The following is a 57,671-nucleotide window of genomic DNA, read 5'->3' as shown; positions in this document are numbered from 1 at the left end:
ATGCCATAGCCATGACGCGCCTCAAATAATGCCAACAAAATATAATAAACACCCTCAGTTAATGGAGGATATTCCTGTGTCATACTAAAACCTCCCTCAATATATCGTCTAACAATATATCGACTGACGATATAATTAAAATATATCAACGTCCGATATAGTTGTCAACAACGATAATAGAATAGTATGGCATAATAATTTAAATACCAACCTCTTTTACAATTTAGCGCTTTATTTTTATTGCCAATCTAAATCGTGCATGGTAGCATGTAAGTAACTACTTGCATAGGAGGACTTAGTTTATTGGCAACAAAAGAAACAGCACAACGCATAATAGATGCAGCCTTACAATTAATTAGCGAAAAAGGTTATACCGCAGCCACAACAAAGGCAATCGCCGACTTAGCACAGGTCAATGAAGTCACTATTTTTCGCCATTTTGGCAATAAGGAGGGGCTCTTAAAAACGATTGTAGACAAATTTTCTTACAACCCAATTTTGCAAAAAACAATGCGTGAAGAGGTTACATGGGATTTAGAAACGGATTTAACCCGCTTTTCAATGCAATATTTCGAGTATATGATGTCTATCAAGGACTTTGTGATGATTGGCTTTAAGGAATCGATGCAATTTCCTGAAATAAATGCTGAAATAGCAAATGTTCCTTTACTCTTTAAAAATGAACTAATACATTACTTTAAGGAAATGCATCATAAAGGAAAAATTCGTGAGGTCAACTTTGAAGCGGCTGCACTATCTCTTATAGCCCTTAATTTTGGTCACTTTATTTCACGCGCTCGATTAGGTACAATCGTTTCTACCCTTCCAACAGAAGAATTAATAAAGACAAGTGTTGCAATTTTTTCTAGGGGCTTAACTTCCTAGAAAAAATTTTTCCTACTATGCAAGCAAGTACTTACTTATTAGGAGGCAATAAGAAGATATGACAAAAGGATTACAAGCATTATTTAAGATTCGTGAAACCTATATTGGCATTGTCGCTACAATTGCATTTCAATTAATATTCTTTTCTATTTGGATGACTGCATATGATGGCATAAATGATCGAACAGATAACTTAACAATCGGCTATATTAGCGAAGATGCTGCCTTTGGGCAAGAAGTGATAGATGGGCTTAAAAAGTCATTGCCCTTTGCGTCAAAAGATTTTACCTCCATCGATAGGGCGGAAAAGGATTTGGAAAACCGTTATATTCATATGATTATTCATATACCAGCAGAATTCACTGCTCAGCTCAAAGCAGGTAAAGAAGCAAACATTATTTATTTTATTAATCAAGCGAACGCAAGCCTTGCCAAAACAATGATGGAGGGTGTAGCAAAACAGACTACAAATGAAGTTAATCATCAGTTATATCCTGTACAGCAAGGCGAAATTGTAAAGGCGTTTTCCCAACAATTTTCACAACTTCCAATGGAACAAAATAGCGCCTTGCTTGTTCAGGACACTGTCACGACAACCATTATGGGTGTAAAAGATCGTATCGTTGAATCGACTATTATTAAAACAAATGATGCGAAAGGGTTTGCTGCGAATTTCGTCCCGTTAATGGTGATTATTTCTTCATTTGTTGGTGCGATGGTGATGATTATGCAACACCAACAAGCAGCCCAAATGGTTCAAGATAGCGTTTCGAAATGGTCTTTATTCTTTGCACGGCAACTGCTCAATTTTGCTGTTGCATTTATTTTGCCCTTACTAACAATTGGTTTAATGCAGCTATTTGCGATTTCAAGTGATGAAAGTTTATTCACTATTTATTTTTTCCAAGCGTTTATGTTTTGGGCTTTCCTATGTTTAGCACAAGTTTTTGTTATTCTATTTGGTAATCTTGGCATGATTTTTAATATTTGTGCACTGTCATTACAACTTGTTACATCTGGTGTCCTCGTACCGAATGCGATGCTTTCAGATTTTTACCATCGCGTCGCTTCTCTTTTGCCAGCGACATACGGTGCTGACGGTTATTATACAATTATTTTTGGCGGTAACACTGAAAGCTTGATAAGTAATAGCAGTGCATTAGGTATGATTATCGTTGTTACACTAGCAATCGCAATCATAGCAGTTGCACTTAAAAAACCTAAAGCCCTACAGCTCAATAATTGAACAAAAGAGAAAAATGTTAGATTGATGGCTTTCAATCTAACATTTTTTTGCTAGTTTATGATTATTTCAAGTATAGTGGCCATTCCTCAAGTTTTAGTGGCGTTTCCCAAAGTTTAATGGCTATTTCCACTATTTTCTTCAAAACGTAAAATGCACGCAATGGCAATTGACCATTGCGTGCTTTTTTTCAATTTTCTTATACTTTTTCAGTGGCAATGCGAACACCAATGCCTACTAACATTACACCTGTTATTTTATTAAACATTGCTTGTACAGTCTGCTTCATAAACCATTTGCGAATTACATTCATCACAAGAATGACAATGCCTAGCCAAACAATGGATAAGGCAATTAAAATGCCTGCTAACACTATTAATTGCGCGTTAATATTAAAATTTGGTTGAATAAATTGAGGCATTAATGTTACATATAATAACAATGTTTTTGGGTTTAATAAGTCCGTTGTAATGCCTTGTGTCATGCAACTAAGCGGCACATTTTTTTCTCCATTTTCTTTGATAGTAACCTCTTCTTGCAACATCATATTTTGTGCCCTTGCACGCCATGATTGAATGCCTAAATAAATTAAATAAGCTGCACCCGCATACTTGATGACTAAAAATACGACCATTGATTTTGATATAATCGTTGCAAGGCCAAGTACTGCTAAAGTTGTCCAAACTAGTAGTGCTAGGACAATCCCTACCATTGTAAAAAAGCCTGCTTTTTTGCCATGTACGATTGTATTTTTTAAAACTAGTAGTGAATCTACTCCAGGCACCATAACAATCATTAGCGCCACTGCTGTAAACATCCAAAGTTCGTGCATTTGCTCACCTTCTCCTTATCACAATCATAAGTAACATTATAAATTAAATTGAATAAATTTTCTGCATATATTATTTTCGTATATAAAAATAAGAAAAAGTGTTAGATTGACATTCAATCTAACACTTTTTTATTAAGTAAATCACTAAAATGACAAAACTAGTGAATGATTTTCGTTTGTTTAGAAGGCAAAATCAAGCCAATCACAACACCGATCATAGCCGGTAATATCCAACCTAAACCGATATCATATAGTGGTAAAACATCGGAAAATAGTTGCTCTACTGTGTCTAACAAGCTTAATTGTGCTCCAGGAATACTAATAACAAGCGCTTTGTAGCCATCGATTAGACTAACGAAAAACGTCAAAAACATAGCCGATGCGTATACAGCCTGCTTATTGTTAAATAACGAAGAGCTTAAAGCAAGTAAAATCAGAACAATTGCAAGTGGATATAAGAACATAAGCACTGGAATAGCAAATTGTATAATATTATTTAAACCAAAGTTCGCAATAGAGAAGGACACGACACACAATAATAGAACAAACATTTTATAGCTAACCTTTGGAAACACTTCATGGAAAAATTCACTACAAGAAGTAATTAAGCCAATACTCGTTTTTAAACAAGCTAGCACAATAATGACCGCTAATAAAATTGCACCAAAAGAGCCAAAATAATGATCCGCAACCGCAGCGAAAATTAAACCACCGTTGTCAAATGTTCCAATAGATTCAATACTAGATGCGCCCATATACGTAATAAGTCCGTATATTAACGTCATTAGTGCCATCGCAAAGATGCCTGATTTCCATGTTGCCTTAGCAATTTCTTTACGATCTGTAATCCCTGCATTTTTAATGGCATTGATGACAACAATACCAAACGCTAGCGATGCTAGTGCATCCATTGTATTATAACCTTCTTTAAAGCCAGTCATAAAGGAAGATTGAATATAGTCACCGATTGGCTGTTGGAAGTGCCCCATCGGCTTTACAATACTAATAATAATTAAAATAAATAATACCACTAAAAAGGCTGGTGTTAACACCTTACCGATATAATCCATAATCTTCGCTGGATTTAACGAGAAATAATAGACAATGGCAAAAAATATAAAGCTAAACAACGCAAGTAACATGGTTGTATGTTCCGCATTAATATACGGTTCAAAACCAACGACAAATGGCACTGTTGCCGTTCTTGGAATCGCAAAGAAAGGACCAATTGTTAAGTATAGCGCTAATGAAAAAATAACGCCGAATAAAGGATGAATACGACTCGCTAAATCACGCAGTCCATTACTGCCCGATAAACCAATCGCTAAAATACCTAAAAACGGTAACCCGATTGCCGTTACTAAAAAACCGACAAGGGCAAACCAAAAGTTAGTCCCTGCTAGTTGTCCAAGTTGAATTGGAAAAATTAGATTTCCTGCTCCAAAATACAGTCCAAATAGCATCGTTCCAATGACTGCATATGTAGAAAAAGGTATTTTCTTTTGCATAATTGATGTACTCCTTAGATGTGTTTGACTATAGCAAATAATCAATTACGTTTTAGCGTAATTGCGTCCTGATTTTTTTCGAGCTTGCTCGAAATGCTCCATATAGAATGGAAGATATTCAATGAAGCTTCTCTTACTACAGCTAGAGTTCGACCCCCTACGCAATTCAGTGATTTTATCACATTCGTTCATCACTAATAAAAATAAAGCGTTTTGCTGAAATAAGTTAAATCGAATGAATTTTCACTACAATTTCATTATGGTAACAGGCATTTATTATAAAAACAATAGTTTTTTCTAAGATAAATGCTAATAGTACAGTTCCTAGCTTATTAAGTAAAAATTAACAAATAAAAAGAGCTGTCAGACGACAGCTCTTAGTTTGCAACAGACCACTCTATATGGTTTAAAAAATTATACACGTCTTCATACACTTTATCACGTTCTTTATCTAACGTAATAATATGACCAGAATTTTCATACCAAATAATTTCTTTATCATCTGTTTTAACTGTATCTAAAATAAACGGAGCGCTTTGTTGATATAGCTCATCGTCTAGTAGTCCTTGCAATACTAAAGTTGGTGCTTTAATTGCAGGTAAATCTTCACGTGTTTCTTCTGTTAAGCGTGTTACGCCATCTAAAGAATCTTTTGGTGAAATACGTAATTCGTGTAGTTCAGAAATAATTTGATCTTTGGACTTGTTTTCAAAGTGCTTGTAAAGTCTTGCATAATTGTATAAACGTGTAAATAATCCTTTTGAGCTATCACGTGTTATCGGCGCACACATGGCAACAACTCCTTTAACAGGAAATTGCTCTGCTACTTTTAATGAAAAAACTCCGCCAAGTGAAATACCAACTACTGCGATTTCTTCATATCCTTTATCTTTTAGGAAGTTGTAGCCTTCTACTACATCGTTCCACCAGTCTTCAGGTTTTGTTTCTAGTAGGGCTTCCGGTTCTACCCCGTGCCCACTATAGATAGGTGCATGAACGGTATAACCACGTTTGGATAAAAATTCCCCTAGCTTTTTCACATCTTTTGTGCTACCTGTAAATCCATGCAGTAATAGTACGGCTTTTTTGCCTCCCTCAATTGTTAGAGGTTGCGGCTTTGATAACTTCATTTTATAATATCCCCTTCACGGAAATTTGTATTTGTGTATTTTATGTGTCTATCTTAACACCCTTTATTCATAATGTACAATTTATAGTTTTTATCGTTTCGATACGTTTTATGCATGAATGGTGTAAGGTTGATGCCTTCTGTAATCACCCTTTAGAGGTACTTCTAAATGTAAAAAATTCATTTGTTTAATTTCCGATGAGCTGCCATTTAAAATTTTCCCAAGTTGCCTATACTTCCTATCCTTTTACCGTTATAATGCAGGTAACTAATATCCATACTATTATTAGAGGTGAGTGAAATTGGAATGGCAACAATTGGAATATTTTGCAACAGTAGCGAAGCTTGAACATATGACACGTGCAGCAGATGTTTTAGCGATTTCACAGCCTGCACTTAGTCGTTCGATTGCAAAGCTTGAGGAGGAATTAGGTGTTCCTTTATTTGACCGCCAAGGTCGTTCAATCATGCTAAATCGCTACGGAGAATTGTTTTTATACCGTGTGCAACGTATGCGTAAAGAATATGAAAAAGCTGTTTTAGAATTACAGGAACTCAATAACCCTGAGCTTGGAGATGTGTCACTAGGCTTCTTACATACACTTGGCACAAGTATTGTTCCTGATTTGATCCGCGCCTTTCGTCAGCAACATCCGCATATCCGCTTTCATTTCACACAAAACTATTCGCACTCACAGCTTAAACAATTGCTGGCAGGTGAGCTAGATCTTTGTTTGCTTGCAGCGATTGATACAGAACCACCTGTTTGTTGGAAAGAGCTATGGAGAGATGAGCTTTATATCATGGTACCCATCGATCATCATCTAGCCAATCGTAAAAGTATAACGATGAAGGAACTAGAACATGAAAACTTTGTCCTTATGAAAAAAGGCTATGCATTACGCCGTACTGCTGATCGACTGTTAAGTGCTGCGGGCATTAAGCCTAAAATTACGTATGAAGGTGATGAGGTCTCTACCGTTGCAGGCTTTGTTGGAGCCGGTCTAGGGGTATCCCTCCTACCTGATGATGAAGATCTTAATCCAAATAAGGTTGTAAAAATACATGTTGAAGATATGGTATGTGAACGCATAATTGGAATGGCTTGGATTGAAAATCGTTACCTCCCACCGTCCGCACGTCAATTCCAGCAATTTGTTCTTGATTATTATGAGAAGATGGGCCCTTCGAGAGAACGCGACTAAAGAGGCGGGCACTCAAAATGAAGGAACAAAAAGATGCGTGACCTCTGCTCAAAAAGTAAGATGCGAACAACATAACAAAAAGAGGATGGGACATAACTAAAAAAATTTAAAGAACAGAGGAAAGATGTTCATAATTTTTTGTTATATGGAGAACTTAGCTATTCTTACTTTTGCAAAAAAAAATTAGAAGTGTTCACTAGTTGTTGATAGCGAAGGCGGTGACTCCAGCGGGAACAGCACATAATGTTAGACGCAACAGATCGCGCGTTAGCGAGGGTTGCGGCTTACGGTGTGCCCGCGGAAAGCACCGCCGTAGCGGACAACAACGGCATAGCAAAAAAGTGTTAGATTGATGGCAGTCAATCTAACACTTTTTCTCTTATGTCCCAGCCTCTTTTTCTCTTTTACGATTACCTTATTGCCCGATATAGTTTATTTTATATGCATTTATATCCGTTGTGTCACCGCTTATTTCAAACAATCCTTGTTGAGCCAAGTAGAGTAATCGATTTTCAATAAATGTTTCATTTATATAGTCGTCCGTTATATTTACCATTTGCCCGATAACATTCACTGGTGAAAGCCATTGCTCCTTGTTGCTAGCTTGTAAATATTTTGCACTGTTAATAATATTTACATCAAACTCACTCTCTTCTACATGAACAATACCATTTTGCCAAACTCGCAATATACTTTGATTTCGCTTGAGCTCGTCCCATTCTTTAGCTAGACGCTGACACTCCTCAATTGTAAAACGCTTCGCTTCTGGACGTAACTTCATTAACATATCCGATGATAACTCACCGGTATAACGAATGGCCATGTCTTGTTGTATGCGCTGTAAACCAGCCGTCGCATCTATACCAAATACCATGCTGCATTTATTGACAAACTCACTCATCACATAACGTAAAGCAATTTCTTCATGCGCATTTTGACTATACCAAATCCAAACATCCAGATCACATGGGATGCCAGCTATCGCTTTTGTCCACTTGTTGTGGATGTCTTCATATAATTCTTGTTCTTCTACATCCTTAAAAATATGTGTATCCAACCAATTTTTTCGCTCTTCCATACTTGTAAGTGGGCCAATAGAGAAATTATCATTAATACAAATCACTGACTCTTCCCGCTGTAAATGGTTTTGTCGAATCGCGTGTTTAATGGACCCTTGTGTAGACAAGCTAAAGGTAATATGTAAAATAGCCATACAATCTCCTCCTTTTATTGTTTACTAAGTGCGATTTTTATACCGATAAATGTAAATAGTACACCTTGTACGATATTCAGGCGTTTTGCAATAGTAGGTTTACCTATAATTATTTCCCTTACTTTCCCAGCAAAAACACTAACTAATGAAAATAGAATCAGTGCCTGCACTAAAAATACCATACCCAAAATAAGCATTTGTAACGCCACATGTCCAAGTAACGGATTTACAAACTGTGGCAATAGTGCTAAGAAAAATAAAGAAACTTTTGGATTTAAGATATTCATTAAAATTCCTTTTCGATATAGCAAAGCGAACGTATGAATATTTTGGTGCTCCAATGTAAATGCATCATTCTTCGCTCGAAATGATTGCCATGCTAAGTATAATAAATAGGCAGCCCCAGCAAATTTGACAATCGAAAACATAACGGTCGATTGATAGACAATGGCTGAGATACCTAAAACTGCAGCTCCGATATGTACCAGTAAGCCCGTACATAAACCTAGTGAAGTCGCAATTCCAGCCTTTTTATCTTGTGTAATGCTTTGTGCAAGGACAAATAAATTGTCCGGCCCCGGCATTATAGTTAAAATAATAGCTGCACCTAAAAATGCTAGTAACGACGAAAGTTCCAATTTTACCCTTCCCCCCGCTATTTGTTAGAAAAAACCCTAATTACAATGGTTGTATTTACATTATACTACACGCCACTTGTAACTTTATGACTATATATAAAAAATTTTATAAAAAATTATTATCCTTATTAATGCTCGTTCGCGCAACATTTCCCTTTGTTTATGCATTATAATAGAATTCAACACTATGAATTCAATCCCTATTGTATTAAGAAAGAGGTGATTCGTCGATGGCAGTAAGTGATATTGTACAAGAATTTGAGGACGAGCAAGGAAATGTCTTTTATAAAATGAAAACACACGATATCGAGGTTCAAGCAATGCATTCTGCTGGCTTAGCACCCGTTATTACCTACTGGATTGGCGAAAAAGATATTACGGAAGATATTCGAAATCTACGTTTTAGCCCAAGGCCCCCATCTAGTTATATTCAAGATTATGATGAATTTCAATCAATGCTCTATGCAAAAGAGCAACGTGCTATTAACGAACTCTATGAAAAAATGAGTATTAAACCTAAAAACATGACAACAGGGAAACAAATTTTGTGGAGTTTCTTTGTGATGATATTGGCGATGCTCCCTTTACTCGTTGCCATTTGGTGGTTAAAATAATGGTCACTTCCCAGTATTCAACTAATTATTGGCGGTTGCAAACCTCTGCAATTTATCCTTATTTATACACAATTTTTCTATTCAGCTTGACAGACACAAAGAAGTAGTGCATTCTTTATTCAATTAGTAGTATGAATGAGAACTTGTGGTTATACTCTATGCCATAATCTCTCCAAAATACATGATAATAAAACGAACGAAGATTAGTATGTAGAAACTAATTGGTAAGAGAGCGATGTCCATCGGCTGTAAGACATTGTACAAAAAAGACTACAGAACCTACTTCGTGAAACGTCCTAGCCAAACTAGGCGCAGTCTCAAGCGTTATGAGGAAAGTGGAATATCTCAAGATATTCAATGTAGGTGGTACCACGGAAAGCAACCTTTTCGTCCTAGTTTTTAGGACGAAAAGGTTTTTTTATCTTTATTCAGCAATTTGTGGCTTAGGCGGTAGGAATGCTCCCAAATGGTGAACTGGAGGAATTAGGATGGAAAGAAAAAGAATTGTTGTAAAAATCGGCAGTAGCTCTTTAACAAATGCAAAAGGCGAAATTGATAAAGTACGCTTAATGGATCACGTGCAAGCTATTGCGGAATTAAAAAAATGTGGACATGAAGTATTACTAGTTTCGTCTGGTGCTGTAGCAGCAGGCTTTAAACAACTCGGCTACCCTTCTCGCCCTGTGACAGTAAAAGGGAAACAAGCAGCAGCAGCAGTCGGCCAAAGTTTGCTTATCCAAACCTATCATGCACTATTTAGTATTTATGATATAATGCCTGCTCAGATTTTACTTACACGAACTGATTTTTCGAAAAAAGAACGCTATAAAAATGCCTATGCAACATTTGAGGAATTGCTTGAGCGCTCGATGCTCCCAATTATTAATGAAAACGATACGGTATCGGTCAGTGAATTAACATTTGGCGATAATGATATGCTATCCGCACTTGTCAGTGGGCTTGTCCACGCAGACCAGCTTATTATTCTAACAGACATTAATGGTTTATACGATGCCAATCCCAATAAAAATCCGCAAGCAAAACGCATTGATCGGTTAACTGAAGTCACAGATGAAATGCTAGGCTTCGCTGACGGTGCTGGCTCTAAAGTTGGCACAGGTGGTATGGAGTCCAAACTATTAGCAGCACGTGCAGCTTTAAATGCAGGCGTTAAAGTATTTATCGGGACGGGCTACGGGGCTCAAAAGCTAATCGATATTTTAGATGGGCAAGGCGATGGGACATATGTAGAGCATGAAGCACTCGCTGTCTTAACAAATAACAAACAGTGGATTGCACTAACGGAAATTTCTGGTAAAATTTTTATAGATAACGGTGCGGAACATGCATTATTAGAAAATGGAAAAAGCTTACTGCCTGCAGGTGTCTATCGTGTTGAAGGAGACTTCGAACAAGGTGATGTTGTCGAGGTATACAGCCATAATAAACTGATTGGGCGCGGCGAAGTATTATATTCATCACTTGAGCTAGCACACGCCATGGGAAAACGAACTGATGAATTAACCAATTACCCGATAGAGGTTATTCATCGGGATAAATGGTTAAAAATACAAACGAAATAGGAGGAATTCAAATGACAAGTGAAGTATACCAAAAAGGAAAACGAGCAAAAGCGGCAAGCTATGTTTTAAATATTAAAACAACATGCGAAAAAAATGATGCCTTAACAAAAATTGCGGAACAATTACTAATCGATCAAGATATACTAATTTCAGAAAATTTGAAGGATTTAGCAAATGGGAAAGAAAAAGGCATGGCTACTTCGACACTTGATCGTATTATGCTAAACAAGGAACGTATTACAGCAATGGCTGATGCCATTCATTTACTGGTGAAATTAAATGATCCAGTTGGAACTACGCTTGAGCATATTGAAAAGGATAACGGCTTACTCATTGAGAAGCGTATGGTGCCAATTGGGGTTATCGGCATGATCTATGAGGCTAGACCAAATGTTACGGTGGATGCAGCCACATTATCATTGAAAACGGGTAATGCTGTGCTATTACGTGGTAGTTCCTCAGCCAAATTTTCAAATATTGCCCTTGTTTCAAGTATCCACCGAGCACTTGAAAAAACGTCGATCCCAGTCGATGCAGTGCAATTAATCGAAGATACAAGTCGTGACACAGCAAAGGAATTATTCCATTTAAAAGAATACCTTGATGTACTGATTCCACGCGGTGGTAAAGCTCTCATTGATTTAGTTGTTCGAGAAGCTTCCGTGCCTGTGCTTGAAACAGGCGCAGGCAATTGCCATATTTATGTGGACCAAACTGCCGATTACATAAAAGCAGAAAACATTTGCCGAAATGCAAAAACACAACGTCCTTCTGTTTGTAATGCAGCAGAAAGCTTACTGATTCATCCGGAGTGGTTTAGTGAACACGGTATACAGTTGCTAAATGCACTACATGAAGCAGGCGTGACAATTGTAGGTGATGCGACAGTTTGCCAAGCGGTAGATTTTGCGCAGCCCGCTACAGAGGAAGACTTTGCAACGGAGTACTTAGATTTGAAGATTAGCGTCAAAATTGTTGAAAACGTTTATGAGGCTATCGAACACATTAATCAATACGGTACGAACCACTCAGAGGCCATTGTTACTGAAGATCAGCTTGTGGCAGATACATTTTTAAATAATGTAGACGCAGCGGCGGTTTATCTTAACGCTTCTACTCGCTTTACAGATGGCTTTGAATTCGGCTATGGCGCTGAAATCGGGATTAGTACACAAAAATTACATGCCCGTGGACCAATGGGCTTACCCGCATTAACATCTACAAAGTATTTCATCCATGGAAATGGGCAAATCCGTGAGTAATCGTTTTCTAATGATACAAGAGCCGACAGTAGACAACGCTGTCGGTTTCTCCATTATTGTAATAGCTAAAAAATAGTAGCCATTTCATACTACTAGAAAGCAGGTTTGTTATGAATGTCTCAGCAATCATAAAACTTACAGTGTCTATGGCCATTTTTGGCTCCATCGGCTTTTTCACAATCCATACTGGCTTACCCGCTACAGAGCTAGTCTTTATCCGCTGTGTTTGTGCAACGCTCTTTCTTGGCGCTTTATGGCTAATAACGGGCGGGCATAAAACGGAGGTGTGGAACAAAAAGGAACTATTGCGCACCCTTCTTTGTGGGGTCTTTATCGTCTTAAACTGGGTATTTTTATTTAAAGCTTTTGAGGAGATGTCGATTTCGATTGCCATTTCAATTTATAATTTAGCACCTATTTTTGTGCTTATTTTAGGGGCGTTATTGCTTAAAGAAAAAATGACTGTACAAGCCCTTGTCGCAACGATAACTTGTTTTATCGGCAGTATTTTTATTATTGGTTTACAAAACTTTATTTCATTATCTGAATTTATGCAGTCAGGCTTTGTGTGGGCATTGCTCTCAGCTTTATTTTATGCATTTACGATGTTAACAAGCCGAACGATAAAAAATTTAAGCGCCTATGCCTTAACATTTATACAAACGGCGGTAGGTATTGTGATGCTAGTACCGTTTGTAGATTTTTCATTATTTGAAGGATTGACAACAACGAATTGGCTTTATATTTTAGGAACAGGCTTTATTCATACTGGATTCGTTTATTATTTATTTTTTGATAGTATTCGTAGCCTATCTACTATACTAGTGTCTGTTTTAGTATTTGTAGATCCCGTTGTCGCTATCTTATTAGATATGCTACTGCTTGATTTCATGCCTAGCCCTATTCAAACGCTTGGTATCTTACTCATTTTTGGTGGGATTTTTTATACTATTTATATTCCAAAGCAAAAAGCTCATTTGCAGGAATGAAGCATTGATTGGACAAGGAGGTATTGTATGCGAAAACTGTATGCAATTGGTGAGCTCTTAATTGATTTTACGCCCGCTGGACAAAGTGGTTCGCTTTTATCGGTCGAACAGTTTACGAAAAATGCGGGTGGTGCACCGGCGAATGTAGCAGCAGTCTGTGCAAAATTAGGCCAACCCGCTGCCCTACTAACACAGGTTGGACAAGATGCATTTGGGGACTTTTTGATTGCTACCGTGAAACAAGCTGGTGTAGATACACAATATATTGCACAAACAACTGAAGGTGAAACAAGCCTTGCCTTTGTGTCCTTGACTGCGGATGGTGAACGTGACTTTTTATTTTATCGAAAAAATGCGGCTGATTTATTGTACAGCCCAGCACAACTGCCGACAAATTTACTAACAGCTCATGCTATCCTCCACTTTTGCTCGGTGAACTTGGTGGATAGTCCAATGAAGCAAACACATCAGGCGATTATTGAGCAAGCGCATGCTACGGGGAGTCTTGTTTCTTTTGACCCGAACGTACGACTCCCCCTTTGGCATGACGCTGAAGCATGCCGGCAAACGATTTTAAACTTTATTCCGCGTTCGCATATCGTGAAGCTTTCCGATGATGAACTATCGTTTTTAACGCATATAGACGATGAGCAGCAAGCCGTGCAGTCATTATTTCAAGACAAGGCTCAAGTCATTTTCGTCACGCATGGTGCACAAGGAGCTAGTCTTTACACGAAGCAACAGCATGTAAAAGTTGCTGCTGAAGTAGTACAAGCGCTTGATACAACAGGTGCAGGTGATGCCTTTATCGGTGCCATTTTAAGTACGTTGTTGCAGAAAAACATTACAATAGAGTCGCTCGAAGCCTTTTGCGAAACATTTGCTACGCCCCTTCTTACCTTTGCCAATCGTTATGCCGCTACATCCACAACAAAACATGGTGCCATCACATCTTACCCAACATTACAGGAAGTCCCTATTCCTTTTTAAATTAAAGACTCCATTTTGACATACGCAAAATGGAGTTTGTTTTATAGGTAATACATTATCCATAGCCCCCTCCATATTTTTGTAATAATCATATAGAAGACTTGTAACTATTTTCATTATTTTGAACAATTTTCTTGAATTTTTACGTCTAAGAGTTAAAAGACATGTAAGGTGGTAGTTTAATGGAACAGCTAGTGGAGGAATATGGTGAATACCTTTTCCATCTGAGCTATTTATATGTAAAGGATCAGCAACTCGCAGAAGAGATTACGCAAGATGTTTTTTTGACCTTTGTCACAAAGGGTGACGCTTTTCGCAAGGACGCAACACTGAAAACCTATTTAACCAGAATTTTAATTAATCGGTGTCACGATGAATTGCGTAAAATAAAGCGCAGAAACGTGCTGCAATTTTTAACTCCTTTTTGGTCGAACGAAAAATCTGCTGAACAGGAAGTCATGCAACAACAACAATTTCTATCTTTAAAGGAAGAAGTAATGAGTTTACCAATTCACTATCGAGAAGCTATTATTTTGTTTTATTATGAAGAATTTAAGGCATCAGAAATTGCAGACTTGCTGAATATTTCTCAAAATACTGTGCGCACAAGATTACGTAGAGGAAAAGAATTACTAAAATCAAAATTATCAGCACAGCCGGAGGTGTTTATCCATGAATAATTTAAAGGAGCAACTAAAGCGAGAACTTCGTGCAGACGTTCCATTTACGGAGGACATGAAACAACGTATGCTTACACCTAAGCGACCTGTAAAAATACGCACTCCAAACCAGCATTGGCAAGTACCCTTAATAGCGCTGACATTTGTTTTGATTGTAGGCTTCGTTTTGAAGTTACAATTTACACCGCATGAGGCTACTGCGTCTAAAACCGTTTCGACATTACCTACAGACCCTGATGACCTTGTTTCACTACTGCAAAAAAATGAAACTGTACTACCGATTATCGAATCGAAAAACTTAAAAGTCATTAACCCAACTATCTCTTATGTTATGGGGAAACAGTGGGCATTATCAAATCTACCCATGGTGATTGATCCACAAGGAGAAATTGAAGTAGGTGATTACATTGCATACTATGATCGTTACGATATCGTAGTTTCTCCGGTATTTGGTATTGAAGGCGATCACGTACAAACATCGAATGGACAAGTATCGTTAAATGGCAAGTTCCTTGCTTTGCCGGGGGCAGTGGCTCCTGTACAATTTCCTCAACCTGAACAGCAGGAAATTTATAAATATTATTTTAACAGTCGCTTCCATATGGGCGATGCTAAAATGCAAACGATTGATGTAAACCTTGCACCATTGCACGAAAATGAGTATGCCGTTTATATGAATAAAAAAGGTGGGACAGTTGGAGTAGTAAAGAATGATACATTCATCGGTAAAATTGTAGGAGTAAAAAAACTTGAGCCAACCTTTACGTTAACCACCGAGGAACAATCACTTTATAATGCGTTTAAAGAAAATTATGATTTAAATATCCTTAAAGGTGTTAAACCACTAACTGTTGCGAAAATGTATGCATTTTCAGAAGCACAAGGCGATTATTTAACACATTATTCATTATTAGCGAAACATACACGTTCCGAAATTGAAAAGTATTTAGACAAACAAAATATAAAAGAATATTATTTCACAAGGGAAATTCAAATGCTTATAAGCGCTTATAATTATAATGGTATTGAGGAAGCAGAATTTGAACAACTTAGTCAATCGCAAGGAACCATTCAATTCTTTATCCCGTTTACAAATGTACCTTTCAAAATGAAAATGATTAAAAATGAACAAGGTGTATGGCATCCAACCACTGATTTTTAACAATTAGAAAAGTCTTCTCAAAAAAATCATTTGAGAAGACCTCTTTTCATTCTAGTACATCGCGGGTATTGGATCTCGATTCGCGGGTATTCCTATGTTTTTCGCGGATAAAGCCACTCGATTCGCGGGTAAATGCTCCACTTCCGCGGGTAAAAGCACTCATTCCGCGGGTATTTAACCTACTACACGTTAAGCATTGTTAAATTGCTTTTTCATTAAAACATGTGGAATGCCTGCGTCCAAATATTCCTCTCCTGTGCGACGATAGCCAAACTTTTCATAAAAGCCCTCTGCATATACTTGTGCACTAAGTTTTGATTGCGTTAAACCTTTCTCCTGTGCCAACCCTTCAAGCTTGTCAATGATCACTTTTCCGAGCCCGCATTTACGAAATGGCTGTAAAATACAAATTCGTTCCAGTTTGCCATAGCCGTCTACTACACGTAATCGAGCTGTACCAACGGGTTGTTCATTGATATACACAAGAATATGTTCACAAGACGCAGCAAGTGTATCAAATTCATCGTATTCTTCGGATGCTGGAATTTGTTGCTCTTCTATAAATACAGCTTTGCGAATAGCTAAAGCCGTTTGCAAATCGCTGTCTGTTGTAATAATGGTTGCGTTCATTAATAATAGTCCTCCTCAGTTATGAGCATATAATTACTATAGTATAGAACGTTTTATATTACATTGCCAATCACTAAAACTATTTGGAGCGGGGGTCCATATAATCCCTCACAGCATTACTCAACATATACAACCCTAGCACTAATAGAGTAATAGCTCCACCTGGTGCAAATGTATACCACGAAGCTTTTACTAAATACGCTTGCGAATCTTTTAACATACGCCCCCAACTAGGATTTGGTGGTTGAACGCCAAGCCCTAGATAACTTAGTGCTGCTTCAGCAAGCATGGCCGTCGCAAAAGTAACCGTTGCTGCCACAATAATTTGGGATGATATATTAGGTAAAATATGACGAAACATAATGTTATAAGGTTTGACACCAATTAATTTAGCGGCTAGTACGTATTCGGCATCCCGATGTTGGACAAAGCCACTGCGTGCAATTCGAGCAATAGCAGGTATGGCAATCACACCAAGGGCAATTGCGGTATTGACAACGCCAGGCCCGAAAACAGCTACTAGCATTAACGCTAAAATTATGCCTGGAAACGCCATTAGCGCATCCATTAAGCGCATAAATAGTTCATCGACCCAGCCACCTAGAAAACCTGCTAGTCCACCGATTAAAATACCAAATGATGTACCGATAATAACCGTTAATAAACCTACCGCAAAGGCTGTTTGTGTCCCCTTCATCATCCGACTAAAAATATCACGTCCAAATTCATCTGTACCAAATAGATACTTACTACTTGGGCTGTGTAATTTTTCGGGAATATTCATCATATTCACATCATACGGCGTATAAAAGAAGCTAGTAATCATAACAAGTAAAAACCCGACGATGACGAGTAGACCAATGAGTAAATTTATATTTTTCATATATCGTTTCACAATGTCCATTGCATCCACCTCTCATCGTAATCGGATTCTTGGATCTAACACAGAATATAAAATATCGACGATAAAATTAATAACAACAACGGCTACCATAATATACATCACGATGCCTTGCACTAGTGGGAAATCGCGATTACTAATCGCTGTAATCAATAGCTGTCCAACACCTGGCAAGGAAAATACCTGCTCTACAATAATCGTTCCTGCCACAACTTCTGCCATTATCAAACCAAAAACGGTCAAAATCGGAATCATAGCATTTTTTAACACATGCTTATACATCACATTTTGTTCCGACATCCCCTTACTGCGAATTGTCCGTACATAATCAAGTTGCATTTGTTCTAAAATGGCCGTACGCACGTAACGGAAGTTGACAGCAATTTGAGGTATAGCGATAGTTAACGCCGGCAGAATAAGCGTACTTAACGCCCCGGCAACACTTTGTGACCACGGAATATAGCCACTAATTTTAAAAAAACTAAACTGCATACCCACATATAAAATCAGCATCATCCCGAGCCAAAATGAAGGCACCGCCATCCCAATTTGTGTCAATGTCGATAAGGATACATCACTCAGCTTATTTTGGCGTCTCGCAGCAAACATGCCAAGTGGCAAGGAAACCATTAATACAATGGTTAATGTCAGGACAGCTAGTGACATCGTGACAGGCAGTCTATCCAACAATAAATCTTTTACAGGCATGGAGAAACGAATTGAATGACCTAATTCTCCTGTCAATAGTCCCTTTATCCAATCAGTGTATTGTTCATAAAGGGGACGGTTCAAACCAAGCTCAGACCGCAAGTTTTCAATTTGTGTTGCATCCGCTTCTGTTCCTAACATTGTTCGAACAGGATCCCCAGGTAAAATTTGAAAAACGCCAAACGTAATCATCGACACTAGAAGAATCGTTGTCATTAACAGGATGAATCGACGTATCATATACATCATTTGCAATCATCTCTTTCTAGTTTGAGAATTTTACCTCGGACATATCATGGAACCAGAATGGATAACTCTTTAGCCCTGTTACTTGCTTGTCAGAACCCCAGACGATTTGGTAATCCGCTACATAAACCGACACTGCCTGCTCCGCTAAAATTTCTTGTGCACGTTGGTAATAAGCAATTTGCTTTGCCGTGTCTGTTTCCTTTAAAACGTCAGCCATGATGTTGTCGTATTCCTCATTCTTAAATAAGAAGAAGTTTTCACTGTCATTGGTAGAAATATAGTCATTTAGAATTTCATAGGCAGAGGCACGACCTGTTAAATCAATCGTCGTCATAGTATAGTCGCGACCAAAGTACACACGATCAAGCCAAATCCCCCATTCCACCACTTCAATCTCTACATCTACACCAATTTCTTTGAGGTTAGCGGCAACAATTTGCGCTATATTGGAATAAATATCGTTATGAGAAGATACAGTAATTTTGGTTTTAAAGCCGTCTGGGTACCCTGCTTCAGCTAATAATGCCTTGGCCTTTGCCACATCAAGCTTGTACTTATCTTCTAACCCTTTCTTTTGATAGTCTCCCATTGCTGGACTCATGTTCGAGCCAAGTGGTACAGCATAACCAGCAAAGACAGAATCAATAATATCCGCTTTACTGATGGCATAGTTCATAGCCTGACGCACTTTGATATTATCAAACGGTGCTTTCGTTTCATTAAACGTGACAATTAAAGAAGAGTTATTGTTTTGATGCGATAAATGATGACTATTTTCCACCTCATTTACCCGTTGCCAAGGGACACTTGTTAAATCAACTTCATTTGCCATTAAGCTCATAATGGCTGCTTGATCATCGGATTGGAACGCAAAAGTTACTTTATTTAAGTAAGGCAAGCCTTCTTTCCAATAGCTTTCATTCTTTTTCAACACTAAATTTGAGCCTGGAGCATATTTCACATAAGCAAAAGGACCAGTCCCGATTGGGTTTTCATTATGCTTGCCGTCATTACTTTTCGGTATAATGGCGGCTTGGCGAGCAGTCAAGGAATAGAGGAAATTGGAATTCGGTTCTTTTAACTTAATGACAAAAGTCGTTGTATCTGGGGCTTCGGTAGATGCTACATTATCAAAGTTATTCGACATTTTTTCGCCACCATTTTTGCCCATTAAGCGATCAAACGAATATTGAATATCTTCTATTGTTAAATCCTCGCCATTATGAAATTTCACACCTGAACGAATTTTAAACGTATAAGTTAAACCATCCTGTGAAATTTCATAGCTTTCCGCAAGCCCTTCTTTTAAGGAGCCATCTGTTTCGGGTGCCATCAATCCTTCAAAAATATTAAGAATCATCTGATAGGAAATCGAGGCTGTTGCTTTATGAGGATCTAAAAAATCCGGGTCGTCATTAATGCGGACTACAATTTCTTGCGGTGTATCTGTTGTTACTGGCGCATTTGTCGGTACTTTATTTGTATCTTTTTTGTCATTATCATTTGAACATGCGCTAATCATTACCCCTAAAAGCAATAACAACATTAGGAAAACCCAATTTCTACTCTGCTTCAAAGTATTTCTCCCCCTTTATGCTGTTGTTGAATACTTATATAACTTTCTACGTCCTCTAATTGAGTAGCACCTTTAACACCAGCAATAATCGCTTCCTCCACGACCTTTGTCGCTAAGTGTCCAATATAGTCCACTGGATACGTTTGCTGTCCTGTACCTAAAACAAAAATCGTATCACCGTCTAGCATAGTATGGACAGGATAAATCGTACGTGCTAAGGCATTTTGTGCTAGTTGTGCGATTTTTTTCGCCTCTGCCTTTGTTAACTTTGCATTCATCGCAACAACGCCAATGGTCGTATTGGTACCAGCGAGTGCCTGAGATTGACCATGCTCTTCTAAATGGGAACAACTATCCAGCCATTGCCCTGTTGCTCGGTTACGCGCCCCAGCAATCGTTGTTCGAGTAGTAGGATCCTTTACATCGCCTACTGCATTGACCGCTACCATAGCCCCTACGATAAGCCCATCCTTCCCTACAAGCGAGCTACTGCCTAAACCACCTTTCATACAAAATTGTGGACCTGCTAATTTCCCAACTGTTGCACCATAGCCTGCGCCAATATTGCCATTTACAAAAGCACCAATCTTGGCATTTTTCGCTGCTTCATAACCCATCTGAGCTGATGGTCTTATATGTGCGTCACCAATAAATAAATCAAATAATACTGCACTAGGTACAATTGGTATTTTGGTAACACCCGCATCTACCCCTACACCTTGTTCCTCTAAGTAATGCATAACACCTGTTGCGGCATCCAAACCAAATGCACTGCCACCCGCTAGACAAATGCCATGCACTTGTTGAATTTCATTAATAGGATCCAATGCATCTGTTTCACGTGTGCCTGGTGCAGAGCCTCGCACGTCGACACCACAAACAGCACCATCTTCCACTAAAATAACGGAGCATCCCGTTATGCCTTCTCTATCTTCCGCATGCCCTACTTTCACGCCTGGTACATCGGTAATATTGCCAAACATTAACCCACCCTCTTTTTAAAAATTGAATATTCTGATTATTTTTCATATAAAAAGCACGCTACTTGCTGATGCTCATTTTTTTGTTGCAATGGAGGGCGCGCTAGCCGACATTGCTCCATGACAAACGGACAGCGCGTATGGAACACGCAACCAATCGGTGGATTCATCGGGCTTGGTAGCTCCCCCTGTAATGGGACTAATTGCTTCGGTTCATCAAAATTCACAACAGGAATCGCTGAAAGTAATGCTTGTGTATATGGATGAAGTGGATGTGCATACAATTCTTTTTTTGTGCCTACTTCCACAATCCTTCCTAAATACAGCACTGCAACACGATCGCTAATATGTTTGACAACACTTAAATCATGGGAAATAAATAAATATGTTAATTGAAATTCATCCTGTAAATCCATCATCAAGTTTAATACTTGTGATTGTATGGAAACATCTAAAGCAGAAACTGGCTCATCTGCTATGATAAACTCCGGATTGATGGCAAGTGCTCGGGCAATGCCTATTCGTTGTCTTTGCCCACCTGAAAATTCATGGGGAAATTTGTGCATAGCATCTTCCGGTAAACCAACCTTTTGTAATAGTTCTCTGACCCGTTTTTTACGCTGCTCTTTCGTTAATGACAATTGTAAAGCCATTGGTTCCTCAATAATGGCGCCTATACGCATGCGTGGATTTAATGATGCAAAGGGATCTTGAAAAATCATTTGCATTTGGTTGCGATATTTTTGCAATTCGCGCCCCTTCAAATGATGAATGGCTTGGCCTTTATACAAAATTTCTCCAGCTGTCGGTTCAACAAGCTTTAAAATCGCGCGCCCAAATGTTGACTTTCCAGACCCTGATTCCCCAACAATACCAAGTGTCTCCCCACGGAAGATGTCAATTGAAATATCATCAACAGCCTTAACGACTTTTTTTGCTTCTTTCATAGACTTACGTTTCACAGGAAAATAAGCTTTTAAATGATGAATTTCAAGTAATACTTCTTTGTCCGTCATTTACCAACGCCCCTTCTTCCGTGTATAAATGACACCTTACATGATGTTGATGCTGCAACAACGTAACTTCTGGTAAAACATGACGGCAATGCTCCATCACAAATGGACAACGTGGTGCAAAACGACAGCCTTCTGGTAATGCATAGGCAGGTGGTACAGTGCCTGGGATAGATGGTAACCTTTTTATATCAGTTTCTAAGGTAGGCATCGTTTTTAATAAGGCAATTGTATAGGGATGTTTCGGTTCGAGAAATAACGCACGAACAGGCGCTTGCTCCACAATTTGCCCAGCATACATCACCATGACGCGATCTGCGGTTTCAGCAACAACACTCATATCATGTGTTATAAACAAAATGGCTGATTGCTGTTCTTTTTTCAGCTTCATCATTAACGTTACAATTTGTGCTTGCACCGTAACATCCAATGCCGTTGTCGGCTCATCTGCAATCAATAGTTGGGGGTTATTGGACATGGCAATAGCAATCATCACACGTTGTCGCATGCCACCGGATAACTGATGCGGGTATTCAGTGAGAACCTTTTCTGCATTGGCGATACCCACTTCTTTTAATAGTTGTAGTGACTTTTCTTTCGCTTGTTTTGTAGATATTTTTTGATGCCTACGAATCGCTTCCATCATTTGATTGCCAATGGTAAAAACGGGGTCAAGTGATGTCATCGGTTCTTGAAAAATCATGCTCACTTCATTGCCTCGAATCTTACTCATTTCTTTATTATTCATAGCGAGTAGATTTTTATCGTTTAATGTAATGGTACCAGCGGATATTTCTCCAGGAGGCATCGGAAGCAAGCGCATGATTGACAGCGATGTTATACTCTTGCCACTGCCTGATTCCCCTACAAGTGCTACCGTCTCACCTTTATAAATAACAAAGCTAACATCATCGACTACTTTTGCCTTTTTCCCATTTTTCAAATGAAATTGGACGTGTAATTGCTTTACTTCCAACAACACTTGCTTGTCTTGTGCTTGTTCCACATGCTCCCCCCTGTTCACGTACGCTCAGGTGTTGCATAGCGTATCGCAATATTTTTCATTTGGGTATAATTTCTTAGTGCCACAAAACCTTTTTCACGGCCGATTCCGCTCTTTTTATAACCACCAAACGGCATTTGAATCCCACCTGCTGCGCCGTAATTATTGACAAATACTTGTCCTGCCTTCACTCGGCTAGCCACATAATGAGCCGTGTCTAAATCTTTAGACCAAACACCAGCGACTAATCCATAATCCGTACCATTTGCTAAGGTAATTGCTTCCTCCACTGTTGAAAATGTCAATATAGTTAACACCGGTCCGAAAATTTCCTCCTGCGCCAGTTCAGCGTCGGCATCTACGCCATCGAGAATCGTTGGTTGGATATAGTAACCTTTTTCATAGCCTTTTATTGTTAGCGTGTCGCCACCCGTGATCACATAACCATCCTCTTTTGCTTGTTGCAACAGTGCGGAAATCTTTACATATTGCCGTTCATTTAATAAAGGGCCCATATCAACATCAGCTTCCCCTGGGCCAATCTTCAAAGTTTGAAACCTGTCAACTAACCGCTTGATAAACAACGCTTTTGCATCTTCTTCAATTAGTAAGCGCGCACCAGCAGAGCATGTTTGCCCCGCATTTTGAATAATGGCACGGACTACGCCTTCTAATGCCTGTTCCATTGGCGCATCCGCAAACACAATATTCGGGGACTTTCCACCGAGTTCTAATGTGACAGGTACGATGTTTTGGGCTGCTGCTTTCATCACTTCTATACCCGTAGCAACAGAACCAGTAAATGTAATATGATTAATGTCAGGATGCCTCGTTAACAACGGGCCTACCTCACGACCTAATCCCGTAATATGTTGAAAAATCCCTTTTGGGAATTTTCGAGCAAACCATTGTGTCATCGCATGGGTTGTCAACGGGGTATCTTCTGCACTTTTGACTATGACTGCATTTCCTGTTGCAATTGCTGCGGCAACGCTTCTTGCCGTAATTTGTAAAGGATAATTCCACGGTACAATATGGACGGTAATCCCTACAGGTTCTAGCACGACAGCATTTAATATACCGTCTTCGATAGGGATCGTGTCTCCCATAAGCTTATCGGCAGCCCCACCGTAAAACTCAAAGTAACGTGCTGCTGCTTCAACATCGGCACGTGCTTGTGTTAAGGGCTTTCCAACATCCCGACATTCTAGCAAACTCCATTCTTCAGCATGCATGCGAATATACTGTGCCAGTTCGAGTAATAGCTGACCACGCTCAAAAGCTTTCACTTGGCGCCACTCTTCACTTTCAACCGCAATACGTGCAGCTTGTACCGCCTCATCTACCTGTGCCTTACTAGCATTTTTTAGTTGCGCGAGTACTTCACCAGTAGAAGGATTGACAACATCTATAAACGCCTGACCATCGCCTTGTACCCACTTTCCATTTATTAGCATCGGTATAATGTGCATCGTACTCCTCCTATAAGCCACGGCCTCCGTCTACATGTAACGTTGTCCCTGTTACCATGCCTGCTGCATCTGATAGTAGGTAACTTACGGCACCTGCAATATCAGATGGGTCGACTAAACGCCCAAGTGGCACTGATTGTATAAAAACATTGTGCTTTGCATGTTCAGCATCTGCATTATGTGCAGTAAACTGTGCTAGCATTTGCGTGTCTGCTGGTCCTGGATGAATGGTATTGACCCGAATTTGATGGGAGGCAAGCTCAATTGCCAGCCCACGTGTAAAGCTTTCCGCCGCTCCTTTAGAAGCAATATACACCTGCAAACCGGGACGAGGACGCACCGCAGAAATCGATGCAATGGTCACAATCGAACCTTTTTTCCGCTTCTTCATATACGGCACAATGGCCTTTGTTGTAATAAACAGACTTTTCACATTTACGTCCATTAGTCGATTCCAATCATCCATTGTTACTTGCTCAATCGGCGTCGCAGCCTGTGCAATGCCTAATGCATTGACCAACCCATCAATTCGTCCATACTTGGCGTAAACTTCATGGACAATGGCTTGTATGCTATCTTCTTGCAAAACATTGACTTCATATGTTTGCAAAGATTGTTGCGCTAGATGTGCCAGTGAAGTAACCGATAAATCAAGACCTATCACAATATGCCCTTTGCCCAGTTGGTCTTCTATAATCGCCTTCCCCATTCCTCCACCAGCACCTGTCACAATGATTACTTGCTGTGTAACTGCCATCTTACACACCCCTTGCTGTTTGTTTAATATTTTCAAGCGCCAGACAAATGGCATCACCCATTTGTGTAGTTGTTGCCTGTCCACCAATATCCGCTGTTTGCACGGCTCCCTCGATTAACACTGCTTCAATTGCCGCAACGATTCGCTTTTCTAAATCAGGTCTTCCAATATGCCCAAGCAATAACGCAAGTGACCAAATTTGCGCAATCGGATTAGCAATCCCTTTCCCTGCAATATTGGGTGCAGAACCGTGCACTGGTTCAAACATTGATGGAAATGCTTTTTCAGGATTTAAATTTGCCGAAGGAGATAACCCTAGCCCTCCAACAAGTGCCGACCCTAAATCCGATAAAATATCGCCGAATAAATTCGATGCCACCACTACTTCAAAATCTTGCGGCCGCTCTACAAAATAAGCGACTAATGCATCGATATAGAGAGATTCCAACGTTAAAGTTGGCGAAGCTTGTGCCACAACATCTTTCGTCATCTCATCCCAAAATTTCATAGCATAGATAATGGCGTTTGATTTCGTTGCACTGGTAATTTTCGACTTGCCATTTTGATGAGCATAATCACACGCGGCTTGTACAATTTTTTCAACACCGAGCCGTGTCATTATCGTATTTTGAATCGCCATTTCCTGTGGCTGGTTATGATAAATATGTCCACCACTATTCGAATATTCCCCTTCTGTATTTTCACGGAAAATAACCATATCGATATCTTTGCTATTCGCCAATGGTGAAGCAATGCCCTGTAGTGATTTGACTGGTCTAAAATTGACATATTGCTGGAATTGCTTACGAATCGGCATAATAAATTCCCATATCGTAACATCATCTGGTACACGCGCATCACCAATCGCACCGAATAATATCGCATCATAGTTTCTTAATGTAGTGAGCGCATCTTTTGGCATCATACAACCATGCTGTACATAATAATCCGAGCTCCACGGAAAAATGGTCGTTTCAATGTCTAAAGATGGTTCATCTTGGCGCAGTTGTGCAAGCACTTTTAATGCTTCTGCCATCACTTCCTTACCAATACCGTCTCCAGGAATAACTGCGATTTTGACCATTATGCATCACCTGCTAAAAACTTTAATGCTGCTAAACGATAAATAGCCGTCGTTTCTGCAAGCTCTTCAATATCGACATATTCATCAATTTGATGCGGTAGTTCACGGTCACCCGCCCCAACAGTGACGATTGGTATACCATGTACATGGAGGAAGGTTCCATCCGTAGCACCTGGCACTCCGTTATAAATTGGCTCTTTTTGCGTCACCTCTGCTACCGCTTCGTAAATAGCTTGGACAACTGGCTGTTCTTTTGCAGTAGCGGTTGCTGGGCGATTATCCAGCACCGTAAGCTCCACTTGAAAGTCCGGATCATCTGCTTGGAGTCGTTGAATAATGGCATCGATTTTGCCTAATAATTCATCATGATCCTGGGCTGGAACGGTGCGAATATCTAGCGTCGTCATACAATGATCAGGGATTACATTAATTTGCGCATCCCCTTTTACTGGTGCACGTAAAATCGTTGGTGTAATGGATGGCCAGTTAAGCATTGGATCACGACCTAAACGCGCTTGCTCTTCTTTTTCTAACTTTTCAAGCTCCACAATCAAACGTGCCATCCGCCAATTCGGATTAATGCCACTCCAAGAAATCGCGCCATGTGCCATTTTGCCGAAAATATCGACCTGTAAGCGAATAGCACCGCGTTGTGCAATGCAAACATTATTTTCTTGTGGCTCACAAATAATGGCACCATCTACGCCATCCGCCCAGCCATTGCGAATAAAATGTTTTATGCCTAACATGAGCCCTTCTTCATCACATGGGATACATAAAATAATTTTGCCCGTAAATTCCTCGCCATCTAGTAGCAATGACTGACAAGCTGTTATCATACAAGCGAGATTACCTTTTGTATCATTCGTCCCGCGTCCATACATACGTCCATCAATAATTTCCGCACCGAAAGGATCATATGTCCATGCTTCACGATTGCCTTCGGTTACAACATCTGTATGTCCTTCAAAAAGTAGCGTTTTCCCTGGCTTTCCCGAATCAATAATGCCAATAACATTCGGTCTACCAGGTACAACTTCTTCGACAAACGTTTCAATACCGCTAGCCCGCAAGCATTGCGCCACGTAATTGGCTACTTCCTGTTCATTGCCATGCGGGTCATTTTCGCGATAGACACTTTCAATCCGCACGAGCTTTTGTGTTAAGGCAATAACCGTTTCCCGATCTCGTTGATACGTTGCCGTTGTCTTGATCGTTGGTTCAAGCATATATAAAGCCCCCTTTATATTAGAAAATATTTACAATTTATATTTTCATATTGTATATTTACTAATATATTGGACAAAATGATAATCATTCATAGAATCACACGAACTTTTTTTACCGCTTTTTCCCAATAGAAAACACTCGCCCAAAACGCAATAAAAGTTACGTTTTGAGCGAGTGCTTTTGTATTTTAATTTCTAGCTTTTACGCATACTTAATAAAATCCATCGTGTGCTTTTGATACTAGTGCGCAATATCTTCGGTAATTAAGGTGGATGCTATTAGCTCCAATAGTCGATTTCTTTCCTTTCAGATAGGTTTTTAATAAAGGTAGACATTCACTATCATGTTCTATAAAAACACCTTATCAATTTCCGCCCTGTCATAGTCTAAAATCCAGTCATTCTGCTTCTTGTAAATATCTTTTATTGTAGCGGGAGAAGTTGCCAACAAATCACAACCTCTGTCATCGTAGACGTGAAAAATGGTTTTCCTATTAATATTTATGAAGTAAACATCATAGTAAATCTGCGGTTTCAATCCCAAGTCTTGATTGCAAATGGCTTTTAACAGTGGAATATAGTTAAAATCGAACGTTTTACATTGTAAAGTAAAACGATGCGTTATTAATTTCCCATCTTCATTATCTTCAGGGAATATATACGGTAACGCTTCATGCTTTAATTTCAACAATAAAGATTTGTTCACATAACGTGGAAAATTTTTTAATTTACGTTTTAAGTTTCTATTATTTTTAACATCATGAATATCCATCACTACAAAAATCTCTTCATTTGGACTATGCAGTGCTTCAAATAAAGTAATCGCTCTTTTATAACACCCTAACACATAAGGATTATTTGGATAATCATATTCTATTTTCCAATTAACCCCAAGTTCAAAACGGATCCCTATATGCCAATTATAAAATAAAGGTGGTCGAAGTAGTAAATTGGGGTAATTTTCGTGCATAAAGTCATGTAACTGCATTTTATCACCTCTCATTATTATCTCTTCAATATTTCGAATATCTGGGAAACACAAACTACTATGTTTCAAATAATTATAAATGTTAGTATATTAGCTCCTTCCCAAATAAACAGTGGTTTGTAATAACTTACACGCGCCCAAAACGCTTTAAAAGCAACGTTTCAGGCGCGTGTTTGTGTTCATATATTATATTAATAACAACTTCGAACATCTCTATTTACTTAACTTCCAGCTAATAAATAGTATTCATACTTATTAAAGTCCATTTTATGCTTGATTTTCTTTTGGAAAAACTTCGCATTGTCCTCTGTAATTTTGTAAGAGCCTGTAACCGGATGAATAGAAGAGAGTTGAAAAATAGTTTGCAACTCCTCTAACGTAATATCGGTCAATAATTCACTATCTTCGATTATTGCCTCTCCTGGAAAACTCCATGACACTTCTCGTATAACATTCTTTTCAGAAAGATAATAGGGAGACATCATTTGCTCTACAAAAAGACATTGCTCGCTCGCAAATTGAAGTGCTTCCTGTTGTATGCTGTTCGCTCCAATATACATATAGTAGTCATAACCGAACTGGACAAATAAATCCTCGGTAATCAATTGGCAATGAATAAACTCTCGCAACACCATTTTACAGACGATAGGAATTTGAGCAATGGTTACTAGCATATCTTCTGCCAACGAAATTGTATCAAACGCAGCATCATATAAAGGAGAACTTTTATCCACGTCAGACAGACCATATGTCTCAAGATGGATTAGTCGGACATTCTCAATTTGATAAACCGCAAGACATTTCATTACCGTATCTACATACGCATTCTCGACCTGTAAATAGTCGTCTAACGTTAATATTTCTCCATGAAAAGATTTCCCGATTTCTGAAGCACTTGTCCACTCATCTCTCAAATAATGGCCTTCTGCATTTCGATAAGCAGGATTGTACTTAGTAATACGCCATTGATAGTCGATTTCTCAATGCACAGATAGATGCACCTCCATTATTAAAATAAGTACAGAGTCTACGAGTCTTATTCCCTACCACCTATTGACTTCTATTCTCCAAAATATCTTGAATTGTATAGTCTGCCAGTACCGATTGAAACGTTTTTTCGGCTTTTGCAATAACCATAGAGATAAAACGTTCTGAACCGGTAGATGGCACCGACCAATAGGGTGTTTCATTGTCATTTCCTAACACTTTATAAATATCTTGCATCGTAATTTGCGCTGGTGTTTTATTGAGACAATAGCCCCCATAACGACCACTATGCGCCTGTACATAATCCTGTTCTGCAAGTTTGGCGAGCATTTTTCTAATGAATGTAGCATCTTCCCCTAGTGTCTCGGCAATGACATTACTTTTTAGTAGTTCGTTCGATTCCGCCATGAGGACAATTGCTCGCAATGCGACATGGAACCATTTTGGCCCAAGATCACCCGATTGGATAAGTAACTGCATTGTCATTCCCCCAATTTTCTAAATACTCTTTTTTTCGTTTGACTTCTCTTAATCATTGTACTATATTTTAATTGTGATATTTTAATCACAATTAAAATATCGTTTCAATATAAGGAGGGCATGCAAGTGGAAAATCGAGTACACCCTGAATTAAAAACGTTCTTATCAGCTATGGAAGATTTGCATTTAACAAGAGAGAATATTGCACAGTCGCGTGGTGCGATGAATGAAATGCTTAGCGGTGACGAAGTAAAAATGGAGAATGTTATGATATCAGAGCGCTTTATTGCTAGTCCTAACGGGGCCCCAGACGTTCGTATTCGAATTTATGAACCAGTTGAAAAATATGGCGCTGTACCTGCTATTTTATATATTCATGGTGGGGGTTTTATCATTGGCTCAATCGAGATGTTTGATGCAAGTTGTCAAATGCTTGTTGCTCAATTAGATTGTGTTGTCGTTTCAGTTGGCTATCGCTTAGCACCTGAACATCCTTACCCTGCTGGTGTAGAAGATTGCTATACAGCCCTTGAATGGCTAGCGGCAAATGCTTCTGAACTAGGGATTGATTTAACACGGCTTGCAGTCCATGGTGCAAGTGCTGGAGGTGGATTAACTGCCGCGGTTTCCTTGTTGGCAAGGGATCGAAAAGGGCCGAAAATTGCTTTTCAAATGCCACTTTATCCAATGATTGATAATCGTTGTATTTTACCGTCAAATAATGAAATTACTGATGCTAGAGTATGGAATGGTCCGCAAAATCAGCGTGCATGGGAAATGTATTTAGGGCCTCATTATGCTAGTGAAGCGCCTATTTATGCAGCTCCTCTGCATGCAGACGATTATGCTAATCTTCCTCCTACGTATACATTTATCGGCGATTTAGATCCATTCCGTGATGAAACTATTGAATATGTTGCGAGGCTTACAAAAGCGGGTGTACCGACCGAATTTCATCTATATCCTGGATGCTTTCATGGCTTTGAACACATGGTCCCACAAGTAGAAATTAGTCAACGAGCAATTAAAAATTATATGTATGCCTTTAAGAAAGCATTTGAAAAAGCGGCTTCACCTACTACTTAAATTACTTTTCCACGCCTGATTAGCGATACTGGAGAATTTATCGATGATTTCGGATGCTTTAGTGTCTCTTGATTCTAGTAGCGAAAAATACAACAAGAGCATCGAAATTAGATGCTCTTGTAATGACTTTTATGCAATTATTGTTGACGTGATTCGGTCATTTGCTTCCACACTGAGCCTTTTGCTTCTTCTCCTTGCTCAATACGGGCAATCGCCATTTTCACTTGAAGTTTTACTTCAAATTCTTTGTCATCTTCGACTGCCTTTAACGCTTGTAAAGATTGCTCTGTTCCTACTTCATATAGGTACATTGCTGCGCGCCAGCGGACAAGTTTATTTTTATCTTGTAATGCTTGTTGCATTGCCTCTTCAAACTCCACAAAGCCTAGGTCACTCATACAGTCTCCTGCCGTACGGCGCACCGCAGCACTTTTATCACGCAATGCTTTTTCCAAGTATGGTACTACTGCTACATCTTCAATCATGCCTAAGTAGACCGTTGCCAAACGACGGATGGACATTTGCTCATCTTGCAACGCTAAATCTAAAAGTGGTAAATCATCAAGCTCGGGATCTGCCATTTGATCAAGTAATTGGAAACGTTTTTCCCATTCAGGCTGTTGGAACTGTTCCACCGTTATTTTTAACTTAGCTGGTTTTTGATTGGTCTTTTCTGTATCATTCGCCGTTGCAACAATATCAGCTAAACGTTGTACAGAATAGGTCACATCGATTTCCTGTTTGACCGCTTCCGCAATTTCCTCAAGCTCACCATAACGAACGCCATAGTCAATCCATTTACGTTGGAAGATGTAGTTTTCATCGACATCAGTAGCAATAATGTTATTAAATGCATCGACAAAACGATCACCACAGCTCACACGGTATTCTCGCTGATTGTCAAATACTTTTACTTGTAACGGCACTTGCTTGTAGAACTGGACATGGACATAAACTTCACCGAAAAATTCATTGGCAATTTGGATGTCGCTAGCCTCCGCTACATCTTCCCCCAATACTTGTCGAATGCTCGATAAAATACTTTCCCAGCCGTACTTTGCATTACGTTCGACTGCAAAGAAGTCCGCTACATGATAGACGCCTTTAACCCCTTCTATGGCTAAAATAGCTGCCGCTTCTCCTGTCGCTTCGTCTTTGTTGTCCTTTGTAAAGTTAAAGCTTTTGCCAAACGGTAACTCCGTATCGACGATAATCTTCATTGAATTAGGACTTGGTGTCGGTTCAATTGTAAGTATTTTCATGTAATACACTCCTTATCCGTTTACGATTTCATCTAAGTACGACCATCTTTCAATGAGATGCTCATAATGTGCATTTAGTTCATCTAATTTCGCCGTTAACTCCTGCAATTTAGTAAAATCAGCGCCAGCGTTTGCAATCCCTGCCTCGGTTTCCATAATCGTTGTCTCTGTTTTTTCGATCTCATCTGCAATGGTTTCCCATTCTTTTTGTTCTTTAAACGACAGTTTTTTCTTGTCAGATTTTGGCTTATCAATCTTTTGTTTCTCCACTTTTGGTGCTTCTACCTTGACAGATGTTTCCTGCTCACGCTTTTGTAAATAATCGCTATAAATATCAAGCGACTCATCGACATGTCCTTGCCCGTCTAATATCCATAGCTTTTTAGCTATACGATCAAGGAAGAAGCGATCGTGGGAAATGGTGATGACAACGCCTGGGAAATGTTCGATAAAGTCTTCTAATACTCCTAGCGTTTCAATATCTAAATCATTTGTCGGCTCATCCAATAACAAGACATTTGGTTGTTCCATTAAAAGTCTTAATAAGTGCAGTCGCTTCCGTTCTCCACCGGATAATTTACCGATTGGTGTACCGTGTGCATGCAGTGGGAATAAAAAGCGCTCCAACATTTGAGCAGCGGAATAGCGTACACCTTCTGCATCGGTGATGTCATTTGATGCTTCACGAATATATTCAATCATGCGCTCATTTTCATTCATTTTCGGTAACGTTTGTTTAAAATGGGCAAGTTTGACGGTAGAACCGACATGAATCTCTCCCTTATCCGGTGAAAGTTCGCCAGCTAGCATATTAAGTAAAGTGGATTTACCAACGCCATTGGCACCGATAATACCAATACGATCGCCTTGTTGCAGTAAAAACGTAAAATGCTCAACGATTTTTTGTGCACCAAAAGCCTTTGATATATTTTCAGCCTCTAATACTTTGCGTCCAAGGCGTGTTGTCGCTAAGCCCAATTCCAGTGACACATCATCTGACTTGCGTTCTAAGTTGTCTTCCAATTGTTCGAAACGCTGAATACGAGCTTTTTGCTTTGTGGAGCGCGCCTTTGCACCGCGACGAATCCATTTTAACTCCGAACGATAACGATTGCGATCTTTTTGGGCTGAAGCCGCGGCCATTTCCTCACGAATCGCACGAGCCTCTAAAAAGTCTCCATAGTTGCCTGTATGTCGATATAGCGTTTGGTCGGCAATTTCATATATATGGGTTGATAATTCATCTAAGAAATAACGATCATGGGTAATGAAAATAACAGCACCTTTTAAGCGCAATACCATTTCCTGCAACCATTCTGTGGACTGTACATCTAAATGGTTGGTCGGCTCGTCCAATAAATAAAGGTCTGCTGGCTCAATTAACACTTTTGCTAAAGCGACACGTTTTTGTTGACCACCTGAAAGGGTTAACACTTCTTTATCAAACATTTCAATGCCAAGCTTTGTCAGCGCGGTTTTCGCAAGGGCATTGACATCCCAAGCTTGCTCCTCATCCATACGTTGCTGTAAGCTAAACAATGTTTTTTGTAAACTTTCTGACGTTGGGTTCATCGCAAGCGCAGCCACAGTTTCTTCATATTGTCGGTTCAGTTGTAAAACGGGCGAATCGCCTGCAAACACGGCTTGTAGTACCGTTTCACCACTATTAAATGTTGGTTCTTGGGGTAAATACGCTATACGATATTTATTCGGACGATCAATGGCAATTGCATCCGCTTCGATTTGACCAGCTAAAATGGACAGCAACGTAGATTTCCCTGTACCATTAATGCCGATGAGACCCGCACGCTCCCCTTCATAAATTGTAAATTCGATATTTTGAAAGAGCGTTTTATCGCCCACTGTCTTCGTTAAATTTTGTACGATTAAATGACTCATTATGCTTTTCCATCTCTTTCGTTCTGTAATTGCTGTAAAAAGCTGACCATAAATTGATGGCGTTCATTTGCCATTTGCTTGCCTTTATCAGTCGTCATTAAATCTTTCAATAATAAAAGCTTCTCATAAAAATGGGTTACAGAAGATGTATTTTTACTTCGATAATCTTCCTCGGTCATTGTTGTACGTGCTTCTTCTGTATCATCGTAGAGTTTACGACCTTTGGCACCACCATAAGCAAATGTCCGTGCAATGCCGATTGCGCCAATGGCATCCAAACGATCAGCATCACGCACAATTTTCGCTTCAAGTGAAGTGGCTTTCAGTTCATTGCCCCCATTAAACGACACTTGTGCGATGCAATCACGAATATGTTGTTTTTTTGCATCACTAATCGGCAATTCATTAATAAGCTGTTCTTCTTGTTCTTTGCTATCTGTATACTTTTTATCACTCACATCATGCAAAAGCACCGCCATTTTCACAACCTCTGCATCTGCATCTGGTTCTGTATGTAAAATCGCTACCGCATTTTCATAAACGCGCTCAATATGTTGAAAATCATGACTCGCATCAAATTGCTCATAGATACCACGTACCTTGTTTTTTAAATCATTCATATCCATTCTCAGTCCTTCCTCTTTGCCTATTATACTGTATTGCTATCGGAAGTTGGTAACGATGTAGCCTTTTCTAGAGAAAAACAAATAAAAAATACATATCAATTGATTAATTATTCAGACTATTGTAAAATAAACATACAGAACAACCTCTATTGTTCTGTATACTCACAATTTGCGTAGCGTACAAAAAACTATGTGTTTTACTAGCTTAAATAACTTCAGCGGGCTTACAATTGAATACTGTTTGACAGAATGATGAAATGCGTATAGTGTAACCGATCATCTTCAATAAAAGTGAACATTTTCCCTTATTTTCAAGTTTGTCAACCCGCATAGTACATGTACAATACAAAAATTTGTGAACAACCAGTTAGTTTTGTTTGCACGACCACGAAGGCTTTTACCAAATGTAGCAAGGTATGATGGATTCTTCATTAAACGATGTTACCTTCTACTATTCGTACCTGAGTAGATTGGAACGTAACGCCTACCTTTAATGATTCATGTATCATCCACTATGTGATCATTTTGCGAAATGCCGCATCATTGGAGTCGTGCTAACAAGGATCGATAATTCATTTAGGCAACATTTTTCCGAAGTTCATTTTAGGTAAAAAGGAAGTAATACGTTACGAAGGAAGTAGGAAAGAAATTGACTGCATGTAATACCCTCCCGCTGAAGGAACAATAAAAGCTGCCCATCTTATTGAGATGTTGGCAGCTTTTATATTGTGAATGCTTTTACCCGCGAATTGAGGTATTTTATCCGCGTTTTTTTAAACTTTACCCGCGAAACAACTACTTTTACCCGCGATATTTAATTAAAACAACCCGACCGCATGTCCTTCACGATCAACATCCATACGTAGGGCAGCTGGCTGTTTAGGTAAACCAGGCATTGTCATTATATCGCCTGTTAAGCAAACTAAAAATCCTGCACCAAGCTTTGGAATGACTTCACGAATCGTTACGGTAAAGCCTTCAGGACGCCCTAGTAAACTTGGTTGGTCAGATAACGAATATTGTGTTTTGGCCATACATATCGGCAACGTATCCCAACCAAATTTTTCGATTTGCGCCATTTGTTTTTTCGCTTGGTCTGTAAATTGGACATCTTTCCCGCCGTAAACTTTCTGCACAATAGTACGTACTTTTTCTTCAATTGATTCGGTTACATCATATAAAGGAGAGAAATTATTTTCTTCATCTAACACAGATATTACTTGTTCTGCTAAGGCTAATCCACCTTTGCCGCCCTCTTCCCAGACATTTGTACGGGCAATGCGCACATGATTTTCTTGACACCAGTTTAGCACGGCTTCTAGTTCTGCTTCTGTGTCTGTAATAAAACGGTTTAACGCGATAATTGGTTCAACACCAAATGTACGAATCGTCTCCACATGTTTCGCTAAATTTTCGATGCCTTGTAACAGGGCAGGCACGTTTTCTCCAACAAGTGCTGTTTTCGCTACTCCGCCATGCATTTTCAATGCACGAATGGTTGCTACAATTACTACCGCACTTGGTTTAAAACCTGCTTTACGTGCTTTAATGTTCATGAACTTCTCAGCGCCTAAATCGGAACCGAAGCCCGCTTCTGTTACGACGATATCAGCTAGCTTACGTGCTGTTTGTGTTGCCATAATGGAGTTACAGCCATGTGCGATATTGGCAAATGGGCCGCCATGAATAATAGCAGGTGTCCCTTCTAATGTTTGCACTAAGTTTGGTTTGAACGCATCTTTTAATAGTAATGTGAGTGCGCCTTGTACTTGTAAATCGCGCACAAATACTGGCTCACGATCAAATGTATAACCAATCACGATGCTTGCTAAACGCTCACGCAAATCATCTATGCTAGTTGCCAAACAAAATACCGCCATAATTTCAGAGGCAACTGTAATATCAAAGCCATTCTCACGTGGCATCCCTTGTACTGGTCCACCAAGACCGATCACCACTTTTCGAAGCGCACGGTCATTCATGTCCATCACACGTTTCCAAATGATACGACGAGGATCTATGTTTAAAGCATTCCCTTGATGGATATGATTATCAATAAATGCTGACAGCGCATTGTTCGCTGTTGTGATGGCGTGTAAGTCACCAGTAAAATGTAGGTTAATATCCTCCATCGGTACAACTTGTGCATAGCCACCACCCGTTGCGCCCCCTTTGACACCCATTACTGGGCCTAGGGAAGGCTCACGCAATGCAACAACAACATTTTTCTTTAATTGATGAAGGGCATCTGCTAACCCAACCGTAACTGTTGATTTTCCTTCACCAGCTGGCGTTGGACTAATGGCGGTCACTAATACCACCTTTGCATCCTCACCATGAGCTGTTATTTTTAAAGGATCGATTTTAGCTTTGTAGCGACCGTATTGTTCTAATGCATCCTCTGGAATGCCGGCCGCTTTGGCGATGTCTATAATTGGCTTCATTACCGCTTGGCTAGCAATTTCTAAATCTGATAAAGGTTGATTTTTCGTTGTCATATGGAACCCTACTTTCTCTATATATGATTCAACTCCATTATAGACTTTATTGTGAAAGAATACACAGTTAGTTATGCAATATTTCGACAATCAATTGACATCTCTAATGAATTCATGTATGTTCTAAGAGAAAATGCAATTTTTCATATTTTTTCAATTATGTCACGATTTAATTGATAGTATTTTACATTCAAGCGCATTGGAGGCGAATGCTTATGCAACAAGGAATCGTAAAGTGGTTCAATAACGAAAAAGGTTATGGCTTTATTGAATGTGATGATGGAGAAGATGTATTTGTACATTTTACGGGCATACAAGAGGAAGGCTTCCGTACACTTGAAGAAGGGCAAAAGGTTTCATTTGATGTAGTGGAAGGCAATCGCGGTCCGCAAGCATCCAATGTTGTGAAATTATAAGGTACAAGGAGCTGTTCAACAACTGAACAGCTCCTTATTTATAAACGGTCCTACTTTAAACATCTCTAAGGGTTAAGCCAATAAAATGCCGAAGGAAACATTAATGTTTCCTTTGTTCGATCAGTATCCTTCAATGTCACTCCGAAAGGCCCTTCACTTTTATGTCCAAGCATCATTTTTGTAGCAGCAGCTTCTTCATAGAAATCTAAACGAATATTTGGCAAATGTAAGGCAATAAACTCGGAATGTACAACTGGCTCCGGTAATTGTAATACTTCATGCCATAACTTTGCTGTTGCCTGTGCATCTTGCACATAAAATTGCACAGATTCCATTGAAATCGTTTGTGATGTTGTTATCGCCCCACTGGCTATTAACTGCGCATAGCGCTCCTCATCTCCATCAGCCCACTCAATAAAAAATGGAAAATCAATTGCTTGCCCTACTTTCCCAAAATGCAATAGTTTCCAATGCACAACTGATCCATCTGGTCTCGTTCGACTACAAGCATCTGGTCCATAAACATCGAAACCAAGAGCACTTAATCGTTGTGCCTCTTGCTCTATATTTGTTGTACGTAAAGCAATTCTTGAAAAACCATAGCGCTCATTGTTCTGTTTGAACGTATAATGCAGAGAATACGGTAATTTAGCCGCTTCCTCAAATAGTGCATGATCGTATACTGCTATTTGTTCAATATAGCTTAATCCAAAATAGCTTAACGTATTATATGTCCCCCACATTGTGTGTTGCCCACCATTCACGGTATGGATATGACGTTTATTTAAAAAGACTTTCATATTTTCTGGTGACTGAACTTGATGAACTAAATGATCAAAATACAAAGTCATACTTCTACCTCCTTTTGTCCTTTCATTATATACTTTACCAGTTAGTTTTGTTGGTTTAAATTAAAATTAAAAATATTTAAATAGTTATAGTACTTTCTCTATACTATGAAACTATTTTAAATGATGTCATTCAAGGCCTACAATGGATTTTGTTTTAAGATTTTGCGAAGTTTGTAGCTGCTTAAGAGGATTGTAATTGAAAAAATAGACTATAAAAAAATGACCAATGCCAGTGTTCTTACTTAACATACAACACTGCTATTGGTCATTTTTTATGGGATGTATAAGGCGAGTAGTTAATATTTGTTTAACGTAAGGATTACGTTTTGTACATCATTTTATATACGAAAGTTGTCAGCATATTTTAACACGAGCTGCGTTCGGGAAGTGACTTGAAATTTCCGATATAAATTTTGCAGATGCTTCTTCACCGTATTTTCACTGACATATAAAATACTAGCAATTTCTGCATTTTTAAACCCTTTACATAAATAGCGTAACAGTTCCTTTTCACGTTGGGTAATTTGCAATGATTGTGCTGGCTGAACGTATTGATGTAATAAATAACTATTTTCAATCAAGCGCTTCACAACTAATAGCTTTTGTCGATCCTGTTCGGTAAAGGGCTTTTCCCCCTTTTTGCGTAAAAAGCCAATTGCCGCGGATGGCTTATGTTGTATAGTCAAATACATCACCATTTCATCTATAAAATCATGGTATTGTAAAAAGCTTTCTATATAATAACGCTTATTCTTTCTTGATATCACTTCGTTTTGTTGCATTAATTGAATATCAGGCTGGTTTTGCATATTCATCGGATGTAAAGGATCATAAAATTTATATACATTTAAATAATTTTCCACTGTATACGCTTCTACATTAAAACACACTGGTTGATTAGTTAACTCGTCATCTATCACTTCCCAGAATATAGCATGCTCGTAGTGACAACATTCACTTAATACTTGCAAAACATTCAATTTAAAATCTTCACTTGTTTGTTGCAAATTAATATTTGAAATTCTAACCATTGCTTCTAGTAAATAGTTCACCTCTTTTATTTCAAAAAATATTATAATCACCTCTATTCTCTCTTTTAAACACATATATTCTCTTTAAATCAATTTTATCCTTTTGGGTAATGTTACTTTTTCATTTATCATTTTAAAATAAACTTGTAAGTCAAACTAATAATGAGGTGATCAGATGAATTTACAAGAATATGCTTCCTATGATGGGCTTGGATTAGCAGAGTTAGTAAAAACAAAGCAGGTGACACCGCAAGAACTTACAACATTAGCGCTACAAGGAATTGACAAAGTGAACGCTTCGATTAATGCCGTTGTTAGCGTATTAGAGGAACAGGCTGAAAAAGCAATATCAACTTTACATGAACAACAACCATTTGCAGGTGTCCCCTTTTTAATTAAAGAACTTGTCATTCATGCAGAGGATGTGCCACATAGTATGGGCAGTCGTATGGCAGAAAAGGCGGTGATGTCCGTTGACAGTGAATTAATGAAACGTTTTAAAAACGCAGGTTTTGTATTAAGTGGTACAACGACAACACCGGAATTCGGTTATAATGCTGCAACAGAAGCTGTCGTTTACGGCCCTACTCGTAACCCATGGAATCTAGACCATAGCCCAGGAGGTTCAAGTGGTGGAGCATCTGCTGCTGTTGCTAGCGGCATTGTCCCTATCGCACATGGTAATGATGGTGGTGGATCACTTCGTATTCCCGCATCATGCAGTGGTGTCATCGGTTTAAAGCCCTCACGTGGCCGCGTACCGATGGGCCCTTACAATAGCGAAGCATTAAATGGACTAGCCATTGAATTTGCCCTTACTAAAACCATTCGTGATACCGCTACTTTACTGGATCAAGTAGCAGGGCCAGACTTAGGTTGCTACTCGGTTATACAAAGCCCAGAAATGCCCTATAGTAAAGCGATACTACAAAAGGGAAGACCACTAAAAATCGCCTGGACTACAGCAACTAATTCTGGTGTATCCGTCGATATGGAATGTATTGAGGCCGTTCATAAGACGGTTAAATTATTAGAACAGTTAGGGCATGAAGTAGTTGAAGCACGACCAGTTTATGACCAAGCAACCTTTTCCAGTGCAACGGTCAATATTTGGACAGCGAATATTTATAAAATGATTGAAGGTGCTGCCGCATTAACTGGGAAAACACCTTCACGCGATCATATTGAAGCAGCCATTTGGCAGTGTTATGAATATGGCAAAGAGTTAAAAGCTAGTGCACTATTAGAAGCCATCCATACCAATGCACTTGTGTCACGCCAAGTTGGAACATTCTTTGTGGATTATGATGTGCTATTAAGTCCAACAATCGCCACTTTACCAGCCAAAATCGGGGAGCTAAATGCCAATAATCCAACTATTTCAGCAATTGAATGGACAGAACAAATTTTCACATACGCACCGTTCACAAACTTGTTTAATGCAACAGGTCAACCATCGATATCATTGCCACTTGCGATGAGTGCGTCAGGCTTACCAATCGGACTCCAATTTACAGGGCGCTTCGCAGATGAGCTAACTCTGCTTCAGCTTGGGAAACAATTAGAGGAAGCGGTTCCATGGAAAGACCGTCTTCCACCCGTACATGTAGGTACTGAAGTTGCAGAAATTGCTAGAAAGTAAGAAAAAGGAGGTGCAAGATTCATGCTTGCACCTCCTTTTTCTTGTTTATCGACATTGGACATTCTATTAAGTCAAACGTTTGAAATAGGAGACAACGGGTATTTGCACCAACGATTTATCATGTACTTGGCTTAGATATCCCTTCATTTGTTGAAGGCGAAATTATTGAAGACATTGTTACCACCCAAAAAAGGGAATGATTCACACAATCATTCCCTCAAAGTATGAGCAACACGCAGCCGTTTGTTCTTAATCGAACAATAGTGTACCCGCATAAATTGCGTTTGTTCTTACCCCTGGTTTAATTTCTCCATTTATAGAATAAATGTTGCTATCCATTAACACTAAGCCCTCACCACAAGGTGCATCAAATGGGACTTTTCCTACAGAACGCCAAGTATCTTCTTGCGCATTATAGATGAGTACATCTTTATTCCACTTAAATTCATAAGGGTCTGCAGTAAAGTATTTTGTTCTAAATGCCAAAAGTTCATCATCTTTTAATGTCCCTAAATTTTTTACTGCATCATCATAAACTTCTTTATTGAAACCGCCAATGACCATCATTTCATTGTTATTTAATTTGACTGAATTAGCGCCAAGTAAAGATAGCTCTTTGTCATCCAGTTTTACAGAGGAGGCTTTGGACCATTGATTTTTTTCAATATTATATTGGTAACCATCTGTATAGGCAACAGATCCGCCACCACTAAATACATAAAGGTTTCCATTTAATATTTGGGCCACACTTTGGTTTCGAACACTTTCCCCTGGTATCGAAGCTAGCTCTTTTATTTTCAATGTTTTTAAATCATATTCATATAATTTATTACTTTCTTTTGCATTTTGCTTACCAAGTCCAATATACAATTTACCATTCTTTTCAGCCGCTATCCCATCACTAAATGTAAATGGCAAATCCCCTATTTTCTCTACTTTCAATTTTTGATTTTGGTCAACCGTCAATAATGTGATATCATCTGCATATTCTTTGTCAGGACTGCCACCAATATAATAGATTCCCTTTTCTGTCGTGATAGACGCTCCATAACCAATCTCATGATTAAGGTTCGTATGCTCTACCAGCGTTAACTTGTTGTTATCTTTTTTATAGACATAGACATCGGAGTAATGTTTCTTTGCCCCTCCATTTAAAACTGTATCATAAGGGAAATTAGCACCTCCTCCTACGATTAAATAATCTTTATAAGAGCCAGCTAAGACGCCAGCTGTTCCAATATTCTTGTCAAATCCTTTTTGTGCCTCAAGTTCTCCTGCATATTCCCATGTTATTCTGTCCACTGATTCTCCGTCCCTAGAAGCTTCTACTTTTTTATTTGCCACACCAACACCTAAAACCAGCATTGATGCCATAGCTACTACCAAAAATTTTTTCATACGTTCGCCTCCTCTTCATTTGGAAATATAAATTTCTTATTATGGATATAAAAAATAGTGCGCAAATCACCTCCTTTGGGGGATTGCTTTTATTTCTAAATAGCCCTATAAAAATTCAAAATATTCCGAATATTTAAGCGTGAAAAAGATTATTCTTTTGAAGGAAAACGATAAGAAAAGAGGTGAAAATAGCGTTTATATTAAACGACGGACATCGTAACAAAATCTATGTTGAAACGATACTTACTAGTATTTAAGAAAACAATTAGCTTCTTCGACAACAAAACTCCTTAAATAAACCAATGCTAGTCATCCTTTGATAGTTCTTTTTGATAAGATAGGACACCTCTACAAAAAGTCATTAGTACCTCGTAATGATCGTCTAAAACTACTATATCTGCATCCTTCCCTACTGCAATACTTCCTTTTCGATGACTAATATTTAACTGCTTTGCAGGATTTCTTGACGTCATGTTAATAACATCTTCCAGTGTACAGTCATCACAGTAATGCAGCATGTTTTTCATTGCATCATCAAGTTTTAACACACTGCCCGCTAATGTGCCATTTTGTAATTCAGCCGTACCATCTTTCACGATGACCAACTGACCGCCTAAATCATAATTGCCATTTTGTAAACATTTTGCACGCATGGAATCTGTAATTAAAATGAGCTTCTCACTTTTTTTACTTTGATATGCTAACTGAATCATTTCAGGACATACATGAATGCCATCTACAATTAACTCAGCATATAATTCTTCCAGCAACAAAGCAGCCCCCGCGACGCCCGGCTCTCGGTGATGCAATCCTTTCATTTGATTAAATAAATGCGTTACTTGCGTAGCCCCCGCAGCCATTGCCTTTTGGACTTGCGCAAATGTCGCATTCGAATGGCCGATTGAGATGACAACACCATGTTGTTTCAAATACTGGATTAGTTCCAAGCCCCCTTTTTGCTCAGGAGCCAACGTAACTAGTTTAATGGTTCCTTCAGCTAGCTTTTGCCATTTTTCAAATAGCGAGATTTCTGGCAGCACGATAAAATCCACTGGTTGAGCCCCTGCCATGCTAGGGTTCACAAATGGCCCTTCTAAATGAACCCCTAGCACCTCTGCCTGACCTGGTTGTTGATGATTTTTTATAAAATTTGCTGCGTTTTTTAACGCCTGTGAAATATGGTCGTCCGATTGTGTCATTGTCGTCGCTAAAAAACTCGTTGTCCCTTCCTGGGGCAATGCTTCGACAATTGTTTCCAGCGATGCAATTTCTCCATCCATTACATCAGCACCAGACGTACCGTGAATATGAATATCAATGAGGCCAGGTATTACGTTATGTCCCTGTAAATCAATGATAACCGCTTGCTCATCCGTTCTATAATTGTGCATCCATCCTATAGCTTCAATGTTCATACCCGTCATCTTTATAAATCCATCATCAATAATGCCATTTTCTGCATATATTTTGGCATTCGTTAAAACAATTGATTGTTCCATCAACCTCACTCTCCCCACCAATCAATTTACTTGTCCGAATATTTTGTCTGCCTTTATAACATCTTCTCTATAACCGCTTGTGCAGTCAGTTCTTTGTTATGAACGGAGTCCTTATTTGTTTTCTTAAAGTATTCTAAATAGAGTAAATCTAAAAGATAGAGCTGTGATATTTTTGCAGATAAACTGCCCCCTTGAAGTGGCCCTTCATTCGCGCCGCAAAGCAATGTAATATCAGAAAAACTTGTTAAAGGAGACTTGGCAAATCTCGTGATTGAAATAATTTTTGCCCCTCGTTCTTTTGCTACTTTTGCTACTTCAATTGTATCCTTCGTTGAACCCGAATAAGATATAAGCACAGCTACGTCTTGCTTTGTCATTAAAGCAGCAGACATAATTTGCAGATGTGAATCGAGCGAACACTCGGTTTTATTCGTAATTCTCATAAACTTGTTTTTGGCCTCCATTGCTGTCATTAAGGACGAGCCGACGCCAAAGAAGTGAATTCTTTGGGCATTAATCATGCACTCAACAGCTAGTGCAATATCCTGTTCCGATAGTAAATTAAAGGTTTCCGTTAGCGCTTGAACGTTTGAAGATAAAACCTTCGACGATAGTTCCGCAATTGTATCTTGCATCGTAATGGCACTAGATAGTTGCGGGGTTTCATTATCGAGAGAAATGCTATGAGCTAGCATAATTTTAAACTCCTGATAGCCTTTTAAATCCATCGTTTTACAAAATCGAAATACACTTGATTCTCCTACATGACACGCATCAGCCAAATCGGTAATCGACATGTAAATAACATCTTTAATATTTTCGAGAATATAATCAGCTACCTTTTTTTCCGTGTTAGTAAAAGAATTGTATCTCGAATGAATAAGTGAAAATATATCTTGTTTTGCCATTTTAATACTCCTTCTATTAATCGCCTCGTAAATGAAGTGACACAGCACCTAAAACGCCGGCTTTATTTCCAAGTGAGGCTTGCATAATTTTAACATCTGTGAAACTCTCCATCGTTAACGCTTTCACTTGATGTGCTATAATCTCAACAAGATGATCTTGCTCCATAACACCACCACCTATTATAATCGCTTGAGGATTAAAAATGTGAATGAAGGAAGTTAACCCTAATGCTACTTCTACTATCCAATCTTGAAAAACCTTTTCTAAGCTCTTTTCTCCCTGATGCATTCTTTCGAAAATGACTCTACCATTTATAAAGTCAGCGTTTATTTGCTGTGCTTTTTTTATTAAAGCCGTTGTCGAAGCGTACGTTTCATAACATCCTTGCTTACCACAGTTACACTTATTACCGAAAGGATGCGTAATCACGTGCCCAAATTCTGCTGCTAAGCCATTATGCCCTTTATAAATTTTAGAGTCTATGATAATGGCACCACCAATACCTGTACCATAAGTTAAACAAATAAAATCATGATAGTTCTGTGCTGCACCAAAATGCTTTTCCCCTAGGGCAGCTGCATTGACATCATTTTCAACTTTAACAGGCACTTTAAAATGCCTCTCGAGAATTTCCTTTAATTTAGTTCCCGTATAGTTTGGAATATTATCATTAGCATAAATAATAGAACCATCTGCACTATTAACCTGACCTGCCGTACTAATGCCTATTGCTTGAAAGCCTTGAAACTCATGGATTATCTTAATTAGTTTTTCAACTAAATACTTTCCGCCTTTGTTACTTTCCGTATCATATTCTTTAAATACTTCTAAGCGTCCATTATAATCTGCGATCCCTACTTTTATCGATGTTCCACCAATATCAGCGGCTAATATTTTCACTTGCATCATCCTTTAAAACACTATTCTTCTTCGTCTAGCAATCTTCACTATTGTATAGCCTGAACGAATCTTTTCGTAATTTCCATCGGTCTAGTGATTGCTGTACCGATCACTGCTGTATGAACACCTAAATCAAAAACGCGTTTCAATTCGTCTGGAGTCCAAATACCACCTTCTGCAATAACAGGAATCGGAAAACTTTGGACTAATCTTTTAATTAACTCTGTATCCGGCAATTTTTTATCATTTGTATATTCCGTATAACCACTTAATGTTGTACCTAAGCAATCAAACCCAAGTTCATAGGCCACTTTTGCTTCTTCATACGTGGAGCAATCAGCCATAAAAATTTGGTCTTTAAATGTTTCCCTAATTTTAGGGAAACATTCGCTGATAGTGGTGCCATCAGGTCGTATCCTTTTCGTGGCATCTAGCGCAATGATATCTACCCCCTCCTGATAAAGCAATTCAATCTCATGAGCAGTAGGTGTTATTACTACGTCGGACCCTTCACACGTCTTTTTTATAATACCAATAATCGGCAGTTCAACCATACGCTTAATTTCTCTAATATCTTCAATACTATTTGCCCGAATGCCCTTAGCTCCCCCAAGCATCGCCGCATAAGCCATTTTCCCCATAATAAAAGGGCTGTGAAGAGGTTCTTCTGGAAGTGCCTGACATGAAACAATCAGTTGTCTTTTAATACCGTCAAATACTTTTTGTTTTTTATTCATTTGCATACATCTCCATGGATAAACATTTACTTATCTGCTCCAATCGTTATTCCTTTTGTAAAGTACTTCTGGAAGAAAATAAATATCAGTAACATCGGAATTGCTGCTACAGTAGCACCAGCCATCTTATAAGCAAAGTTAGGATTTAAATCTTGCATTAAGGTTGCGATTCCTACCATTAATGTTTTGGAATGAACGTCTTGCCCAACAACAAGTTGCCATAAATAGTCGTTCCAAACTTGCACAAAGTTAAGAATAAATAAAGCACCTATACCCGGTTTAACTAATGGCAACATAATCTTAAAAAATATACGGAATTCGCTTGCGCCATCGATTTTGGCCGCTTCTCTTAATGAATCTGGAATAGTATCAAAAAATCCTTTTAGTAAAAATACCCCGAAGGCTGTTGCGACATTAGGCCAAATCATACCACTTAATGTATTGACCATATTCATATCTTGAATAATTCTAAATAGCGGAACAATCATAACCTCTTTAGGTATCATTAAACTTGAAATAAAAATAATGAAAATGATGTTTTTCCCTTTAAATTTCAATTGAGAAAAGGCATAGGCCGCAAGTGAACTAACAACAATTAAAGCAAATGTGGACATTAAAGCTACAAACAAACTATTATAAGTCCATATAAAAGCTGGCTGATTGTTAAATACATCTACATAGTTACTAAAGTTTAAGCTTTTTGGAAACCAATCTGGTGGCATTTTTACTACATCCGCACTGTTCTTAAAGGAACTTGTCACAAGCCAATAGAGCGGGAAAAGACTTAAACCGGCAAAAAATAGTACAATGCAATTTGTTATGATTTCTATTTTTTCTCTTTTCCTCTTGTTGTTCTTTCTTCGCATACTCGTTCACCTCTAATTCTTCTTGAGCATTGTTCTTAGCTGTGGCGTAGATAACACTAATGTAATGAGGAACATAATTACACCTACTGCAGAAGCAATACCAAGCTGATTATACTTAAATGCATTATTGTATAAGTAATACATGAGTGTCGTAGAGGCGTTGTTTGGCCCTCCACCTGTTAATAACTGAATAACGACAAATATTTTAAGTACTGCGATAATATTCATAATAATAATGTAAATCGTCGTCGGTTTAACCATTGGAATAATGATTTTGAATATGATTTTCATGCGACTTGCACCATCGACTTCAGCCGCTTCAAAAAGTTCCTTTTGCACCCCAATCATAGAGGCAATATAAAGGATAATGGCCTGCCCCACATTTGTCGCAAATGTAACGAAAATAATGACTGGTAATACCCAATTCGTATCCCCTAAAAAGTTGACGGAGGCTAGTTCCATTTTTCTTGCTATAAAAGGAATAAGTCCATTTGCAGGGTTTAGCAAAAAGCTCCATATCATACTCATAACAACCGCCGAGACCATTACCGGAATATAATATGCACCTTGTATAAAAGACACATATTTCGCATTTTTATCAAATACAGTAGAGGCAACAAACAGGGCAAAAAACACCGTCAGCGCGACAATACATACTACAAAAATAACGGTGTTGATTGTAGACTGAACGAATACAGTATCACTAAATAATTTTTTATAGTTAGCAAAACCAACAAACACTTCATCTTGATAATTTATTTTAAATAAACTTAAACGGATTCCTTCTATAATAGGGTAAACTAAAAATATAAGAAAAAGTAAAATTTGAGGTGCGATAAACAAGTAACCTGTCATATTTTCTTTAAACGATTTTTTATTGATTTTCATCGCTATCATTTACCTTTCTACAATTTAAGCCCCAGCATCTAGGGGCTTAAATTGTTGTAAAGTTATATACACGCCATGCTATTTTTTATAAATTACAGAATCTGCTTTTGATTCTTCAATTACCTCATTGCCTTTTGTTTCATAATCTTTCACAGCCTGCTCCGCCGTTTTTCCACCCGTGTATAGTGCTTGTAGTTCTGGATATAAAACTTGTCTTAATTGGCTGTAGCCCGGTACGTTACCTGTGAAGTTAAACATGTAAGGGTCGTTAGCAGAATACGCCTCGAAATAAGGCTTTTCAGATTTGAACTCGTTGGCAACTGATGTTCTAACAGGTACACCATTTTTAGAAGCCTTGACAAGTTCAGCATCTGTGGAAATAAATTTCACAAAATCTTTACTAACTTTTATTCTCGTTTCATCTTTTGTGTCAAATACAGTTGCACCCGTTACATACGTGAACGATAATGGATCGCCACTTTCAGAAGGAATGTTTGCTAGTCTTATATCAAACTTAGGCGCTTTTCCACTTTCCATATCAGCCTTTGCGTTATTGAATAATATTGCGTTAGTAAAACTAATTGCAAGCTGTTGATTTTGGAACATCGCATTCACGTCATTTGAAGAAACGGATTCTACCCCTGGATTTGTTAAGCCATCATCGTAAATTTTCTTTAACCAATTGGCTGCTTTCACACCGTTAGCATCATCAATGATTAAATTGCCGTTGTTATCAAAAAATGGATTGCCAAACATTCTTAAATAAGCAAGATTCCAAGTATCACCTTGATTATTTAACGCATATAATCCCATAGGGTACGCATTGGAATATTGATCTTTCGGTATATCGGACTTTAACTTGTTTAATATGTTTTCATAGTCAGCTAGTGTCCAAGTTTTAATTTCATACTCTCCACCAATGTACTCGTCAAGTCCTGCAGCTTTAAACATGTCCGCATTGTAAGCTAAAGTACCTGGGTTATGCGAGAACGGGAAGAAGTACACATCTTCACCAAATGTCACACTGTCCCAATAACCTTGAGCAATATCTTTTTTTGATTCCTCATCCACAATATCATTTAATGGTACTAATGCTCCTCTATGCGCGTAGTCTCCCATGGCAAATACACTTTCAAAGAACACATCTGGAGGTGTTCCACCATTCAGATTGACATTTAATAGCTCATCTCGTTGCTCCCCTGCAATTACCTCTACATTCACCTTAACGTTATGCTCCTTATACTCAGCAGCGAAACGCTCCCCTGCATGTTTGAAGAAGCTATCATAATCTGCTCCATTTTCAGAAGCATCTAAAACCCCTTTCCATTGCGGAGTTAACCATACTTTTAGCTCTACCACATCAGATGAACTAGAGCTAGATTTTGAACTATCAGTAGAATTACTTGTACATCCTGCTAGCACTGAAAGTACAAACAAGATTGCTATTGCAGTTGCGAAATAACGCCTTTGAAACATAAACGACTCCCCCTTATGAATGTCATTAAAATAAAATTGCCTATATGAAAGACAAGCTTTTTATTAGCTTGTGTCCTCCCCTATGTGAAATTACACTTGTAATTATCGACAACCTTTATTACTAACGGTTGACCTTTTCAAGTGGACTACCCTTTATACTTTTGGATGGCGTTGTCGATTAACGCTTTAATACTAGCGATTTTATTTAAATCGTCACCCGATACCGGCTCTAATGGAGCTCTGACACTGCCTATATGAACCCCGTTTTGTTTTAAAATTTCTTTAATCGTGGAATATAGAGAACCATTTAACGAACATAAAGCAACGATAATATCATTAATATCATGTTGAATTTTTCTAGCATTCGCGAAATCCCCTGCTGACACAAATTTTTCTGCCATTAAAAATAGCTCAGGCATTACGGCATATGTTCCACCAATTCCGCTATCAGCACCGATTATTCTGCCTGAAACGTATTGCTCATCAGGCCCATTAAAGACGATAAAATTGTCACCGGCAGTAGCCTTAAATCTTTCAATATCCATAACAGGCATAGAAGAATTTTTTACCCCTATCACTTTTTCATTTTCTATTAGTTTTTTAAAGAGATTGAGTGAAAGGTCAAAACCTGTCGTTTGTGGGATATTGTAAATAATAAATGGCATTGTCGTTGCATCCATAATTTCCGTCCAATACTTATAAACCGAACTTTCTGAAAATTTAAAGTAAATAGGTGGAATGGCCGAGACAGCATCATAGCCTAATTCTTCTGCATATTTTGCTAAAATTACACTATCCCTTGTTGATGGTGCCCCCACATGTGCGATTAATGTAAGCTTCCCTTTTAGTTGGTGTGCCACATATTTTAGGGTCGCTTTTCTTTCTTCTAAGCTGTGATAAATACATTCTCCTGAACTTCCACCAACGTAAAGCCCTTTAACACCTTTTTTGTATAAATAGTTACACAATTCTTTCGTTCTACTTTCAGATATTTCTCCTAGCTCATCATAACAAGCATAAAAAGCAGGAATGATTCCTTTATATTTTTCTAAATTCACCTTTGAACACCACCTAAAAAGTTTTTATATCATTGTCCGTTGACAAAACACCACGAAAATAGCATGGTTTAATGCCCTATTTTCGAAATGATAAAGCATGGCATTAACCTCTTGCGTTTTTTAAACGCCAAACATTTCTGTTAACGCTTACAAGTAATATTATAACAAGTCAAAAAAGTTGTAAATAATTTTCTTTATTTTTTTAATTTACGGAGAAAAATTCCACCTTCGTAAACAATAATAAAAAACTACCCCTTATAGACATGACCGAAATCTATTTAAAAGGACCGATATAAAAGGCTTCAGACTAGCCTACTTGATGTCTAGAAGTATTTAAATTGTTTTACAGATGGAGATACGATTGTTTACAATCAGTCTAAAAAGGAGAAACCAATGCTTAAGAAATTAGAAAATTATTTTCAGACTGCCTTTACAACTACCTATAATGCACAAGACAACAGTAAATATTGGTTTATAACAGAGGATAATTGTAAATTCGGCATCGTCAAAACAGCCCTTTCAGATGCCGAACGTAATCTTTTACTGACTTTATTTCTTCCCATAGACAATACGATGAATGGGCAAAATAACTCTAGCGTTCAACAAAAATGGTATGATTTTTTAAACAACGATGGAAAAGAGCTACCCTTTTTACAAGATGTAAAGACTTTGCGTTTTTGCTATTTCTATCTCAAACAACCAATTGATGATTTACATAATTTTAAAGAGGCCATTACAGGAGGATTTCAGCAACCGGTAATACTTATGATGGACGATACACATGGCATTATCGTAGATGAAAAGCCCCAAGTCGTTTTTGATAAAGAGGCATTTAGCCAACTAAGTGATACATTAACAAGTGATTTTTTTGTTAAAATTTATAGTTATATCGGTCAACTGCATCAAGCTGATTTATTCGTAAAAGAAAAGTTTAGCTATGAATACCAATGTTTCAAAGCGATCCATCGATTCGCTGATCGTGAAAAATCACTCACATTTCACGAAGCATTGCCTTTACTACTCATTCATGCTCCATCACTCGTTAACAAAAACATACTTTCCAATTTGTTTGTTGAAAGTATGCAAGGGGAGGAGATGCTTGATACAATTCAAGTCTTTTTACAATGTAATTTAAACGCGTCTTCGACTGCAAAAAAACTTTATATTCATCGCAATAGCCTACAGTATCGATTGGATAAGTTTATAGAAAATACAGGAATCGATATTCGATCCTTTGCCAATGCCGCATTTGTTTCACTCGCTATGTTGTTGCTAAAATCAGAAAATTATTAATAGTTGTTCAATGTGCCCAATGATATTTTGTGTAATGTATACATATACATTTTGCATAATTTTCTCTTATACTCTAAAAAACCATTACAAGGGAGATGAACCAAATGGCAGAACTAAAATTACAACATATTTATAAAATCTATGATAAAAATGTCACGGCAGTAAAAGATTTTAATTTGGACATTGAAGATAAGGAATTCATTGTTTTCGTAGGTCCTTCAGGTTGTGGTAAATCTACCACATTACGTATGGTCGCGGGTCTCGAAGAAATTTCTCAGGGAGATTTAATCATTGATGGAAAACGCATGAATGATGTTGCACCAAAAGATCGTGATATCGCCATGGTATTCCAAAACTACGCCCTTTACCCACATATGAGCGTATATGAAAATATGGCATTTGGATTAAAACTGCGCAAATTACCGAAAGATGAAATTAACCGTCGTGTCAACGAAGCCGCACGCATTCTAGGTCTTGAGGAATATTTAAATCGTAAACCGAAAGCACTTTCGGGCGGTCAACGGCAACGTGTGGCATTGGGACGTGCCATTGTTCGGGATGCGAAAGTATTTTTAATGGATGAGCCTTTATCGAACTTAGATGCCAAGCTACGCGTTCAAATGCGTGCAGAAATTACTAAACTTCATCAACGCCTACAAACAACAACGATCTATGTTACCCATGACCAAACGGAAGCTATGACGATGGCAACGCGCCTCGTTGTTATGAAAGATGGTATTATTCAGCAAGTAGGAGCACCAAAAGAAGTTTATGAGCAACCTAAAAATGTTTTTGTTGGCGGTTTTATCGGCTCCCCTGCCATGAACTTCTTTACGGGTACGCTTACCGATGGCAAACTCAACATTGGCAGTACTTCTATTACTATTCCACAAGAAAGAATGAAATACTTACTAGCGCAAGGCTACAACCATAAAGAAATTATAATGGGCATACGTCCAGAAGATTTCCACGATGAACAGGCGTTTATTGAATCATCGCCAGGGTCTAGAATCGAGGTAACGATTGAAGTGGCGGAATTAATGGGGGCTGAAATCATGCTCTATTCACAGGTCGAAGGGCAGCAATTTATTGCACGTGTGGATTCACATGCCAATGTTAAACCTGGTCAAGTTATCCCACTAGCACTCGATATGAACAAAGTCCACTTCTTCGATAAAGACACTGAAAACCGAATTATTCCAGGTGATAACAAACATAACGAAGACAATGAGGGCAATGAAACACCACTTGTTGTAAACTAAAAAAGGCGACTAATAACCAAAAAAGTGTTAGATTGGGCGCAATCAATCTAACACTTTTTACACGGTCATTGCTGTTTGCTACGGCGGTGCATTCCACGGTCTATTCTTATTTGAAATGAAAAAAGACTGTAGAACCGATTTTTATCGGTTCTACTTTATAAATTATATTAATATCAATACTTTATTTTTAATCTTAACTACTTTTCTCTCTTGTCATAATCCAATGCTTTTAAATTGATTTATATACGGATTTTTAATTTTTGAATTTTTTCAATTTGGTAGCTGTATCCAGTCAAATCAAGTTCTTTTACAAGAACATTAAAAAAGACTTCAGCACGATTCAAAAAGATTCCTAATAACATTTTTTGTTCAAATTCTAACACATGATCGTCGTTATCAAATAAAAATTGTATTTTTTTATTTTTTAATTGCTTTAATTGAATTCTAACTGGTTGATCGGGAAAATAACATTTCCCAATTCCTTCTTCTAAGTATTCTTCAATAACATTTAAAATATATGCCCATAGCTCTGGAAGATAATCCCAATATCGAACACCTAAAATCTCTTTATTATATTTTTTAATAGATAACCCCCCATCAAGTGTAAGAAGGCCGTCTTCTATATATTTACTCCGATTATTATTGATAAAAGAAACAAATTCATCCCAGTTATCATTTATGCTTATCGTGTACTTATCAGGATTATTTACCGCATCTTCCAAATCGTTTATAGTTCTTTTTACAATAAATTCGTTAATTGTTACGATTCCCATTATATATTTACCTCACATTCATTTAATCTGTCCCTTTAATATCTCCATCTAGCAATAACTGCTACTGAAACAAATGACTAAAGATAGAATAACGTAGAAGCCCAGATACCCCATCAGAAATTAAAAAATCCTTTCAATGAATTGTTTTAAAATAATTGATTGAATCACGCTTTACAGTTGCTAGATTATTTTGTAGGCTTATCCATAATAGAACGAAGAAAATGCTACAAGAACAAACAAACGGATTTCTCCATAACATAACAAGAGGTGATGTGTATGACGGACAAAGTAACTGCATTTAAACAGGCATTAGGGAATTATCCAACAGGTGTCACAGTTGTTACAGCTTGCAATAATCTAAATGAACCGATTGGCTTAACGGTCAATTCCTTTGCATCGGTTTCCATAGATCCGCTTCTCATTCTATGGTCATTGGACAAAAAATCACAACTACATCCATTTTTTAGTACTACAGAAAAATTTGCGGTCAATATTTTAGCGCATGAGCAAACACATTTATGTACGGTATTTTCAAGTAAAATCGCTGACAGATTTGCGCAAGTTCATTGGTCTACTTCTGCACATGGTTTACCTATTTTGCATGATACGTTAGCTACGCTACAATGCGAAACATATAATAAAATTGATGCAGGTGACCATACGATTTTTATTGGGCAAGTTTTACAAATTGATAATAGACAGAAGGAACCTTTGCTCTATCACCGTAGACATCTTGGACAAATTCCAACGAGCTTTTACGAATAATCTGGTTTAAGTAGGTATTTCAAATTTCCCCTTTGAGATACCTTTTTTTAACGTTTTAAAATCGCTGCTCATCGCATTATTATGAATGTAAAAGGAGTGAAACGATTATCATGCCCGATTATAGAAATATACTTGTCCCTTTATTATTCGTTTTCATTATTGCAGGTTGTACAAGCTTAGAAAAACAAAAAATTGAAGTTCAAAAAATGGCAGAAGACGGAGCTTATGAGGATTTCAAGGAAATTACCCATTCCAAAGAGGTAAAAGCGGTTAAACGAATACTACATCATGCTGACTGGGAGAAACGAAAAGTCGATATGGCAAGATTGCCAGACTATGAGTTTATATTTCAATTTGTTAATTCCAATACCAACGCAAAAGCCATCACTTATGCCGTTTGGATTGCTCCAAACAAAAACACACTAGAGGTCGTACAAGGTGAACAGCAATATGTTCATTTGAACGAAAAGGATTCTAACACTTTGTTCGAAGCATTAACAGACAGTAAACTAGTATATGTCAAATAAAGAAACATTTATTGAGTTCGTTAGCGGTTTTTAGTGTAAGACTACCTATGTGGCGTCAAAGGGCGCTTTTAAGGTAGTCTTTTGTTAATTATTCCCATTCTAATAACACTTTACTTTTTCTGTGGAAATCTTTGCTTTTCAAGTCGATTAATTTGTACAATCACACCATCTTGAATGGTAATTTGCACTTCACCAAATTCTAAATTTTGAATGGCCTTCGCAATCACTTCTAATTTTTTATCATCAATCTTAGACAGTTGAGACATACGATACACCCCTTCTTTTTTCACTTTTTGTATAAAAACATTCAAACATCAAGATGATTGGTTTGTTCTCTTATCTCTAAAAATTGCACTGAATTTTGCCAAAGAGCGTTTGAACATCTCTCCTAGCATCAGTACTACGTTTCTTGGAAATAATTCTATAATTCAGAAAACCTATTGTCAATATAAATATTACAAAACCTAGCTGAATACTTTGTAATTAAGTAAAAAGTTTCATTTTTCCCTTACAATTCCATATTTTTAATAACTTATTTCATCGATAGTGGTAGTGGCAAGTGGTAAATCACCTTTACTTTATTCATATTTTGGAACGGAATGATGTATGACAACAAAAAAACTGTGCAGAATTTCATCTTCTACACAGTTTGTTGTTATACATTTTGTAAGTAATTTATCAATACTTTTGCCGTTTCTTGTTTGCCAATTACTTTGATGGGATCACCTTGTGCAGGTACAATCCAATGAGGCTCTTGACCACCGTACAGCGATTGCGAGCTATTGGCAACCATGCATTGTGCGTTCGCCGTTTCCATACGAAGACGTGCACGCGATAGTAAGAACTGTTCATCCTCTGTTGCCTCTAGCTTAAAGCCTACTAACGTGACATTCGGTTGCCAGCCCTTTATTTGTCCTAACACTTTCGGTGCTTTTTTAAAGTGAATAATAGGAGGCTCGTCTGACGGCATTTTACCCGCACCTTCCATGAGATTGCCCGATTGATCGTAAACTTTATCAATTACCCAATCAGAGCCGGCCGCTGCCATGATCACGATATCTACTTGTCCTTCCTGTACCGCATGGCGAACCTTGTCACCTAAATCTTCAATCCCCTCAAAGCGTACAGTACGCATTTTATCTTGGTTAACTGGAAGTTGTGCAAAATAGCCATGCATATAGATAACATCTGCCCCAGCTTCTAATGCTGCTTCAGCCAAATAGCAGCCCATCGTCCCCTTCGATAAATTCGTATGCCCGCGCACACGATCCCATTTTTCAAGTGTTCCCCCACTTGTAATGAGTACGGTTTTTCCTTGTAATGTCCCCACTCACACTCACCTTTTCTTTTCAAACTATCATGAAATACTAAGCTTTCTTCATGTTCTATTTTAACGTAAAAAGTTAAAATAACCTATTTCTTATTTTGTTCTTTCAGCCATGCACTTAAAATTTCCGCAAATTTTTTTGTCACTGGTGAGGCTTGGTATTTCATTGCCAGCCCAATTGTTCGATAACCACCTTGTTTTAACGGGATGGCCTTTAATGAAGACGGCAATCGATTAATAACTAAGCGAGGTAAAATACTAATTCCTAAATGATGCGAAATCATTGAAATAATTCCTACTTCCTCTGACAGCTCAAAGCGGATGTTTGGTTTCACATGATACTGCTCTAAAAGAACTTTTACATCATTGGTGCCCCGATATGACGTCATTATAAAAGGCATATCCTCTAATTCAGCAATATCAATTTCTGCTCGGTTATAGAGAGAACTTTGATTGGAAACGATACATAAAAGAGGGTCTTGTACTAACTGGATAAATTGGAATTGTTCCGATTTTTGACCATTTAAAAACCCAGCATCCACTACACCGCTTTGTAACCACTGTTCGATTTCATAATAATCGCCTTCGCGCAATTCTACTTGTATGCCTGGAAACTGATTGTCCATAATACGAATAATTTCGGGCATCCAATTGGATGAAATACTAGAAATAACACCTATTCGCAATTTACC

The 57,671-nt window shown here is 38.3% G+C and carries 56 protein-coding genes (2 of these 56 cut by a window edge); 17 read left to right on the top strand and 39 right to left on the bottom strand.

Features of this window, described 5'->3' with window-relative positions:
- Positions 1-83, bottom strand: partial view of a PadR family transcriptional regulator gene (locus I5435_RS09010; RefSeq protein WP_337983626.1) — the start only. It extends 232 nt beyond the left edge of the window; 83 of the gene's 315 nt are visible here — the first part of the coding sequence; the start codon lies at positions 81-83; the stop codon falls past the left edge of the window.
- Positions 84-303: 220 nt separating this feature from the next.
- On the opposite strand from I5435_RS09010, the gene I5435_RS09005 reads away from it, so the two are divergent.
- Positions 304-885 (top strand): TetR/AcrR family transcriptional regulator, encoded by a 582-nt coding sequence (locus tag I5435_RS09005; RefSeq protein ID WP_024363509.1) that lies wholly within the window; start codon positions 304-306, stop codon positions 883-885.
- Between the two features lie 58 nt (positions 886-943).
- Positions 944-2,131, top strand: coding sequence for a YhgE/Pip domain-containing protein (locus I5435_RS09000; protein ID WP_337983625.1), 1,188 nt, complete (start codon positions 944-946; stop codon positions 2,129-2,131).
- 196 nt (positions 2,132-2,327) lie between these two features.
- Here I5435_RS09000 and I5435_RS08995 read toward each other — a convergent pair whose 3' ends face one another.
- From I5435_RS08995 to I5435_RS08985, 3 genes are all read right to left on the bottom strand, one after another.
- Positions 2,328-2,960 (bottom strand): LysE family translocator, encoded by a 633-nt coding sequence (locus I5435_RS08995; RefSeq protein ID WP_025219256.1) that lies wholly within the window; start codon positions 2,958-2,960, stop codon positions 2,328-2,330.
- 158 nt (positions 2,961-3,118) lie between these two features.
- Complete coding sequence (gene brnQ / locus I5435_RS08990; protein WP_025219255.1) at positions 3,119-4,468, bottom strand: branched-chain amino acid transport system II carrier protein; 1,350 nt, start codon at positions 4,466-4,468, stop codon at positions 3,119-3,121.
- A 377-nt stretch (positions 4,469-4,845) separates the two neighbouring features.
- Entirely contained in the window at positions 4,846-5,598 is a 753-nt protein-coding gene (locus tag I5435_RS08985) for an alpha/beta hydrolase (RefSeq protein ID WP_024363503.1), read from the bottom strand.
- 301 nt (positions 5,599-5,899) lie between these two features.
- Here I5435_RS08985 and I5435_RS08980 point away from each other — a divergent pair, with 301 nt between their 5' ends.
- Entirely contained in the window at positions 5,900-6,802 is a 903-nt protein-coding gene (locus tag I5435_RS08980) for a LysR family transcriptional regulator (protein ID WP_025219254.1), read from the top strand.
- A gap of 415 nt (positions 6,803-7,217) precedes the next feature.
- Here I5435_RS08980 and I5435_RS08975 read toward each other — a convergent pair whose 3' ends face one another.
- Both I5435_RS08975 and I5435_RS08970 read right to left on the bottom strand, forming a co-directional pair.
- Positions 7,218-8,015, bottom strand: a complete 798-nt coding sequence (locus I5435_RS08975; protein ID WP_337983624.1) for a DUF1835 domain-containing protein — start codon at positions 8,013-8,015, stop codon at positions 7,218-7,220.
- 14 nt (positions 8,016-8,029) lie between these two features.
- Positions 8,030-8,653 carry a LysE family translocator gene (locus tag I5435_RS08970; protein ID WP_069511372.1) on the bottom strand — a complete coding sequence of 208 codons (624 nt, stop codon included), beginning with the start codon at positions 8,651-8,653 and terminating at the stop codon, positions 8,030-8,032.
- Between the two features lie 230 nt (positions 8,654-8,883).
- Between I5435_RS08970 and I5435_RS08965 the strand changes: the two genes are divergently transcribed.
- From I5435_RS08965 to I5435_RS08935, 7 genes are all read left to right on the top strand, one after another.
- Positions 8,884-9,267 (top strand): sodium:proton antiporter, encoded by a 384-nt coding sequence (locus tag I5435_RS08965; RefSeq protein ID WP_108030543.1) that lies wholly within the window; start codon positions 8,884-8,886, stop codon positions 9,265-9,267.
- A 488-nt stretch (positions 9,268-9,755) separates the two neighbouring features.
- The gene (gene proB / locus I5435_RS08960) at positions 9,756-10,850 is read left to right on the top strand and encodes a glutamate 5-kinase (protein WP_024363498.1); all 1,095 of its coding nucleotides are present in this window, start codon (positions 9,756-9,758) and stop codon (positions 10,848-10,850) included.
- Between the two features lie 11 nt (positions 10,851-10,861).
- The gene (locus tag I5435_RS08955) at positions 10,862-12,112 is read left to right on the top strand and encodes a glutamate-5-semialdehyde dehydrogenase (protein ID WP_337983623.1); all 1,251 of its coding nucleotides are present in this window, start codon (positions 10,862-10,864) and stop codon (positions 12,110-12,112) included.
- Between the two features lie 110 nt (positions 12,113-12,222).
- The gene (locus tag I5435_RS08950; RefSeq protein ID WP_024363496.1) at positions 12,223-13,101 is read left to right on the top strand and encodes a DMT family transporter; all 879 of its coding nucleotides are present in this window, start codon (positions 12,223-12,225) and stop codon (positions 13,099-13,101) included.
- 27 nt (positions 13,102-13,128) lie between these two features.
- Positions 13,129-14,091, top strand: a complete 963-nt coding sequence (locus tag I5435_RS08945; protein WP_337983622.1) for a carbohydrate kinase family protein — start codon at positions 13,129-13,131, stop codon at positions 14,089-14,091.
- 182 nt (positions 14,092-14,273) lie between these two features.
- Positions 14,274-14,771 carry a sigma-70 family RNA polymerase sigma factor gene (locus I5435_RS08940; RefSeq protein ID WP_229389400.1) on the top strand — a complete coding sequence of 166 codons (498 nt, stop codon included), beginning with the start codon at positions 14,274-14,276 and terminating at the stop codon, positions 14,769-14,771.
- Positions 14,764-15,933, top strand: a complete 1,170-nt coding sequence (locus tag I5435_RS08935) for a S26 family signal peptidase (protein WP_108030539.1) — start codon at positions 14,764-14,766, stop codon at positions 15,931-15,933. The genes I5435_RS08940 and I5435_RS08935 overlap by 8 nt, the downstream gene beginning before the upstream one ends.
- 189 nt (positions 15,934-16,122) lie before the next feature.
- On the opposite strand, the gene I5435_RS08930 is transcribed toward I5435_RS08935, so the two are convergent.
- The 14 genes from I5435_RS08930 to I5435_RS08865 all read right to left on the bottom strand — a co-directional run bounded on the left by I5435_RS08930 (position 16,123) and on the right by I5435_RS08865 (position 29,990).
- A complete protein-coding gene (locus I5435_RS08930; protein ID WP_024363494.1) occupies positions 16,123-16,563 on the bottom strand; it encodes a GNAT family N-acetyltransferase in 441 nt (146 codons plus the stop codon).
- A 79-nt stretch (positions 16,564-16,642) separates the two neighbouring features.
- Entirely contained in the window at positions 16,643-17,467 is an 825-nt protein-coding gene (locus tag I5435_RS08925; protein WP_024363493.1) for an ABC transporter permease, read from the bottom strand.
- A 12-nt stretch (positions 17,468-17,479) separates the two neighbouring features.
- The gene (locus I5435_RS08920; RefSeq protein ID WP_337983621.1) at positions 17,480-18,421 is read right to left on the bottom strand and encodes an ABC transporter permease; all 942 of its coding nucleotides are present in this window, start codon (positions 18,419-18,421) and stop codon (positions 17,480-17,482) included.
- Between the two features lie 16 nt (positions 18,422-18,437).
- Entirely contained in the window at positions 18,438-19,967 is a 1,530-nt protein-coding gene (locus I5435_RS08915) for an ABC transporter substrate-binding protein (RefSeq protein WP_337983858.1), read from the bottom strand.
- Between the two features lie 26 nt (positions 19,968-19,993).
- Positions 19,994-20,980 carry a P1 family peptidase gene (locus tag I5435_RS08910; protein ID WP_231786040.1) on the bottom strand — a complete coding sequence of 329 codons (987 nt, stop codon included), beginning with the start codon at positions 20,978-20,980 and terminating at the stop codon, positions 19,994-19,996.
- A gap of 35 nt (positions 20,981-21,015) precedes the next feature.
- Positions 21,016-21,993, bottom strand: coding sequence for an ABC transporter ATP-binding protein (locus I5435_RS08905; RefSeq protein ID WP_229389392.1), 978 nt, complete (start codon positions 21,991-21,993; stop codon positions 21,016-21,018).
- Positions 21,968-22,996: an ABC transporter ATP-binding protein gene (locus I5435_RS08900; protein WP_337983620.1), complete on the bottom strand. Its 1,029-nt coding sequence runs from the start codon at positions 22,994-22,996 to the stop codon at positions 21,968-21,970. Before I5435_RS08900 ends, I5435_RS08905 begins: the two co-directional genes overlap by 26 nt.
- A gap of 14 nt (positions 22,997-23,010) precedes the next feature.
- Positions 23,011-24,465, bottom strand: coding sequence for an aldehyde dehydrogenase family protein (locus I5435_RS08895; RefSeq protein WP_229389388.1), 1,455 nt, complete (start codon positions 24,463-24,465; stop codon positions 23,011-23,013).
- Between the two features lie 10 nt (positions 24,466-24,475).
- Positions 24,476-25,222 carry an SDR family NAD(P)-dependent oxidoreductase gene (locus I5435_RS08890; RefSeq protein ID WP_024363486.1) on the bottom strand — a complete coding sequence of 249 codons (747 nt, stop codon included), beginning with the start codon at positions 25,220-25,222 and terminating at the stop codon, positions 24,476-24,478.
- A 1-nt stretch (position 25,223) separates the two neighbouring features.
- Complete coding sequence (locus I5435_RS08885; RefSeq protein ID WP_025219239.1) at positions 25,224-26,306, bottom strand: tartrate dehydrogenase; 1,083 nt, start codon at positions 26,304-26,306, stop codon at positions 25,224-25,226.
- Complete coding sequence (locus I5435_RS08880) at positions 26,306-27,535, bottom strand: M20 family metallopeptidase (RefSeq protein ID WP_231786037.1); 1,230 nt, start codon at positions 27,533-27,535, stop codon at positions 26,306-26,308. Before I5435_RS08880 ends, I5435_RS08885 begins: the two co-directional genes overlap by 1 nt.
- Positions 27,536-27,884: 349 nt before the next feature.
- On the bottom strand, positions 27,885-28,523 hold the full coding sequence (locus tag I5435_RS08875; RefSeq protein WP_337983619.1) for a DUF3885 domain-containing protein: 639 nt from the start codon (positions 28,521-28,523) through the stop codon (positions 27,885-27,887).
- Positions 28,524-28,744: 221 nt separating this feature from the next.
- Entirely contained in the window at positions 28,745-29,437 is a 693-nt protein-coding gene (locus I5435_RS08870) for a DUF7683 domain-containing protein (RefSeq protein ID WP_337983618.1), read from the bottom strand.
- A 136-nt stretch (positions 29,438-29,573) separates the two neighbouring features.
- A complete protein-coding gene (locus tag I5435_RS08865; RefSeq protein ID WP_024363481.1) occupies positions 29,574-29,990 on the bottom strand; it encodes an Rrf2 family transcriptional regulator in 417 nt (138 codons plus the stop codon).
- Between the two features lie 126 nt (positions 29,991-30,116).
- Between I5435_RS08865 and I5435_RS08860 the strand changes: the two genes are divergently transcribed.
- Complete coding sequence (locus I5435_RS08860) at positions 30,117-31,076, top strand: alpha/beta hydrolase (protein WP_024363480.1); 960 nt, start codon at positions 30,117-30,119, stop codon at positions 31,074-31,076.
- Positions 31,077-31,213: 137 nt separating this feature from the next.
- Here the strand turns inward: I5435_RS08860 and I5435_RS08855 are convergent, their stop codons facing one another.
- The 4 genes from I5435_RS08855 to I5435_RS08840 all read right to left on the bottom strand — a co-directional run bounded on the left by I5435_RS08855 (position 31,214) and on the right by I5435_RS08840 (position 37,361).
- Entirely contained in the window at positions 31,214-32,338 is a 1,125-nt protein-coding gene (locus tag I5435_RS08855) for a conserved virulence factor C family protein (RefSeq protein ID WP_024363479.1), read from the bottom strand.
- A 12-nt stretch (positions 32,339-32,350) separates the two neighbouring features.
- Positions 32,351-34,237, bottom strand: coding sequence for an ABC-F family ATP-binding cassette domain-containing protein (locus I5435_RS08850; RefSeq protein ID WP_024363478.1), 1,887 nt, complete (start codon positions 34,235-34,237; stop codon positions 32,351-32,353).
- Positions 34,237-34,857, bottom strand: coding sequence for an HD domain-containing protein (locus tag I5435_RS08845; protein WP_024363477.1), 621 nt, complete (start codon positions 34,855-34,857; stop codon positions 34,237-34,239). Before I5435_RS08845 ends, I5435_RS08850 begins: the two co-directional genes overlap by 1 nt.
- A gap of 824 nt (positions 34,858-35,681) precedes the next feature.
- Entirely contained in the window at positions 35,682-37,361 is a 1,680-nt protein-coding gene (locus tag I5435_RS08840) for a formate--tetrahydrofolate ligase (RefSeq protein WP_337983617.1), read from the bottom strand.
- Between the two features lie 215 nt (positions 37,362-37,576).
- Between I5435_RS08840 and I5435_RS08835 the strand changes: the two genes are divergently transcribed.
- A complete protein-coding gene (locus I5435_RS08835; RefSeq protein ID WP_004269397.1) occupies positions 37,577-37,777 on the top strand; it encodes a cold-shock protein in 201 nt (66 codons plus the stop codon).
- A 65-nt stretch (positions 37,778-37,842) separates the two neighbouring features.
- On the opposite strand, the gene I5435_RS08830 is transcribed toward I5435_RS08835, so the two are convergent.
- Both I5435_RS08830 and I5435_RS08825 read right to left on the bottom strand, forming a co-directional pair.
- Positions 37,843-38,628, bottom strand: coding sequence for a VOC family protein (locus I5435_RS08830; RefSeq protein ID WP_337983616.1), 786 nt, complete (start codon positions 38,626-38,628; stop codon positions 37,843-37,845).
- Positions 38,629-38,966: 338 nt separating this feature from the next.
- Positions 38,967-39,710 carry a response regulator transcription factor gene (locus tag I5435_RS08825; RefSeq protein ID WP_233433799.1) on the bottom strand — a complete coding sequence of 248 codons (744 nt, stop codon included), beginning with the start codon at positions 39,708-39,710 and terminating at the stop codon, positions 38,967-38,969.
- 124 nt (positions 39,711-39,834) lie between these two features.
- On the opposite strand from I5435_RS08825, the gene I5435_RS08820 reads away from it, so the two are divergent.
- Entirely contained in the window at positions 39,835-41,301 is a 1,467-nt protein-coding gene (locus I5435_RS08820) for an amidase (protein WP_337983615.1), read from the top strand.
- A gap of 249 nt (positions 41,302-41,550) precedes the next feature.
- Here the strand turns inward: I5435_RS08820 and I5435_RS08815 are convergent, their stop codons facing one another.
- The 9 genes from I5435_RS08815 to I5435_RS08775 form a co-directional block, all read right to left on the bottom strand.
- Complete coding sequence (locus tag I5435_RS08815) at positions 41,551-42,699, bottom strand: cyclically-permuted mutarotase family protein (RefSeq protein ID WP_337983614.1); 1,149 nt, start codon at positions 42,697-42,699, stop codon at positions 41,551-41,553.
- A 305-nt stretch (positions 42,700-43,004) separates the two neighbouring features.
- The gene (nagA, locus tag I5435_RS08810; RefSeq protein WP_337983613.1) at positions 43,005-44,198 is read right to left on the bottom strand and encodes an N-acetylglucosamine-6-phosphate deacetylase; all 1,194 of its coding nucleotides are present in this window, start codon (positions 44,196-44,198) and stop codon (positions 43,005-43,007) included.
- 53 nt (positions 44,199-44,251) lie between these two features.
- Complete coding sequence (locus I5435_RS08805) at positions 44,252-45,106, bottom strand: MurR/RpiR family transcriptional regulator (RefSeq protein WP_025219222.1); 855 nt, start codon at positions 45,104-45,106, stop codon at positions 44,252-44,254.
- A gap of 16 nt (positions 45,107-45,122) precedes the next feature.
- Positions 45,123-46,007 carry an ROK family protein gene (locus tag I5435_RS08800; protein ID WP_024363468.1) on the bottom strand — a complete coding sequence of 295 codons (885 nt, stop codon included), beginning with the start codon at positions 46,005-46,007 and terminating at the stop codon, positions 45,123-45,125.
- 47 nt (positions 46,008-46,054) lie between these two features.
- Complete coding sequence (locus I5435_RS08795; protein WP_024363467.1) at positions 46,055-46,744, bottom strand: N-acetylmannosamine-6-phosphate 2-epimerase; 690 nt, start codon at positions 46,742-46,744, stop codon at positions 46,055-46,057.
- Between the two features lie 26 nt (positions 46,745-46,770).
- Complete coding sequence (locus tag I5435_RS08790) at positions 46,771-47,610, bottom strand: carbohydrate ABC transporter permease (RefSeq protein ID WP_108030521.1); 840 nt, start codon at positions 47,608-47,610, stop codon at positions 46,771-46,773.
- Positions 47,611-47,622: 12 nt separating this feature from the next.
- Complete coding sequence (locus I5435_RS08785; protein WP_337983612.1) at positions 47,623-48,507, bottom strand: carbohydrate ABC transporter permease; 885 nt, start codon at positions 48,505-48,507, stop codon at positions 47,623-47,625.
- 69 nt (positions 48,508-48,576) lie between these two features.
- Entirely contained in the window at positions 48,577-49,974 is a 1,398-nt protein-coding gene (locus I5435_RS08780; protein WP_025219220.1) for an ABC transporter substrate-binding protein, read from the bottom strand.
- Between the two features lie 146 nt (positions 49,975-50,120).
- Entirely contained in the window at positions 50,121-51,032 is a 912-nt protein-coding gene (locus tag I5435_RS08775; RefSeq protein WP_229389366.1) for a dihydrodipicolinate synthase family protein, read from the bottom strand.
- Positions 51,033-51,425: 393 nt separating this feature from the next.
- On the opposite strand from I5435_RS08775, the gene I5435_RS08770 reads away from it, so the two are divergent.
- Both I5435_RS08770 and I5435_RS08765 read left to right on the top strand, forming a co-directional pair.
- Positions 51,426-52,325, top strand: a complete 900-nt coding sequence (locus tag I5435_RS08770; RefSeq protein WP_337983611.1) for a PucR family transcriptional regulator — start codon at positions 51,426-51,428, stop codon at positions 52,323-52,325.
- Between the two features lie 104 nt (positions 52,326-52,429).
- Positions 52,430-53,587 (top strand): ABC transporter ATP-binding protein, encoded by a 1,158-nt coding sequence (locus I5435_RS08765; protein WP_337983610.1) that lies wholly within the window; start codon positions 52,430-52,432, stop codon positions 53,585-53,587.
- 239 nt (positions 53,588-53,826) lie between these two features.
- Here I5435_RS08765 and I5435_RS08760 read toward each other — a convergent pair whose 3' ends face one another.
- Positions 53,827-54,360 carry a hypothetical protein gene (locus I5435_RS08760; RefSeq protein ID WP_337983609.1) on the bottom strand — a complete coding sequence of 178 codons (534 nt, stop codon included), beginning with the start codon at positions 54,358-54,360 and terminating at the stop codon, positions 53,827-53,829.
- Positions 54,361-54,636: 276 nt separating this feature from the next.
- On the opposite strand from I5435_RS08760, the gene I5435_RS08755 reads away from it, so the two are divergent.
- Both I5435_RS08755 and I5435_RS08750 read left to right on the top strand, forming a co-directional pair.
- Positions 54,637-55,125, top strand: a complete 489-nt coding sequence (locus I5435_RS08755; RefSeq protein WP_025219215.1) for a flavin reductase family protein — start codon at positions 54,637-54,639, stop codon at positions 55,123-55,125.
- A gap of 110 nt (positions 55,126-55,235) precedes the next feature.
- Positions 55,236-55,652 (top strand): YhfM domain-containing protein, encoded by a 417-nt coding sequence (locus tag I5435_RS08750; RefSeq protein WP_337983608.1) that lies wholly within the window; start codon positions 55,236-55,238, stop codon positions 55,650-55,652.
- Between the two features lie 110 nt (positions 55,653-55,762).
- Here I5435_RS08750 and I5435_RS08745 read toward each other — a convergent pair whose 3' ends face one another.
- The 3 genes from I5435_RS08745 to I5435_RS08735 form a co-directional block, all read right to left on the bottom strand.
- Entirely contained in the window at positions 55,763-55,918 is a 156-nt protein-coding gene (locus tag I5435_RS08745; RefSeq protein WP_080653350.1) for a YezD family protein, read from the bottom strand.
- Between the two features lie 389 nt (positions 55,919-56,307).
- Positions 56,308-56,982, bottom strand: coding sequence for a phosphopantothenoylcysteine decarboxylase domain-containing protein (locus tag I5435_RS08740; protein WP_337983607.1), 675 nt, complete (start codon positions 56,980-56,982; stop codon positions 56,308-56,310).
- A gap of 83 nt (positions 56,983-57,065) precedes the next feature.
- Positions 57,066-57,671, bottom strand: the 3' portion of a protein-coding gene (locus I5435_RS08735; RefSeq protein WP_025219213.1) for a LysR family transcriptional regulator. It continues 270 nt past the right edge of the window; only the last 606 of its 876 coding nucleotides appear in the window; its start codon lies beyond the right edge, outside the window; its stop codon occupies positions 57,066-57,068.

This window comes from Lysinibacillus sp. C5.1 (genome assembly GCF_016350185.1).
Classification (GTDB): domain Bacteria; phylum Bacillota; class Bacilli; order Bacillales_A; family Planococcaceae; genus Lysinibacillus; species Lysinibacillus sphaericus.
Note: the sequence above shows the minus strand (reverse complement) of the source record. Positions and strands in the feature narration are given on the sequence as shown.

What these genes read in the sequence shown, in the direction of transcription:
- I5435_RS08875 (WP_337983619.1), bottom strand. Translation starts at nt 28,523, where the DNA reads ATGCAGTTACATGACTTTATGCACGAAAATTACCCCAATTTACTACTT.
- I5435_RS08820 (WP_337983615.1), top strand. Translation starts at nt 39,835, where the DNA reads ATGAATTTACAAGAATATGCTTCCTATGATGGGCTTGGATTAGCAGAG.
- I5435_RS09000 (WP_337983625.1), top strand. Translation starts at nt 944, where the DNA reads ATGACAAAAGGATTACAAGCATTATTTAAGATTCGTGAAACCTATATT.
- I5435_RS08945 (WP_337983622.1), top strand. Translation starts at nt 13,129, where the DNA reads ATGCGAAAACTGTATGCAATTGGTGAGCTCTTAATTGATTTTACGCCC.
- I5435_RS08890 (WP_024363486.1), bottom strand. Translation starts at nt 25,222, where the DNA reads ATGGCAGTTACACAGCAAGTAATCATTGTGACAGGTGCTGGTGGAGGA.
- I5435_RS08905 (WP_229389392.1), bottom strand. Translation starts at nt 21,993, where the DNA reads ATGACGGACAAAGAAGTATTACTTGAAATTCATCATTTAAAAGCTTAT.
- I5435_RS08795 (WP_024363467.1), bottom strand. Translation starts at nt 46,744, where the DNA reads ATGAATAAAAAACAAAAAGTATTTGACGGTATTAAAAGACAACTGATT.
- proB (WP_024363498.1), top strand. Translation starts at nt 9,756, where the DNA reads ATGGAAAGAAAAAGAATTGTTGTAAAAATCGGCAGTAGCTCTTTAACA.
- I5435_RS08955 (WP_337983623.1), top strand. Translation starts at nt 10,862, where the DNA reads ATGACAAGTGAAGTATACCAAAAAGGAAAACGAGCAAAAGCGGCAAGC.
- I5435_RS08915 (WP_337983858.1), bottom strand. Translation starts at nt 19,967, where the DNA reads ATGTTGTTATTGCTTTTAGGGGTAATGATTAGCGCATGTTCAAATGAT.
- I5435_RS08940 (WP_229389400.1), top strand. Translation starts at nt 14,274, where the DNA reads ATGGAACAGCTAGTGGAGGAATATGGTGAATACCTTTTCCATCTGAGC.
- I5435_RS08750 (WP_337983608.1), top strand. Translation starts at nt 55,236, where the DNA reads ATGCCCGATTATAGAAATATACTTGTCCCTTTATTATTCGTTTTCATT.
- I5435_RS08840 (WP_337983617.1), bottom strand. Translation starts at nt 37,361, where the DNA reads ATGACAACGAAAAATCAACCTTTATCAGATTTAGAAATTGCTAGCCAA.
- I5435_RS08755 (WP_025219215.1), top strand. Translation starts at nt 54,637, where the DNA reads ATGACGGACAAAGTAACTGCATTTAAACAGGCATTAGGGAATTATCCA.
- I5435_RS08965 (WP_108030543.1), top strand. Translation starts at nt 8,884, where the DNA reads ATGGCAGTAAGTGATATTGTACAAGAATTTGAGGACGAGCAAGGAAAT.
- I5435_RS08865 (WP_024363481.1), bottom strand. Translation starts at nt 29,990, where the DNA reads ATGCAGTTACTTATCCAATCGGGTGATCTTGGGCCAAAATGGTTCCAT.
- I5435_RS08815 (WP_337983614.1), bottom strand. Translation starts at nt 42,699, where the DNA reads ATGAAAAAATTTTTGGTAGTAGCTATGGCATCAATGCTGGTTTTAGGT.
- I5435_RS08855 (WP_024363479.1), bottom strand. Translation starts at nt 32,338, where the DNA reads ATGAAAATACTTACAATTGAACCGACACCAAGTCCTAATTCAATGAAG.
- I5435_RS08745 (WP_080653350.1), bottom strand. Translation starts at nt 55,918, where the DNA reads ATGTCTCAACTGTCTAAGATTGATGATAAAAAATTAGAAGTGATTGCG.
- I5435_RS08950 (WP_024363496.1), top strand. Translation starts at nt 12,223, where the DNA reads ATGAATGTCTCAGCAATCATAAAACTTACAGTGTCTATGGCCATTTTT.
- I5435_RS08895 (WP_229389388.1), bottom strand. Translation starts at nt 24,465, where the DNA reads ATGCACATTATACCGATGCTAATAAATGGAAAGTGGGTACAAGGCGAT.
- nagA (WP_337983613.1), bottom strand. Translation starts at nt 44,198, where the DNA reads ATGGAACAATCAATTGTTTTAACGAATGCCAAAATATATGCAGAAAAT.
- I5435_RS08885 (WP_025219239.1), bottom strand. Translation starts at nt 26,306, where the DNA reads ATGGTCAAAATCGCAGTTATTCCTGGAGACGGTATTGGTAAGGAAGTG.
- I5435_RS08995 (WP_025219256.1), bottom strand. Translation starts at nt 2,960, where the DNA reads ATGCACGAACTTTGGATGTTTACAGCAGTGGCGCTAATGATTGTTATG.
- brnQ (WP_025219255.1), bottom strand. Translation starts at nt 4,468, where the DNA reads ATGCAAAAGAAAATACCTTTTTCTACATATGCAGTCATTGGAACGATG.
- I5435_RS08835 (WP_004269397.1), top strand. Translation starts at nt 37,577, where the DNA reads ATGCAACAAGGAATCGTAAAGTGGTTCAATAACGAAAAAGGTTATGGC.
- I5435_RS08985 (WP_024363503.1), bottom strand. Translation starts at nt 5,598, where the DNA reads ATGAAGTTATCAAAGCCGCAACCTCTAACAATTGAGGGAGGCAAAAAA.
- I5435_RS08880 (WP_231786037.1), bottom strand. Translation starts at nt 27,535, where the DNA reads ATGCTTGAACCAACGATCAAGACAACGGCAACGTATCAACGAGATCGG.
- I5435_RS08780 (WP_025219220.1), bottom strand. Translation starts at nt 49,974, where the DNA reads ATGTTTCAAAGGCGTTATTTCGCAACTGCAATAGCAATCTTGTTTGTA.
- I5435_RS08785 (WP_337983612.1), bottom strand. Translation starts at nt 48,507, where the DNA reads ATGATAGCGATGAAAATCAATAAAAAATCGTTTAAAGAAAATATGACA.
- I5435_RS08805 (WP_025219222.1), bottom strand. Translation starts at nt 45,106, where the DNA reads ATGGCAAAACAAGATATATTTTCACTTATTCATTCGAGATACAATTCT.
- I5435_RS08830 (WP_337983616.1), bottom strand. Translation starts at nt 38,628, where the DNA reads ATGACTTTGTATTTTGATCATTTAGTTCATCAAGTTCAGTCACCAGAA.
- I5435_RS08845 (WP_024363477.1), bottom strand. Translation starts at nt 34,857, where the DNA reads ATGAATGATTTAAAAAACAAGGTACGTGGTATCTATGAGCAATTTGAT.
- I5435_RS08760 (WP_337983609.1), bottom strand. Translation starts at nt 54,360, where the DNA reads ATGGGAATCGTAACAATTAACGAATTTATTGTAAAAAGAACTATAAAC.
- I5435_RS08925 (WP_024363493.1), bottom strand. Translation starts at nt 17,467, where the DNA reads ATGGACATTGTGAAACGATATATGAAAAATATAAATTTACTCATTGGT.
- I5435_RS08770 (WP_337983611.1), top strand. Translation starts at nt 51,426, where the DNA reads ATGCTTAAGAAATTAGAAAATTATTTTCAGACTGCCTTTACAACTACC.
- I5435_RS08935 (WP_108030539.1), top strand. Translation starts at nt 14,764, where the DNA reads ATGAATAATTTAAAGGAGCAACTAAAGCGAGAACTTCGTGCAGACGTT.
- I5435_RS08790 (WP_108030521.1), bottom strand. Translation starts at nt 47,610, where the DNA reads ATGCGAAGAAAGAACAACAAGAGGAAAAGAGAAAAAATAGAAATCATA.
- I5435_RS08910 (WP_231786040.1), bottom strand. Translation starts at nt 20,980, where the DNA reads ATGTTTGGCAATATTACCGATGTACCAGGCGTGAAAGTAGGGCATGCG.
- I5435_RS08930 (WP_024363494.1), bottom strand. Translation starts at nt 16,563, where the DNA reads ATGAACGCAACCATTATTACAACAGACAGCGATTTGCAAACGGCTTTA.
- I5435_RS08850 (WP_024363478.1), bottom strand. Translation starts at nt 34,237, where the DNA reads ATGAGTCATTTAATCGTACAAAATTTAACGAAGACAGTGGGCGATAAA.
- I5435_RS08765 (WP_337983610.1), top strand. Translation starts at nt 52,430, where the DNA reads ATGGCAGAACTAAAATTACAACATATTTATAAAATCTATGATAAAAAT.
- I5435_RS08975 (WP_337983624.1), bottom strand. Translation starts at nt 8,015, where the DNA reads ATGGCTATTTTACATATTACCTTTAGCTTGTCTACACAAGGGTCCATT.
- I5435_RS08920 (WP_337983621.1), bottom strand. Translation starts at nt 18,421, where the DNA reads ATGATGTATATGATACGTCGATTCATCCTGTTAATGACAACGATTCTT.